Genomic DNA, 57671 nt, shown 5'->3' with positions numbered 1-57671 from the left:
ATGCGCAATGAAGCGCGCTTTCGGGTCGTGCTGGTAATGGGGCAATAGGCGTCGCGGCGCCCGGTAGACAACCTGGGGGCGCCGGTCCGACAACCCGGTGCTACGGTGAAACCGTGTACGCCGCGTCAAACAGCGCCCGTTCTGCAACGAACGTCTCGGTCAGAAAATCGGTCGCTGCTCTGACCGCGCGGTTTTTGTTGTCGCCCGGCCGGGTAATCATCCACAACTCGCGGGAAGGCGGCAGCGGCTCCAGCGCACACGGCACGAGCCCGGCGACGGCTCGCCCGATGAAATGCGGCAGCATTGCAATGCCCGCGCCGGCACGGGCCGCGGCGGCCTGCGCCGACTGGTTGTCGGCGCGGAATGCGAACCGCGCACGCGGAAAGCAGCGCATCAGCCACGCGGCGTCGGCAATCGACGCGTTGGCTTCGTCGAACGCGACGAATACCGGCGTGGCGCCCACGGCGATGCGTTGCTGCCACTCCGGCGCCGCGTAAAATCCGTAGTCCAGCGTGACGAGCGGCCGCGCAATCACATCGCCGTCCAGCGGCCGGCCGAAGCGCAGCGCGATATCCGCTTCGCGCAAGTCGAGGCTCACCGCGCGCACGCTGGCGGAAAGCTCGATGTCGAGCCCCGGGTGGCGCGCGGTCAGCCGCGGCAGCCGGGCCGACAGGAATTCCTGTGCGAGACCGGGCGTCGCGCTGATCCGCACCAGACCTTTCGGACTGTCGTCGGTGCCGGGCCGGCTCAGCGCCGCGGCGGCCGCTTCCATCTGATGCGCGGCGGCGACCGCATGCGCTCCCGCAGCCGTCAGCACGAAGCCGTCGGGGCGCCGCTCGACCAGTTTCTCTCCCAATGCCTGTTCGAGCGCCGCGATGCGCCGCGCGACTGTCGTGTGGTTCACGCACAGCGCACGGGCGGCCGCCGCAAGGCTGCCGTGGCGAGCCAGCGCGATGAAGAAGCGGATGTCCTCCCAGCTCGGATGGTGTGGGGTGGGGTCGTTCATGGGGCGAAGGCGGTGGATTGAGGGTGTGAGGCGTTGCCGGTGCGAGTCCGGGAAGCCGGTCGTGCCGCTCGCGCAGCGCGGCGGTGAGGTGTCGAGCCTGTTGACGAATTTGCCCGTGGCAACAGGCATTATGGTCGCGCGGCCGGCTGGGCGAAACCCATCATTCGCGCACAGCCGCGGCTCGATTTTGCACTGGCCTTCATTGGCCTTCATTGGCCTTGTACGGCAGCTGTTTGTTTCGGGCAGCGCCTGCGGCGGCCGGGCAGGGCGGCAACCCGAAGTCTGCCGGTCCACCACCCGACGAAATTAGAACCCCCCATCCTAAAGTTCCACATTCATCCAGCCGTAAACCCATCAAGCATGTTTCCGTCGTTTTTTTCGGTCACAATGCGTCGCCGGCTGCAGCGTGATCCGGCAACGCGCGCAGGGTGACCGCGCGGGCGAAAGGTGCGGTGACCCAGGCACCCGCAATACTGTCACCCAGGCTGCACAGAATTCGCGCTACCAGACCACTTACCAAGCCGGAGACCATTCGATGCGGCACATAACAGTCGGCTTGCTCGTACTTCTGATGATGTGCTGCACCAGCCGCGCTGCGCTGGCCGCCGGCCCCACCTGCTCGCGCCCGTTCACGCTTGCGCTGCACGAGCACGGTTTGCTCTATTCGACCGACACCGATTCCGGTATCGACAAGGACTTCGCCGACGCGCTGGCGCGCCGCAGCGGCTGCGAGATCCACGTCAGCGTGATGTCGCGTGCGCGCATCTGGAAGCTGATCGAATCGGGCGCGCTCGACTTCAGCCTGTCGGGCATCACGAACGCGGAGCGGGACCACTATGCGTCGTTCGCGTGGTACTTCAGCGACAAGTTCTATCTGCTGGTACGCAAGGATTCGGGCATCCGCGCGCTGACCGATTTCGAGCACAATAACCGCTTCCAGCTCGGCGTGATCCGCAGCTTCCGCTATAGCGATTCCGCCAACCGGCTGGTCGACAGCCTCGCCGCCGAAAATCGCGTGAGTCTCGCGGGCGGCCTCGACCCGCTTTATCAGGCGTTGATTGCCAAGCATATCCAGGGGATGATCATCGAGCCATTCGATTACCCTGTGCTGCAAGAGGACAACATCCGCAACGTCACGACCATCATCGAGTTCAACGATCCGGCGGTGCCGCATGGCCTGATCATGTCGAAAAAAGCCTTGTCCGACGACGAGCGCGCCCGCTGGCAGGCGCTGGTCGACGACATGCGCGCGGACGGCACGGTGCGGCGTATCTTCAGGAAGTATTTCAAACCCGACCTGGCCGACGCGATGGTCGATTTCCAGACCTTGCCGTGACGCGCGCGCGCCTCGTCCTGATTCCGTTGCTGGTCCTGTGTGCCGCGCTGTGTCTGACGTGGGCCGTGTGGGATCACGAGCGGCATGCGTCGCAGCACGAGTTGCGCTCGCAATTCAACTTCGCGCTTGGCGACGCGGTCAGCCGCATCGAGCAGCGCATGGCGGCCTACGAGCAGATGCTGCGTGGCGTGCAGGCGCTGTTCGTCGCCACCGGCACGCTCGATCGCGAGCGCTTTCGCGATTACGTGAACGTGCTCAATTCGGATGCGAACCTGTCCGGCATCTCGGCGATGGGCCTCGTGCAATGGGTACCCGAGGCCGACGCCGCGCAGCACATCGCGACCATGCGTCAGCTGGTCGGTGCAAGCTACGCGCTCGAGCCGGCCGGCGCGCGCAGCGGCTACGCGCCGATCATTTCGCGCATTGCATTCGGCGACAGCAACCGCATGGTGCTGGGTTTCGACGCGTGGACCAACCCGGTGCGCCGCGCCGCGATGGAAAAGGCGCGCGACTCCGGGATGGCGGTCATGTCCGGCAAGGTACAGCTCGCCGCCGACCAGGGCTTGCCGGAGTTGCCCGGCTTCATCCTGTACTTGCCGGTGTACGCACCCGGCCCGATCGATTCGGTCGCGGCCCGCCGCGCGCATCTGATCGGCTGGATCTACGCCGCGTTCCGCATGAGCGACGTGATCGCGAGCCTGTACGGAGAAGAACCGCCGGGCCTCGCGCTGACACTCTACGACGGCGTCGACGCGTCGCCTGAGGCGCTGCTGTACCGCTCGCCGAACGCCGGCAGCCAGCGGCACACGCCAGGGCAGCTGACGGCCAACGAATATCTGGTAGTCGGCGGTCACGACTGGATGCTGACGCTCGCCGCACAACCGCGCTTTCTCGACCGCTTCGGCCGCAACGCCGAGTGGCTGATTGCCGGCACCGGCGGCGGCCTGGGCGTGCTGCTTGCGCTGCTCGCGTGGTTTCTCGCCACCGGCCGTAGCCGCGCGCTGCGCCTCGCGTCGACGATGACCCGCGAGCTGCGCGAAAGCGAGGAAAAATTCCGCGCGATCGCCGACTGCACGGTGAACCTGGAGGTGTGGTGGGGGCCGGACGGCAAGCCGCGCTGGATCAACCCATCGGTTGAGGAGTACACCGGCTACAGCGTCGCGGAATGCATGGCGATGCCGGATTTCGCGAGCAAGCTGATTCATCCGGACGACATGGCGCGCGTCGCGCCCGAGTTCCTGAAAGGGCGGCGCGGCCTGCGCGGCGCCGACCTCGAATTTCGTTGTGTGCGCAAGGATGGCGCGGTGATCTGGCTGTCGGTTTCGTGGGTGCCGATTCACGATGGGAAGGGCGCGTTCACCGGTTTTCGCACCAGCGGGCGCAACATCACCGAACGCAAGCAGGTGGAGGCGGAACTGCGCATCGCGGCGGTCGCATTCGACTCGCTCGAAGCGATGATGGTGACCGACTCGAGCGGCACGATCCTGCGCGTGAACTCCGCGTTCACCGAATGCACCGGCTACACGGCGCAGGAAGCGGTGGGCCGCACGCCGCGCATCCTGCAGTCGGGCCGGCACGACAAGGCGTTTTTCCATCAGATGTGGTTGACCATCCGGCGCGAAGGCGGTTGGCAAGGCGAGATCTGGGACCGGCGCAAGAACGGCGAGATCTATCCGAAGTGGCTGACCATCACCGCGGTGACCGGCGACAACGGCAACGTCACGCATTACGTCGGCACGCATCACGACATCACCGAGCGCAAGATCGCCGAAGAGCGCATCAAGGAACTGGCGTTCTTCGATGCGCTGACGCGCTTGCCGAATCGCACGCTGTTGTGGGAGCGCTTGCGCGAGGCGATCGTGCGCAACGCGCAAAGCGGCGCGTGCGGCGCGCTGCTGTTCGTCGACCTCGACAACTTCAAGACGCTCAACGATACGCTCGGCCACGACAAGGGCGATGTGTTGCTGCAGCAGGTCGCGCAGCGCCTGTCGGCCTGCGTGCAGACCGGCGACACGGTCGGGCGGGTGGGTGGCGACGAGTTCGTGGTCGTGCTCGGCAACCTGGGCACCGAATACCCCGCAGCGATGCGCCGCACCGAGGCGATCGGCGAACGGATCCTCCGCGTGCTCGGCGAAGCGTTCCAGCTCGACGGCATCGAATACCGCACCAGCGGCAGCATCGGCGCCACCGTGTTCCAGGGGCCGCAGGAATCGATCGACGAACTGCTGAAGCAGGCCGATCTGGCGATGTACAAATGCAAGGAGCGCGGCCGCAACGCGCTGTGCTTCTTCGATCCGTCGATGCAGCGGGTGGTGCTCGAGCGTGCCACGCTCGAGGCGGCGCTGCGCAAGGCGCTCGACGAAGACCAGTTCCTCGTCCACTACCAGGCGCAGGTCGGCGAGCACGACCGCGTGACTGGCGCCGAGGCGCTGGTGCGCTGGCAGCATCCGGAGCGCGGCATCGTCGCGCCGGCCGAGTTTATTGCGCTTGCCGAAGAGACCGGGCTGATCATCGCGCTCGGCGACAAGGTGCTCGAAGCCGCGTGCCTGCAGCTCGCGCGCTGGGCCCGCGAGCGCGACATGGCGCATCTGACGATCGCGGTGAACGTCAGTGCGCAGCAATTGCGCGATCCGCGCTTCGTCGACAAGGTGCTCGCGGTGATTGCACGGATCGGCGCCGATCCGCACCGGTTGAAGCTCGAGTTGACCGAGAGCGTGCTGGTCGACAACGTGCAGGACATCATCGAGAAGATGGCGGCGTTGAAGGCCGAGGGCGTCGAATTTTCGCTCGACGATTTCGGCATCGGCTATTCGTCGCTGTCGTATCTGAAGCGGCTGCCGCTCAACCAGCTGAAGATCGACCGCTCGTTTGTGCGCGACATCCTGGTCGACGCGAACGATGCGGTGATCGCGCGCACCATCGTCGCGCTGGCGCAGAGTCTGGGGCTGGGGGTGATCGCTGAAGGCGTGGAGACCGAGGCGCAACGCGATTTTCTGGCGGACATCGGATGCCGCGCGTATCAGGGCTACTACTTTTGCCGTCCGCTGCCGATCGGTGAGTTCGAGGCGTTTGCGCGCAGCTTCGATACCAACGCGGTTGGACTGGAGCCTTGACGGTGCGCTGTGCGTGCCGGGCCGCGGTGCAGCGCGGCGGCCCGGCATGGCGCTGTCAGTGCGAGTTCGTCAGCGACGGATCGATATACAGGCTGACGTCCTGCGCCTGCTTGTACACCGCATTGCGCACATTGAACTTGTCCGCATTGGCGCTCGAGCCGTAGATCGAATCGAGCCCGTCACCCTTCCTGAACGCGTTCTTCGCTGCCGCCGCGTCGAGCAGATGCGTGCCCTTGAGCAGCGGCAGATACTGTTCCGGCGTCAGGCCCACGCGAGCCGACATGATCTTCACGGCGTCGCCCTGGGTCTTCGGATCGTTGACGTACGCGACGCAGCGATACCAGACCTTGATCACCTTGGCCCAATCCGCCTTGCGCGATGCGAGGCTCGCCGGGTTCACCGTGATCGCGTCGTAGATGAGGCCGGGCGCGTCGGCGGAGGTGAAGATCGGCCGCGCACCGGGCACGCGCTTCAAAGCCTCGCCGGCGGTCGGCTGCCATGCGGCGACCGCCGCGATATCCTGCGACGACCCGAGCACCTGCGGCAGCTCATTGGTTTTCGCGTTGACCAGCGTCAGATCGCTTTCCTTCATGCCGTGTTTGGCCAGCGCAGTATCGAGCAGCAGATGATCGACGAGGCCGACTTCGACGCCGACTTTCTTGCCCTTTAACGCCTCGACGGTTTTCGCCGACGGCTTGGCGATGATCATATCGTTGCCGCTCGAATAGTCGGTCAGCAGGATCATCACGTTCTTCGCGCCGCTTGCGCCGGTGACGAGCGCGTCGCCATTGGTCGCGCCGACGCCGTCGAGCTTGCCGGCCGAGAACGCATCGAGCGACGCGGAGTAATCGAACCACTCGAAATCGACCGCGACGTTTTCGTCCTTGAACCAGCCCTTGTCGATCGCGACCTGGAACAGCACCCAGCCGGGCCAGTCGCTATAGCCGATCTTCAGCGGCTCGGCGGCTTGCGCCGGGGCCGTGGTCGCGAAACCGACGGCGAGGGCGGTGGCGGCGCCGGCAAGACCGCGGCGCAGCGTGCGCGAGGCAAGAAGTTGGGCGCGTGCATATGCGAATGCTTTCATCGTGTGCTCCAGGAGACCGGGTGAAGTGTCGTCGTCGAAAGTTGTGGTGACACCTATCAGGCGGCCCGCGCTCGCGCGCGTGCCGGCGACATGGCCGGTTCCTGCGTGTGGTGTGCGGGCGCCGCCGCACAGTGAGTGCGTGGCGCAAGCCGGCCATGGAGAGGCACGACAGCGGTCGCTATCGCGGATCTCCCGGGCTTTTGTCCCGCCGTGTAGTGACGCCGTGTGGCGGCTTCGCAGCGACTGCCATTGCTGTGAAGCGCACCGCTGGCGCACCGGGCTGCTCTCGGACCAGACGTTCGTGTGAACCGGAACCCTAGCATCCCTAAGATGCGACTCCGCCGCACCTCTCGGGATACGGTGAAGCCAGAAGCGTGCCAATTGGATAGCAAGCGCGACTGGCGGCGTCGACAAGCGGTATCGATGCGCGGCATGCTCGACGATACTGTCAACCATCGCAGCGGCGTGAGCATGCCGCGTTCGCTGCCGGCCACACGTGCCAGACGCGCCACGCGCGCGGCACACGAGGTGCCGCGCTTTACAGTTGCTCGAGCGCCGCGAAGCGTTGATGGACGAATGCAAGGAACTGCTCGAGCCGTTCCTCGATTGCGAGCGCGAGTTGCACATGCTTGATGCGGCGGTCGTGCGCCGCGCTGGTTTCGATCAGCCAACCCGCATCGATCAGTTGCTGCACGTAGCGAACAGCGGTACGCCGGCTTACGCCCGGCATGAAATCGTAAAGCGCAGTCTTTGCGAACTGGTCGCCGCGATTGGCCCACATCTGGCAGAACAGGTCACTGTAATTCAGATCGTTGAGCCCAAGCTCGCCGAATTGCGCGGACCATTGATGGTCCATGTCGAGAATCGCGCGCGCAACCGCTTGCGCTTTGGTCCGGGCAATTTTCTTCATCGATTCACCAGCACGAGGAGGGGTGCACAGTTTATGTGCGCGTGAGCCCGCAAATGGGCGTGCCGCGGCTATTTTCCGCGCAGTTCCTGTCATCGCACAGACTTTTTTGACGCGTAGCGTTTCGCATGTAGAATTGCATGCAATTTTGCATCTAAATGAGACGACGCAATGCGCTTTGAACTGTTCAAGACGTTCTGGGGTTTTGCCGGCGGCCCGCGGGAAGCCGCACCGTTGGTGCGAGCGGCGGGCTTCGACGGCATCGAGGCGCCGGTGCCCGCCGATGCGGCGGCGCGCGAGCAATTCGCGCAAGCGCTTGCCGACCTGCAGCTCGAATTCATCGCGGAGATCACCACCGCCGGCAGCTATGTGCCGGACCGCCGCGCGACACCCGACGATCATCTGCGCGACCTCGACGCGAAGATCGCATGGGCCAAACCGCTGCGGCCACGCTTCTTCAATGTGATGGCGGGTTGCGATGCATGGCCGGCCGAGGTCCAGGTGGATTTTTTCGCACGTGCGCTCGATGTGGCGAACCGGCACGACGTGCTGTGCAGCTTCGAGACGCATCGCGGGCGTTCGTTCTTCAACCCGTGGATCACCCGCGACGTGGTGCGCGCGGTGCCGCAACTGAAGCTCACGTGCGACTTCAGCCACTGGGCGGTGGTCTGCGAGCGGCTGCTCGACAGCGAGTGGGACACGATCCACGAACTCGCGCCGCATGCGCACCACGTGCATGGCCGGATTGGCTATCCGCAGGGGCCGCAGGTACCGCATCCGGCAGCGCCGGAGTATGCGGAGTGTGTCGCGTCGCATCAGCGCATCTGGGAAGTGCTGTGGCAGGCGCAACTGGCCAACGGTTACGCCGTCACCACGATGACACCGGAGTTTGGCCCGGACGGCTATCTGCACACGCTGCCGTTCACCGACGCACCGGTCGCCGATCTGTGGGAAATCAACCAGTGGATCGGCCGCGAAGAGCGCCGCCATTTTGCGGCGTTCGCCCAACGTATGGCGGCGCTGGACGGAGGCACACCGCGATGAACTCGACACATCAGGTATTCGACCGCTTGCCGGTGGTCGACATCAACGGCCTGTATGACGAAGACCCGCAAAGCAAGCAGGCGACGGCACGCGCACTCGATCGCGCGGCCCGCGACGCGGGCTTCTTCTATATAACCGGCCATCGCGTCGCGCGCGAATTGCGTGCGGCGCTGGTGGAGCACGCGCAGCGCTTTTTCGCGGCGCCGCATGAATGGAAGATGCGTTACTACATCGGCGAGTCGCGTGCGCATCGCGGCTACGTGCCGGAGGGAGAAGAAGTGTTCGCGGCCGGCAAGCGCGACCGCAAGGAGGCCTTCGATACCGGCCGCGACCTGCCGCTCGACGATCCCGACGTGATGGCCGGCACGCCGATGCTCGGGCCGAACGTATGGCCCGATCAGCCGGGCTTTCGTGAGGCTATCAGCGCCTACTACGATGCCGCGTTTGCGCTCGGCAAAGTGTTGTTTGGTGGCTTCGCGCTGGCGCTCGATTTGCCCGACACCTACTTCGACGCCTGGCTGCGCAAGCCGCCGAGCCAGTTGCGCCTCGTGCATTACCCGTTCGATGCAACTGCGACGGACGCCGCCGGCATCGGCGCGCACACCGACTACGAATGCTTCACGATCCTGTTGCCCACCGCGCCGGGCCTCGAGGTGATGAACGGCGCCGGCGAATGGATCGATGCGCCGCCGCAGGACGATGCGTTCATCGTCAACATCGGCGACATGCTTGAAGTGTGGACCGGCGGCACCTATGTCGCGACGTCGCATCGCGTGCGCAAGGTGGCCGAGGAGCGCTATTCGTTTCCGCTGTTTTTCGCCTGCGACTATCACACGGTGGTGGCACCGCTGCCGCAGTTCGCGACGCCCGCGGCGCTCGAAAAGTACGCGCCGCTCGCGGCCGGCGACCATCTGTATGCGCAGACCGCGCAGAGCTTCAGCTATCTGAAAGCGCGCGTCGCGCGCGGCGAACGCCTGCTGCCGGATGGCGCGAAGCAGCTTGCGAGCTTCGGCCAGCAGGCGAAGTATGCGTCAAGCGGAGACTGATCTGCGCCGCTAGCGAACGATGCGTTGTTCGACGCGGCTCGTACGCGCGCTCTTCTGAAGCTCGATGAAACGCACCGAAAGCAATTCGTACAGCGTGCGCCGAAGCGCGACAAGAACAGACATGGCGGTGTACGGAAGGTTAGGGTCCCCATGTTGAGCAACGGTTATGCCATTGCACGCAGTCGATGTTGAAACCGCGCGCAAGCGCGTGCCAACGCAACGCAAGCCGCATGCACATGCATGCAAGCGAGCACGTGACGCCCGAACATGGCGCCTTGCCGCATTCAATTGGTGCGCGCTGCCCTGAGACAGGGCGCGCGCCGCATCGTCATGCCCATTGCACAGGCATGCGCCGAATCGCGCGTTGCGCCTTGTTTCCGCACGCTCTTTGCAGCAATGCGCGACGTTCTACGCACGCTGGCACAGTACTCGCTTAATAGGCATCCGAGAGGTGCGAAGCAATTTGCATCATCTTCAGGATCGCTAGGGTTCCGGTTGCGCCGCAAGCTGCTTGGCGCGATGTCTGGTCCGAGAGCAATCCGGTCTTGCCGCCCACCTTGCAACAAGGCGCCGGCGAGGCTCCACGGAGGGACAAAAGCCCGGGAGGTCGCGATGTCGGTTTGTCGCCCTCTCACGCTTATCCCAACCGTTACGAGGAGCCTTCATGGCGTCGAATTCCCCCATCGATCTTGCCCCGATCCCGCACGTGCTATGGGAAGCGGTGATCCCTGCCGGCACGCATTGGTCCGGCATCCTGCGCCGCGGCATCGCATTGCGCGTCGTCGATATTGAAGGCGGCGCGAACCTGTCGGCGGTGTTCTATCGCCAGGAAGATCCGCTCGAACGCTACAACATGGCCGACACGCTGAAGGCGCAGCACACCGCGCATCTGACGCAAGGCTTCGTGCTGTATTCCGACATGGGCCGCGTGATGACGTCGATCACGTCCGATACGCTCGGCTGGCACGATGCGTTCGGTGGCGTTGGCGACGCCGCGTTGTTCGCACGCAAGTATGGCAACGCGCGCTATCAGGAACTGCGCAACACGATGATCCGCAACGGGCGCGACAGCCTGTTGATCGAGCTCGCGAAATACGGGCTCGGCACGCGCGATCTGGTTGCCAACGTCAATTTCTTCAGCAAGCTGGTGCCGGACGATAACGGCGCGCTCAGTTTCGTCGACGGACATTCGCCGGCCGGTGCGTCGGTCGATCTGCGCTTCGAGATGAATACGCTAACGGCGTTTTCCTGCGCGCCGCATCCGCTCGATCCCAACCCCGAATACCAGCCCAAGCCCGTCAAGCTGATCGCGTATCGCGCGTATGCGACGGACGCCTCGGTGCCGTCCGACGACCTGTGCCGCGCGAAGTGCCCAGAAAACGGCCGCGGCTTCACCAACACCGATCGCCTGTTTATCTGAGGAGCGCCGCCATGACCATTATCGAAAGCAAACTGGACGCGCGCGACGCCGCCTACGACTACACGCTGCGCGCGGGCGAACCGTGGATGTACGAAGTGAAGCGTGGCCAGATTTTCCGCATCCTCGATCTGGAGGGCAATCAGGCGGTCGACACGCTGTTCTACAACAGCGCCGATCCGCAAGAGCGCTACAGCGCGCAGGACACGATCCGCGCGCAGATGAACCTGTATCTGAGCGGCGGCAGCGTGCTGATGTCGAACCTCGGCAACCCGCTGCTGACGATCGTCGCCGACACCTGCGGGCGTCACGACACGCTCGGCGGCGCGTGCGCGGCTGAAAGCAACACGGTGCGCTATGCGCACGACAAGCTTCATATGCACAGCTGCCGCGACAACTTCATGCACGCGATCACGCATTGCATGTGCGGCACCGGCGGGCATCTGACCAAGCGCGACATCGTCAGCAACATCAATTTTTTCATGAACGTGCCGGTCACGCCGCTTGGCAAGCTGACCTTCGCGGACGGTATTTCGGCGCCCGGCAAATACGTCGAGATGCGCGCGGAAATGGACGTCACCGTGCTGATCTCGAACTGCCCGCAACTGAACAACCCGTGCAACGGCTATAACCCGACGCCGGTGCGCCTCACGGTGTGGGAGGCGCAATGAGCTTCACCAAGGTGCTGGTCGCGAACCGCGGCGAGATTGCCTGCCGCGTGATCCGCACGCTGAAGCGGCTCGGCATCGCATCGGTGGCGGTCTATTCGGAGGCCGACCGTCACGCGATGCATGTGATGCTCGCCGACGAAGCGGTGTGCATCGGGCCGGCCGCCGCCGCGGCAAGTTATCTGAACGTCGACGCGATTCTGGCGGCAGCGCGTGCGACCGGTGCGCAGGCGGTGCATCCCGGCTATGGCTTCCTGTCGGAGAACGCGGGCTTTGCGCAGGCATGCGCGGATGCCGGCATCCGCTTTATCGGGCCGCAGCCGGCGCAGATGCGCGCGTTCGGTCTGAAACATACGGCGCGCGAACTGGCGCAGCAGAACCACGTCGCGTTGCTGCCGGGCACCGGTCTGTTGCCCGACGTTGGCACCGCACTTTCCGAGGCCGCGACGATCGGCTATCCGGTGATGCTGAAAAGCACCGCGGGCGGTGGCGGCATCGGCATGTCGCTGTGCCGCGATGCCGCGCAGCTCGAAGCGGCGTTTGCGTCGGTCGCCCGCCTCGGCGAAGCGAACTTCGCGAATGCGGGTGTGTACGTCGAGAAGTTCGTCGAAGCCGCGCGCCACATCGAAGTGCAGATCTTCGGCGACGGCGCGGGCAACGTGCTCGCGTTGGGCGAGCGCGATTGCTCGGTGCAGCGGCGCAACCAGAAAGTGATCGAGGAAACCCCGGCGCCGGGACTCACCGATGAAGAACGCACCACGCTGCATGCAAGCGCGGTGCGCCTCGCGCAGGCCGTCAAATATGAATCGGCGGGGACCGTCGAGTTCGTGTTCGACGCGACGACGCGCCGCTTCTATTTTCTCGAAGTCAACACGCGGCTGCAGGTCGAGCATTGCGTGACGGAAGAGGTGACGGGCCTCGATCTGGTCGAGTGGATGATCCGCCAGGCCGAAGGGACGCTGGCGCCGCTTGCTACGCTGGCACCGGTGGCGCGCGGCGCGAGTATCCAGGTGCGACTCTATGCGGAAGATCCGCACAAGCAGTTCCAGCCGAGCGCCGGCACGCTGACGCATGTCGCGTTTGCGGATGGCGTGCGGGTCGACACATGGGTCGACGCCGGCACCGAAGTCAGCGCATTCTACGATCCGCTGCTCGCGAAGCTGATCGTCAAGGGGGCGACGCGCGCCGAGGCGCTCGCGACGCTCTGCGACGCACTCGAGCGCACCCAGCTGTACGGTATCGAAACCAATCTCGACTATCTGCGCGCGGTGACCGGCTCCGATACCTGTGCGCGCGGCGTGCAGACCACCGCCTTCCTGTCGCGTTTCGTGTTCGCGCCGCACACCATCGATGTGCTCGACGGCGGCGTGCAGACCACCGTACAGCAGTTGCCGGGCCGGCTGGGCTACTGGGACATCGGCGTCCCGCCGTCGGGCCCGATGGACGACCTGTCGTTCGCGCTCGCGAACCAGCTGCTCGACAATCCAGCCGATGCGGCCGGGCTCGAATTCACGATGGTCGGCGCGACGCTGCGCTTTAACACCGCGACGCAGTTCGTGCTCGGCGGCGCGGCGTTGGCGGCGACGCTCGACGGCAAGCCGGTGCCGTTCTGGCGCGTGCTGCGCGCGCTGCCCGGTGCCGTGCTGAAGCTTGGCGGCGTGACCGGGGCAGGCGTGCGCGCGTGCCTGGCGGTGAAGGGCGGCCTGCAGGTGCCGGATTATCTCGGCAGCAAGGCGACCTTTACGTTGGGCCTGTTCGGTGGACATGCGGGACGTGCGCTGCGCAAAGGGGATGTGCTGCATCTGTCGGCCGGCGCGGATGAAGGCGACGCAGGCGCCGAATTGGCTGCCGCGCAGATTCCGCAGCTGACCCATGCGTGGACACTGCACGTGCTGAACGGCCCGCACGGCGCGCCGGACTTCTTTACGCCGGAAGACATCGAGATGTTGTACGGCACGAGCTGGACCGTGCACTACAACTCGAGTCGCACAGGCGTGCGCCTGATCGGCCCGGTGCCGAAGTGGGCCCGCGCCGACGGCGGTGAAGCCGGTCTGCATCCGTCGAATATTCACGACAATGCGTATGCGGTCGGCGCAGTCGATTTCACTGGCGATATGCCGGTGATTCTCGGCCCGGACGGCCCGAGCCTCGGCGGCTTCGTGTGCCCGGTGACGGTGGTGGCCGATGAGCTGTGGAAACTGGGTCAGCTGCGGCCCGGCGATACGGTGCGCTTTGCGCCGGTGCATGCGGCTGCGGCTGCTAAGTCGTCCAGTGGCGATGTGCCGGCGCCCGCGGTGCTTGCCGCCGCAACCGGCAGCCCCGTCGATGTGCCCGCAACCCGGCGCACCGATTCCGTCATCGCCGCCGCAACCGGCAGCGACGCCTGCGTCCTCGATCGCAATCCGGCCGCCGGCGACGGCATTGGCGTGGTCTACCGTCAATCGGGCGATCAAAACCTGCTGATCGAATACGGTCCGCTGGTGCTCGACCTGAATCTGCGCTTCCGCGTGCACGCGCTGATGAACTGGGTCGATGCGCATCGCTTGCCGGGCATCATCGATCTGACGCCGGGCATCCGTTCGCTGCAGGTGCATTTCGATCGCCGCGTGCTGTCGCGCGATGTGCTGCTCGCGCATCTGCAGCGCGCCGAAACCGAGCTGCCGGCGATCGACAACATGCGCGTGCCGAACCGCATCGTGCATCTGCCGCTGTCGTGGGACGACCCGTCGACGCGCATCGCCATCGAGCGCTATATGCAATCGGTGCGGCCCGATGCGCCGTGGTGTCCGAGCAATATCGAGTTCATTCGCCGTATCAACGGATTGAACAGCATCGACGATGTGAAGCGGATCGTGTTCGACGCGCGCTATCTGGTAATGGGGCTCGGCGACGTCTATCTCGGCGCGCCGGTCGCGACGCCGCTCGATCCGCGCCACCGGCTGGTGACCACCAAGTACAACCCGGCGCGCACCTGGACGCCGGAGAACGCAGTCGGCATCGGTGGTGCGTATCTTTGCGTGTACGGCATGGAAGGGCCGGGCGGGTATCAGTTCGTCGGCCGCACCGTGCAGATGTGGAACCGCTATCGCACCACGCGTGAATTCGAAGCGGGCAAACCGTGGCTGCTGCGCTTTTTCGACGAGATCCGCTTTTACGAAGTCAGTGAAGCCGAACTGCTCGATCTGCGCGCGGACTTCGTCGCCGGCCGCGCCAGCCTGAAGATCGAAGAGTCGGAGTTCGATCTCGGCGCCTACAACCGCTTCCTGCGCGACGAAGCGCCGTCGATCACGGCGTTCAAGAGCTCGCAACAGGCTGCCTTCGAAGCCGAGCGTGAACGCTGGAGCGCGGCTGGCATCGCCGCATATGTCGGCGAGCCCGGCGCCGATGCGAATGCGGCAAACGGCGCCGGCGGTGCTTCGGTCGAAGCGCTTGCGCAAGGCGTACGTGCGATCGTCGCGGACGTGTCGGGCAGCGTATGGAAGCTGCTCGTCAAGCAGGGCGAAAGCGTCGCCGAAGGACAGGCGGTCGCGATCGTCGAATCGATGAAAATGGAAGTGTCGATCACCGCGCTGGAAGACGGCGTGGTCGAAACGGTCGATTGCGCGGAAGGCGCAGCGGTGATCGCAGGACAGCGGCTGATGACGGTGAAGAGCGCCGTCGCAGCCAAGGCACTTGAAGAGGTGACGTGCAAATGACGCAACACAACCTGGACAACCCCGCAGCGGCGCAGACCACCATCGCGGCGCTGGCAGCGCGCTACCGCGTCGGCAGTCTGACGCCGGCCCAACTGGTCGAGCAGATCGCCGCGCGCACCGCGGGCGACGATCCGCATCACGTGTGGATCAGGCCGCTTACGCGCGACGAGATGATGGTCTACGCCAGCGCGCTGGCCGACAAGGATCCGCACAGCTTGCCGCTGTATGGCGTGCCGTTCGCGATCAAGGACAACATCGATCTGGCCGGTATTCCGACTACCGCCGGATGTCCCGCGTACGCGTACACGCCGCAGAAAAGCGCGGCGGTCGTCGAACGGCTGATCGCGGCGGGCGCGATTCCGATCGGCAAGACCAATCTCGACCAGTTCGCGACCGGCTTGTCCGGTCAGCGTTCGCCGTACGGCGCGGGCCGCAATGCGCTGGATCCGCGTTATGCGTCGGGCGGCTCGAGCTCGGGTTCGGCGGTGTCGGTGGCGCTCGGCATCGCGGCGTTTTCGCTCGGCACCGATACCGCCGGCTCGGGGCGCGTGCCGGCGGCGTTCCACGGTCTGGTCGGTTTGAAGCCGACCAAGGGTGTGCTGAGCACGCAGGGCGTGGTGCCGGCGTGCAAGTCGCTCGATTGCGTGTCGATCTTCGCGCACACCGCGCACGATGCGCAGCGCGTGTTCGATGTCGCGTGCGCAGTGGTGGACAGCGATCCGTACTCGCGCGCCTTTACGCCGCCGGCGCCGGTGCAAGCGTTCAGCTCGCTGCGCGGCGTGCGCTTCGGCGTGCCGCGCGCGGCGCAGCTCGAATTCTTCGGCGACGAAAGCTATGCGCAGGCATTCGACGTGGCGCTTGCGCGTTTGCGTGACGCAGGCGCGCAACTAATCGAAGTCAACTTCGGGCCGTTTCTGGCTGCCGCGCGGCTGTTGTACGAAGGGCCGTTCGTCGCCGAGCGGCTGGCGGCGATCCGCTCGTTCTTCGAGCAGCAGCCCGACGCGCTGCATCCGGTGATCCGCGAGATCATCGGTGGCGCGGCCAAATGGAGCGCGGCCGACCTGTTCGCCGCGCAGGATCAGCTAGCCGCGCTGCGCCTCGAAGCACAGACCGTATGGAACGGCATCGATGCGATCGTGATGCCGACCTCGGCCACCACCGCGACCGTCGACGAACTCGAAGCGGATCCGATCCGCGTCAATTCGCGCTTTGGCTACTACACGAATTTCGTCAATCTGCTCGACCTGTCCGCGCTTGCGGTGCCGGCGGGGCAGTGCACGGTCGGCAAGCACAGCGGCCTGCCGTTCGGCGTGACCTTCGTCGGCCGCGCACACGACGATGCAGCGTTGCTGCAGCTGGCGTATGCGTGGCTCGGCGAAAGCGGCGAAGCGCGCGGCACGCCGACGGCGGGCAGTGTGGACCCAACGAGCGCTGGACAAGATGCCGATGCTTCGGTGCGGGTGGCGGTGGTCGGCGCGCATCTGCGCGGCGAACCGCTCAACTTTCAGCTGACGCTGCGCGGCGCACGCTTTATCGAGGCGACCACCACGTCGTCCGACTACCGGCTCTACGCGCTGGCCGTAGCGGGCGGCGGCGTCGCCAAGCCGGGCCTGGTGCGCGTGCCGGCGGACGGCGCGCCGGTCGAGCTGGAAGTGTGGGAGCTGCCGCTCGCCGCATACGGCAGTTTCGTCGCGGAGATTCCGGCGCCGCTCGGTATCGGCACCTTGCAGCTGGCCGACGGCTCTCGCGTGCAGGGTTTCCTGTGCGAAAGCATCGCGCTCGCCGGTGCCACCGACATCACGTCGTTCGGCGGCTGGCGCGCGTATCGAGCCAGCCTCGACGCGCGTTGAGCGTAGCGAGTGGACTTCATGTTGCGTACGCAATCGACCCACCCCAGGAGAATCCGATGACCCCCTCGGCCAACAGCCGGACCGAATGGTTTGCCGTGCGCCGCGAACTGTCGGGCAGAAGCCGCTGGGTACTCGCGCTCGGCTCGTTCGCGCTGCCGGTTATCGTGTGGTGCATGGTCAGCTATCTGCCGTTCGTGTGGCACCCGCAGATGCTGGTCGAAAACCCGGGCAGCGTCGACTATTTCCAGCCCGGCATGCGGGTCGACAAGGCGACTTTTGCCGACGAGCTCTCGCAGGCCAAGGCAAAGCACACGGCGCTGCCCACTGGCGAGGCAGTCAACCCGGTGTATCTGCCGGCGCCTCACGAAGTGCTGCGCGCGTTCTACACCGCGTTCACCACGCCGCCCGCGTCGCGCGACGGCCCGTGGCTGCATCAGAGCCTGTGGCACAGCATCCAGGTGATCTTCTGGGGCTTCGTGATCTCGTCGCTGATCGGTGTGCCGCTCGGCATTATCTGCGGCACGTACAGCACGCTGGCGCGGCTGCAGGAGCCGTTCATCGAGTTCTTCCGCTACCTGCCGGCGCCCGCGTTCGGCGCGCTGATGGTGGCGATCCTCGGCATCTACGACGGCCCGAAAATCGCGATCATCGTGATCGGCACCTTGTTCCAGCAGGTGCTGATCGTCGCGAACACCACCCGCAAGCTCGACTACGCGCTGTTCGAAGCCGCCATGACGCTCGGAACGAAGAAACTGAAGCTGCTGTTGCACGTGGTGATTCCGGGCATTTTGCCGGACCTGTACCGCGATCAGCGCATCCTGCTCGGCTGGGCGTGGACTTACCTGATCGTCGCGGAACTGGTCGGCACCAGTTCGGGCATCACGTGGTACATCACGCAGCAGGCGCGCTACGAGCATTTCGACAACGTCTACGCGGCGATCATGATGATCGGCATCATCGGTCTGGGTACCGATCTCGTGCTCGCGTGGGTCGGCCGCAAGCTGTTCCCGTGGGACCGCTCGCTCAAGACATGACTATTTCCGTGGATCGTCCGATCGCCAACTCACAGGGTTTCAACATGTTGAATCCGCAACCGGTTCCACCGTACCTGCTGCAGTCCGACGCGGTGCGCGAGCGCTTCGAGCGGCTCAAGGCACGCGAAGTGATGCTTGACGTGCGCGAGCTCAGCAAGCGCTTTGCAACCCCGCAAGGCGAGCACGTCGCGCTCGAGCGCGTTAGCTTTCAGACGCATCGCCGCGAATTTGTCTGCGTGATCGGGCCGTCGGGCTGCGGCAAGTCGACGCTGATCCGCATCCTCGCCGGGCTCGAGCGGCAAACCAGCGGCTCGGTGCTGGTCGACGGCACGCCGGCCGATGGGCCGGGCGCCGACCGCGGCATGGTGTTCCAAGGCTATACGCTGTTTCCGTGGCTGACCGTCAAGAAGAACGTGATGTTCGGGCTCAAGATGAACGGGCTCGGGCGCACGCAAGCCGAGCGCGAAGCGCTGCAGTGGCTCGATCTGGTCGGCCTGACGAAGTTCGCGGACCACTATCCGCATCAGCTGTCGGGCGGCATGAAGCAGCGGGTCGCGATTGCGCGCGCGCTGGCGAACCGGCCGCGCATTCTGCTGATGGACGAGCCGTTCGGCGCGCTCGATGCCCAGACCCGCGCAAAGATGCAGACGCATCTGCTCGATATCTGGCGCAACGTCGACGTAACGGTGCTGTTCATTACGCACGATCTCGACGAAGCGATCTTTCTGGCCGACCGGATTCTGGTGCTGAAGGCGAACCCCGGCGAGGTGCAGGAATTGATCGAGGTGCCGGTGCCGCGGCCACGCAATTATTCGCAGGTGACGTCGCCGGAGTTCGTCGCGACCAAGGCGCGGCTCGAGGCGCTGATCCATCCGCCCACCCACGACGACCACGACGACGACGGCGTGAAGCCGCATCTGATACGGATGACCGACGTTTCGGACAACGTCGAGTAAATCCGCGCGCGCTGCGGCCGCCGGGTCAATCCTCGAGCGGCACTTCAAAGTGCGCGTGGCAGCCCGGGCATTCGGCCGGCGCGAATTCGCCCTGCGCGGGCTGCAGCAGCAGCGGCTGTTCGATGCCGGTCAGATAACAGACCGGGCACGGAAAGGCTTCGTGCGAACGCAGCCGGTGCCAGCGGTCGACAAAGCGCTCGACATCCTGCGGCGACGTGCCGATCGACTCGAGATGGTCGAGCAGCACGTGAAATAGGGCGGCATTTTGCATCGCGGTCTCCGGTGCGCCGGTCGATGCTAGCACGCGGCAGCGAGCTTTCTTTTCTGACGGTACGCGTGCGTGGCGGGTTACGTGCGCCTGTGCCGCCGCGCCTGTGTGTCTCCCGCATCGTAGCGGCCCGCCCCGCGCGCTGCTCAGGAGCCCGTACGCACGGCGTGCAACCCCCTCTTTCTTATGACAGGCGGCAGATTGCCCGTGCGATGCGGGTCGATCGCCGCTTTTCGGCCCTTTAAGTTCCGGTTAAGAGTTCGCTTTTACATTGTTCGAGCCGTGCGGCATGCGGGGCGGACGCCGCCTCGCGCCCGCACGACCGCTTTCGTGAACTACCGGGGGGTGGTGAACGAAGACCATCGTCGACGCCCTGTCGACTGCCGCAAGGCGAAGATGGCGGCGGTACCGGCTGCCACCCGGCCTTGCAGCAGGCCGGCGGCGACCTTCAAAACCCGGCATTCAGCCGGGTTTTTTCTTTGGCGTCGCGTCTCATATGACCGAGCGCATTGCGGCGGCAGCGTCCGGTTTTCGGCGCTTTGCGGATGGCTTGCCCGTTACGGGGCCTACTCTCGACCGGATGGAACACGCTGTGCTGGCCAATCAGGCGCGCACGGTTTGAAGGCAAGCCGTCGGCCCGGGCGGGGGCGCTCCGGTGGAAAACTGTATAAGCATACAGTATAGTATCCGTCGGATTTCAGCTTCGACAGCCGGCTGGCCGCTCGGCAAGGGTGCCGCGCCTGGCGTCGAGTCGGCGTCAAACCGGCGTTTGCATTCCGGCGTACATTCATTCCTTTGCGCCGCCGCCGGCGCTCGCCCGCATCGAATCACTCAATCGAACGCTCATTTTGACGGATAGCAAATTGTCATCTCATGGAACGATCCGCATCCGCGGTGCTCGCCAGCACAACCTGAAAAACGTCGACCTCGACCTGCGCACCGGCGAAATGACGGTCGTGACGGGGCCGTCCGGGTCGGGCAAATCGAGCCTCGTTTTCGACACGCTTTACGCGGAAGGACAGCGTCGCTATGTCGAGACGTTCAGTGCGTATGCACGCCAGTTTCTCGACCGCATGGACCGGCCGCAGGTCGACCGCGTCGACGGGGTGCCGCCGGCCATCGCGATCGATCAGACCAATCCGGTGCGCAGTTCGCGCTCCACGGTCGGCACGATGACCGAGCTGAACGACCACCTGAAGCTGCTGTATGCGCGCGCGGCCGAACTGTTCGACCGCAAGACCGCGCAGCCGGTGCGGCACGACACGCCGGAGACGATCTACGCGGAACTGGGCGCGCGCACCGGCGCGCAGGATCCGCGCATCGTCGTCACCTTTCCGGTCGAATTGCCGGAAAGCTCCAGTGAGGCCGAAGTCGAGCAATGGCTGTCGGCGAGCGGCTATACGCGCGTCGAGGCGCAGCGCGAAGTCGCGTCGCCCACCGGCACGCGCAAGGTGCTCGACGTGGTCGCGGATCGTTTCCGGCTGCATCAGGTCGACAAGGCGCGCGTCGTCGAAGCCATCGAAGCGTCGCTCAAGCGCGGCGGCGGGCGCGTGAACGTCTATGTGCGGCAGGAGGCGGAGCAGGCCGACGGCGCAGCGAGCGCGCCGCAGATCTGGCGGTTTTCCACCGGCTTGCACAACCCCGACAGCGACCTGCGCTACGCAGACCCGCAACCGGCGCTGTTCTCGTTCAATTCGGCGTACGGTGCGTGCGACACCTGCCGTGGTTTCGGCCGCGTGATCGGTGTCGATCTCGGCCTCGTGATCCCCGACGAGCGCAAGACGCTGCGCGGCGGCGCGATCAAGCCGATGCAGACACCCGCGTGGAAGGAGTGCCAGGACGATCTGATGCGCTACGCGGCCAAGGCGGATATCCGCCGCGACACGCGCTGGTCGGAGCTGACCGACGCAGAGCGCGACTGGGTGATCAACGGTTCGCCCGACTGGGACGGCGAATGGCAGCGGCAGTGGTATGGCGTCAAGCGCTTCTTCGCCTATCTCGAGTCGAAAGCGTACAAGATGCACATTCGCGTGTTGCTGTCGAAGTACCGCAGCTATACGCCGTGCGAAGTGTGCGGCGGCGCGCGGCTGAAGGTCGAGTCGATGCTGTGGCGGCTGGGCACCAAGGCCAACGCCGACGCAGTGCTGGAGCCGGCGCAGCGCTTCCTGCCGCGCGGCGTCGACTGGTCGCGCGCGCAGCTCGAGGCGCTGCCCGGCCTGACCGTGCACGATCTGATGCTGCTGCCGATCGAACGCATCCGCCGCTTCTTCGACGACATCACGCTGTCAAGCGCGCTGCTCGACGATGCGCTGAAGCTGCTGCTCGCCGAAGTGCGCACGCGCCTCAAATACCTGTGCGACGTCGGCCTCGGTTATCTGACGCTGGACCGGCAAAGCCGCACGCTGTCAGGCGGCGAAGTGCAGCGTATCAACCTGACCACCGCGCTGGGCACGTCGCTGACCAAGACGCTGTTCGTGCTCGACGAGCCGAGCATCGGGCTGCATCCGCGCGACCTGAACCGCATCGTCGAGGCGATGCAGCGGCTGCGCGACGCCGGCAATACGCTGGTGGTCGTCGAGCATGATCCTTCGGTGATGCTCGCCGCGGATCGGCTGATCGACATGGGCCCGGGCCCCGGCGAGCGCGGCGGCACGATCATCTTCGATGGCGAGCCGCAGGCAATCCGTTCGGCCGGCACGCTGACGGGCGAGTACCTGAGCGGCCGCAAGCACGTTGCCGATGCCGCGCACTGGGCACGCCGGCCGGTCGATGCGGGTACGCCGCGCATCGTGCTCGAGGGGGCGCGCGAACACAATCTGCGCGACGTCGACGTCGCCATCCCGCTGCAGCGGCTCGTCTGCGTGACCGGCGTGTCTGGTTCGGGCAAGTCGACGCTGGTGCAGGATGTGCTGTATCCGGCGCTCGCGCGCCATCTCGGCAAGGCCACCGAATCGCCGGGCGCGTTTCGCGCGCTGTCCGGCGCCGAGCAGATCGGCGACGTCGTATTCGTCGACCAGTCGCCGATCGGCAAGACCACGCGTTCGAATCCGGCGAGCTACGTCGGCGCGTTCGACGAGCTCCGCAAGTTGTTCGCGAAAGCGCCGCTCGCGGCGCAGCGCGGCTATAGCGCCGGCACGTTCAGCTTCAATTCCGGCGACGGGCGCTGCCCGACCTGCGGCGGCTCGGGTTTCGAGCACGTCGAAATGCAATTCCTGAGCGACGTCTATCTGCGTTGCCCGGACTGCGACGGCACGCGTTACCGCGCCGAAGTTCTTGAAGTGAAAATCGAGCGCGGCGGCCGCTTGCTGTCGGTGGCCGATGTGCTCGAGCTGACGGTCAACGAAGCCACTACGCTGTTCGCCGCTGATACCGAAGTGCTGCGTGTGCTGCAGCCGATCGTCGATGTCGGGCTCGAGTATGTGAAGCTCGGCCAGCCGGTGCCGACACTGTCGGGCGGCGAGGCGCAGCGGCTCAAGCTGGCAGGTTTCCTGGCCGAGACCGCGCAGACGGCCGGCGCGCGCAACAAGAAGCAGGCCGACACGGCGCGGCTCTTCATGTTCGACGAGCCGACCACGGGCCTGCATTTCGACGACATCGCGAAGCTGATGCAGGCGTTCGGCAAGCTGCTCGCGGGCGGTCATTCGCTGGTCGTGATCGAACACAATCTCGACGTAATCCGCGCCGCCGACTGGCTGATCGATCTCGGCCCCGAAGGTGGCGACGGCGGCGGGCGGGTGCTGTGCGTGGGCACGCCCGACGACGTCAAGCAGTGTGCCGGCTCGCATACCGGCGCGGCGCTGGTGCAATACGACGACGCGATGGGCAAGGCCATCGAACCGGCCGAAGCAGCCAGCGCCGGCGTGCCGCTGCAAAAGACGCTGGCCGCGGCGCGTGCGCGGCGCGCGGTGGAAGGCGAGGACGTGGTGCGCATCGTCAATGCGCGCGAGCACAATCTGAAAGCGCTCGACGTCGATATTCCGCATGGCCGCTTCAATGTGATTACCGGCGTGTCGGGCTCCGGCAAGTCGACGCTTGCGTTCGACATCCTGTTTCACGAAGGCCAGCGCCGCTACCTCGAATCGCTGAACGCCTACGCGCGCTCGATCGTGCAGCCGGCGGGGCGTCCCGAAGTGGATGCGGTGTACGGCATTCCGCCGACGGTCGCGATCGAGCAGCGCTTGTCGCGCGGCGGCCGCAAGAGCACGGTCGCCACCACCTCCGAGGTGTGGCACTTCCTGCGCCTGCTGTACGTGAAACTCGGTTTGCAGCATTGCATTCACGACGGCACGCCGGTCACGTCGCAAAGCATCGAGTCGATCGCGGCGCAGTTGCTGCGCGATCACAAGGGCCAGCACGTCGGCATGCTGGCGCCGCTGGTGGTGAACCGCAAGGGCGTCTATACCGATCTCGCGAAGTGGGCGAAGGCGCGCGGCAATACGCATCTGCGTGTCGACGGCGAATTCGTGCCGGTCGACCCGTGGCCGAAGCTCGACCGCTTCCGCGAACATACGATCGAACTGCCGGTTGGCGATCTCGTCGTATCGGCGGATAACGAAGCCGAACTGCGTCGCCTGCTCGAAGCGACGCTCGAGGCGGGCAAGGGCGTGATGCATCTGCTCGCGCCACTCGACGGCCTGCAGCATGCAATGGGCAATGGCGGCACGGCGCAGGTCGGCGCGGTCAAGGTGCTGTCGGTCAAGCGCGCGTGCCCGGTGTGCGGCACCAGCTACCCCGAGCTCGACCCGCGCATGTTCTCGTACAACAGCAAGCACGGCTGGTGCACGACGTGCGTCGGCACCGGGCTCGCGCTCACGCGCGAACAGCGCGCCGCATACGACGACACCGTACTGGTCGACGATAACCGCGGCCGCGAGCAGACCTTGCCTTCGGAAGAGCAGGAACCGGAAGGCGTCGGCGCCGAGCCGTGCCCGGATTGCCACGGCACACGGCTGAATCCGGCGGCGCGCGCGGTCACGTTCGATGACACGGCGATCGTCGCGGTCGCGCAGTGGACCGTATCGGATACGCGCCGCTGGGTCGACGGGCTGAAGCTCAAAGGCCGCGAGGCGGAAATCGCGCGCGATGTCGTCAGCGAAATTGCGAGCCGCCTGCAGTTTCTCGAAGAGGTCGGGCTCGGTTATCTGAGCCTCGACCGCGCGGCGCCGAGTCTGTCCGGCGGCGAAGCGCAGCGTATCCGTCTCGCCGCACAGTTGGGCAGCAATCTGCAAGGCGTGTGTTACGTGCTCGACGAGCCGACTATCGGCCTGCATCCGCGCGACAACCAGATTCTGCTGAACGCGCTGCGCAAGCTCGGCGACAAGGGCAATACGCTGGTGGTGGTCGAGCACGATGAGGATACGATCCGCCGCGCCGATCACATCATCGATATCGGTCCGGGCGCCGGCAAGCGCGGCGGCACGCTGGTCGCGCAAGGCTCGGTGGCGGATCTCGCGGCGCAGCCGGACTCGCAGACCGGCCAGTTTCTCGCGCAGCCGATTCCGCATCCGCTGCAGCCGCGCCGGCCGGTGGTCGCGCCGGGCAAGCGCGCGGCCGCGGTGCCAGAGCAATGGCTCACGGTGCACGGCGGCAAGCTGCACAATCTGCGCGATGTCACCGTCGGTATTCCGTTGGGGCGTCTGGTGGCGGTGACGGGCGTCAGCGGCTCCGGCAAGTCGACGCTCGCGCGCGATGTGCTGATGACGAACCTGCTCGACGCAGTCGGCCGCTCGGTGCTGTCGTCGCCGGCCACGCGGCGCGCGCGCAAGGCCGCGCAGCAAGGCGAGCCGGCCGTTAACCGGCGTGCCAGTGTGCTCGCGCGCAGCGCGCCGCGAGCGGCGCTGAACGTTGCGCATCACTGGCAAGGCTGCGAATCGATCAGCGGTTTCGAGGCGATCGACCGCGTACTCGAGGTCGATCAGACACCGATCGGCAAGACGCCGCGTTCCTGTCCGGCCACCTATATCGGCGTGTGGGACGCGATTCGCCGCCTGTTTGCCGAGACGCTCGAGGCACGGGCGCGCGGCTACACCGCGTCGCGCTTCTCGTTCAACACCGGCGATGGGCGCTGCCCCGCCTGCGAAGGGCAGGGCGTGCGCACCATCGGCATGAGCTTCCTGCCCGACGTGAAGGTGCCGTGCGACGTGTGTCATGGGCAGCGCTTCAACCCGGAGACGCTTGCGGTGACCTGGCGCGGCAAGAATATCGGCGACGTGCTGACCATGGAGATCGACGAAGCAGCGGAATTCTTCGCAGCGATGTCGAATATCGGGCACCCGCTGCAATTGCTGAAGGACGTCGGGCTCGGCTACCTGACGCTGGGGCAGCCGTCGCCGACGCTGTCGGGCGGCGAGGCGCAGCGTATCAAGCTGGTCACGGAGCTCAGCAAGGTGCGCGACGACATCACGCGGCGCGGGCAGAAGGCGCCGCATACGCTGTATGTGCTCGACGAACCGACCGTCGGGCTGCATATGGCGGACGTTGCCAGGCTGATTCGTGTGCTGCACCGGCTGACGGATGGCGGCCACAGCGTGGTCGTGATCGAGCACGATCTCGATGTGATCGCCGAGGCCGACTGGATCATCGATCTGGGTCCTGAAGGGGGCGTGGGCGGTGGCATGATCGTCGCGGCGACCGATCCGGAAGGGCTCGTGAAGGTCCGTGCGAGCCATACCGGGCGTGCGCTCGAGCCGGTGCTCGCGCGTGGCGGCGCGGCGCGCGAGGCACTCGACGAAGCGCAGCAGGGAGCGGCTTGATCGTTTGACGAGTTGAGGGTTTGCGGCGAAAGCGTTCTGGGCGGCGCGTATGTGCTTATGCGCGTACGGCCGCCTGCCGCCCGGGCCGCACGCTGCACGAGTTGTGCCTCATGCTTCATCCGTCATGCCGCCCGCCTCGCGGAAATTCGCGGCCTGTTTGGCAAGCCGCTCGCGCGCGCGGCAACCACTCGCGGCGTAACAACCAGCCGTGTCAATCGACGTTGAAGTGCACGCGAATGTCCTGGCTGCTTTCGACCGCAGTGCCGTTTTTCATCGCCGGAAAGAAGCGCCATTTCTGCAACGCATCCAGCAGCAGCTGATTGAGCCGCGGGTTGTGCGTCGGTTTGATCAGCTCGACATCGACCGAGCCGTCACGGTGGATCGTAAAGCGCGCAGTCGCAACGGCCTGGAATGCGTCGGAGCGCAAGTCGTCCGGTAGCGACGGCAGCGGCTGGATGATGGCGTGCGCCACGCCGTTGCCGCCCGAGGCGGGCGAGCCGGCGGCGCCGGACGCAGCGTGTGCTGCGTTGGCTTGATCCGCGGTTGCCGGGCTGGGCGGGCTATTGGCAGATGGCGTTTGCGCAGCAGGCTGCGTTGAAGTTGGCGCCGACTGGGTGAGCGCGGCTGGCGCTGCGGGAACCGTGTCATCGCGGTGCGCCACGTCAGGCGGCGGCGCAGTGGTGGCAGCCGCGGACTTGACGGCAGCGCTGACGCTTCGCTGCGCGGGACGTGCGACAGGCGGCATCGCACGTGAACTTTGCGCATTCCGCGCCCGCGGTTCCGCAGCAGGCGCCGCCTTCGCGGCCGTAGCCGCCGGTGCAGGCGCGGGCGCAGGCGGCGGTGGCTGCAACAGCACCAGCTTCACATCGAACGCCACCGGCTTGCGTACCGGCGCCGGCCGCTCTTGCCGCCACAATCCGTGCACGAAACACACGGCAAACACGCACCAGATCGCCACCGCGCCCGCCGCGCACAGCGCGACGCGCACGCCGCGCACATCCAGCAGCGCGCCTGCCCGCTTCACGTCATCGGTCACGCTGCACAGCCACCAGAAAATGCTCGGCACCGCCTTCGCGCGCGCGCAGCATTGCCTGCACGACCACGCCGTTGCCGGCTGCTGCGTCGGCGGCGATGATCACGTTGCCGTCCGGCCCGACGCGTCGCCGGATCGTCGTTGCCACCTGGTCGAGCGTCACCGGCTGCTGGTCGATCTCGATGCGGCCATCGCGCGTGACGGCCAGCGTCAGCGGCTGCCGCTGAGGTGCGAGCGTCTGCGCGCGGCCTTGCGGCAGATTCACCTGCACCGCGTCGAGCCGCTGCATCGACAGCGACGTCAGCATGAAGGTCGCCAGCAGAAAAAACATCACGTCGATCATCGGAATGATCTCGATGCGCCCGCGGCGGGCCGTGCGTGAACGGCGCAGCTTCATCGCGTCGGCATCCCCGGTTCGCGGGCGAGCCGCACCTGCGCGAGCCACCTGCCGGCAAACGATTCGAGCTCTTCGACAAGCCGCTCGATACGTCGCGAAAAATAGTTGAAGGCGAACAACGCAACCAGCGCGATCACGAGGCCCAGCGCAGTCGCCACCAGCGCTTGCGCGACACCGCCGGTGACGCCGGTCGGATTCACCAGCCCGTTGCCGCCGATCAGCTGGAACGCGTGCATCATGCCGACGATCGTGCCGAGCAGCCCGACCAGCGGCGCGGCCGTCACGATCGTCTCCAGCACCCACAAGCCGCGCGACATATCGCGCTGCACATCGAGCGCGAGCGCGCTCGCCTGCTCCTCGATCCACCATACGGGCTTCGTATCGTGCTCGATGAGCGGCATCATCAGCCGGCGCAGCGCGTGTTGCCGCGGCAGCACGGCGACCCGCGCGGCGAGTTCGCCGTCCGGTTGCACGCCGTCCGGCAGCGCCGCGCAGCGTGCGAACACGATCAGCCGGTCGAGAATGATGAACAGCGCGGCGAGCGCGAGCAGGGTCAGCGGATAGACGATCCACCCCGCGACGCGCGCCGCTTCGACGATATTGAGCCAGTCTTGTTGCATTGAACGACCTTCGTTAAAGAGCGCGAACTGCTTTAGAAGTACTTCGTCACGCCCGCATAGAACGCGCGATACGGCCCGAACTGCGGCGCGCCGACGCCGATGCCGGAGCCATCGCGGATTTCATACACGCGGCCGAAGGTGTTGATCACCGAAGCGCGCACATCGACCTTGCCGACCATCGGTGCCTTGATATGTTCGATCACGCCGAGATTGACCTGCGCGTAGAGCGGCAGCTTGTCGGTATTCGCGAAGCCCGCGCGCAGGCCGCTACCGACGGTGCCGTCAGCGGTGAAGGTCAGCGTATGCCACGTGTACGCGCCGCCGAACGACGCGGTGACGCGCTGGTCGTGATCGAGGAACACGAAGTGATTGCTGATGAAGGCCAGCTCGTCGGCGCCGAAGTTGAACTGCGCCGAATCGATATTCTTGCCCTGCGCGCGGCTGAACGCGACGTTCAGGTACGCGGAGACATTCTCGTGCTTGTAGTTCGCGGTGAATTCGACACCGTACACGCGGCCGTACTGGTAGTTGAACGGCGCGAAGATCAGCGCGGTGCCGAACTGGCCTTCGTCGAGCAGGTTGTGCGCCTTCTTGTAGTACGCATCGAGGCCGACCGTGATGTCCGAGCCGAGGCGTTGCGTGACGCCGATGTCGTAGTAGTCGTCGCGCTCCGGCTGCACCGGGTCGTTCTGCGTGACTTCGGGTGCGTTGGTGGTGCCGGCGAAGCGGCCCAGCGTGCCGCTCGACACCAGCTCGAACGACGGCGGCGTGAAATAGCGCGCATAGCCAGCGTGTACCGTGGTGGCGGGCGTCAGCTGGTAGACCGCGCCGATCCGCGGGCTCAACTGGTGCGCGCTGACGAATTCGTCCATGCCGTCGTAGCGCAGACCGTAGTTCAGTGTCAGCTTGCTGGTGATCTTCCACTCGTCCTGCAGATATGCGCTGTACAGATAGCCGGTCTTGCTGCTCGAATCCTGCAGCGTCTGCGGGATGTCGGAGCTCTGGTTGCCATCCGCGTCGGTCGGGAACACCGACACCGTATCGCTGAACTGCGCATGTTCCTGCTGCAGCTGGATGCCGCCGCGCAACGTGTGCTTGCTGTTCAGGCGCCACGTCGTATCGGCCTGGATGCCGTTCGCCGTGTCGTTGTGGAAATCGTTCGACGCGACGCCGTTGAACAGCAGGTCGCCGGTGGTATCCGGATTAAACTGGGTCCGCGTATAGCGCGTGAAGAACGCGACCTGATAGTCGAACGCGGCGCCGTTGGTGCCCTGCAGCGCGACTACCGCGTAGTTGTTCAGCTCCGATTGCGTCTCGTTGAGGTTCGCCGAGTTGAAGGTCGGCGTGCCGGCCAGCGTGAACGACGGCGTCAGGCCCGGCGTATTCGGAATTTCGAACTGGTTGGCCGCGGTGCCGAACATCACGCTGACGCGAGTCAGCGGATTGATCAGGTACGACATGTAGCCGAACGCGTCGCCCTGGCGCGTGTGATCGTGAATCGGCGACGGGCTGGCGGTCGGCGCTTCGATGCCGAGGTTGTTCTCGCCCAGCGAACCGCTGAAGTAGTAGCTGAAGTCGCCCTTGCTGCCGTACACGTCGGCGCTGGTGCGCAGCGTCTGGTGGCTGCCGCCGAATACGTCGATCGCGCCGCCGTCGCCGTTATCGCCGGTTTTGGTGCGGATGTCGACGACGCCCGCCGTGCGGTCGCCGTACTGCGCGGGCAGCGCGCCGGTCAGCAGATTCACCTGGTCGATGATGCGCGAGTCGAACGACTGGCCGAAGCCGCTGATCGGCTCGGGAATCTGAATGCCGTTGATGCGGTACTGCAGGTCGGCGTGATCGCCGCGCACGTGTACCTGGCCGAACGAGTCGTTCGCCACGCCCGGCGCCTGCAGCAGCACCTGGTTGAGCGGCGTGTTCTCGCCCTGCGGCATGTTGTGGATGTCCTCGCTGGTGATCCGGTAGACGCTGCTGCCGGTCTCGGGCAGCAGGCCGTTGCGCGCCTGATCGAGACGCTTCGCGTTCACGTTGACGTCGAGCGTGTCGTCCTGCTTCATCGTGAGCGCGAGCGGTGCGGTGGGGCCGGTGCCGGTATCGGCCATCTGCGTGGTGCCGGCGAAACCGGCCGCGCTGGCGCTGACCGCATACGTGCCCGGTGCGACGTGATCGAGTTCGAAGTGGCCCGTGGCATCGGTGGTCGTGTGGCCTGCGTTGCTGCCGCTGGCGCTGGTCAGATTCACGTCTGCGTGCGCGACAGGCTTGCCGTGCGCGTCCTGGACCGAGCCGCTGAGTGCGCCGGCCGAATCGGCTGCCCACGTCAGCTGACTGCCTGCAAAAGTTGCAAACAGCAGAAGGGCGGCTTGCGCGAAAGGTGTGCGAGGTTTCATACCGGAAAGGTGAGTTCGATTGTTGGTCTTCTGTCAGGCCCGCGTGGTACCCGGCGCGGGCACGCTGCGGCGTGCGTGCCGCGCGACGTCGGCGTGTAGCGAGGCGGTCGTCGTCGATGCGCGGCGCGGCAAATGATATAACATAACATTTGATGTTGCGATAATTCTTTGCATTTGCGCTTTCCGCGGCTTGCGGTCCGCGAACGAAAGCCGCGTGCGTGATTGATCCCCGTGGATAGCCATCGGCATTTGCAATCTGTGCGACGATTCGCAGGCGCCCGGCGCTTGCCGATGCGCGGTGACGGCGCATGCCGTGCGCGCCTAGCCAGCGCGCGCGGCGGCTTTGCGCAACGATGCAGTCGAAAATTTCACAAGGGGACTTCCGATGGCCGACCTTTCCGCTTTTCCAATCACGCGCAAATGGCCTGCGCAACACGCCGAACGAATCCAGCTGTACTCGCTGCCGACGCCCAACGGCGTCAAGGTTTCGATCATGCTGGAGGAGACCGGCTTGCCGTACGAGCCGCATCTGGTGCGCTTCGATGCGAACGACCAGACCTCGACCGAATTTCGCTCGCTGAATCCGAACGGCAAGATTCCCGCGATGATCGATCCGCACGGCCCGAATGGGCGGCCGCTCGCGCTGTTCGAATCCGGCGCGATCCTGCTCTATCTGGCCGACAAGAGCGGGCAGTTGTTGCCGCAGGATCCGGCGGCACGTTACGAGACGATCCAGTGGCTGATGTTCCAGATGGGCGGCATCGGGCCGATGTTCGGGCAGGTCGGGTTCTTCAACAAGTTCGGGGGCAAGGACTATGAAGACAAGCGGCCGCGCGACCGTTACGTCGCCGAGGCGCGGCGCCTGCTGGGCGTGCTGGACGAGCGTCTTGCCGGGCGCGACTGGATCATGGGCGACACCTACACGATTGCCGATATCGCCACGTTTCCGTGGGTCCGTAACCTGACGGGCTTCTACGAAGCGGGTGAACTGGTGGGCATCCAGGACTTCACGCAGGTGACGCGCGCGCTTGACGCGTTCGTCGCGCGCCCGGCTGTCGCGCGCGGACTCAATATTCCTCAGCGAGTCTGAGCGTTACCCGTGGCAATGTGCGTTTGAGCTGTCGTATCAAGGGCTTGGCGCGCTTGCGGAGGGGTTATCCACAAGCTTGTCCACGAGATCTGTTGATAACACCGAGGTTGCCTGCGCGCCGGCGACAGCGCGCAGGCATCGGGGTGAACCCGAGGTGCATCAACGGGTTGGGCATGCTGTGCGCAGGATATCCACAGCCTTTTCAACAAATTGTGGGGATAACTGGGGCGTGCTTCGGTACGCCCGCGTTGTACGTGCTACGTGCGTGCGTGGCGGATACAGCCCGCGCGCGCTTTCAGTTCTTGCTGTGGCTGACTGCCGGCTGCCGCCCGATTACCGCCTGGTTGCCTCGCGCATAGGTCGAACGGCATATTGCCTCACGATCTGCTTCACCGGAAGATACACACGCAGTCCGAACGATCAACACCGGTAAGTGAAGATCGTTTCGGATCGTGTCGATTAGGTACCCGTACTTATCGCGAGAACCGCGTGCTGCTGCGCCGTTGCCGCGCATCGAGCCATGTGGGCGCGATGCACGACTGCGCAGCAAGACACCGCGCGCCAGTGCCGGGCATTCGCTGATTTGTCTCATGCGGATGCTCTCGGGCACTGTGCGATGGTGGACGGCGCGGCACGGATCGGTCCTGCGCGATTCCGTACTGTTGTAAAGCGAGAGTTTACAGTCTATAGTAGCGGCTGTGCGGGATGGAAACTACGCCGTGTAGCAGGCGCGGTAGCCAACCGGTGAAAGATGATCAAATCCTTCAGGCACAAAGGGGTGGAGCAGTTCTTCCTCACAGGCAGCAAGAGTGGTATCCAGGCTTCGCATGCGGCGCGGCTTAGCCGTCAGTTGGCGGTGTTGAACCGGGCTCGGTTTCCGGCGCACATGAACCAGCCCGGATGGGGGCTGCATGAGCTCACGGGCCGGCGCAAGAACTGCTGGTCGGTGCAGGTCAACGGCAACTGGCGGCTCACATTCGAATTCGACGACGGCGATGTCGTGCTCGTCGACTATGAGGATTACCACTAGCTGCATGTTTATAGGGCGCCGGTCAGCGGCGGTGTAGCGGTTACTTTTTGAGGTGTAGCGATGGCCAAGATGTTCAATCCTCCGCATCCGGGGTCGATCCTGCGTGAAGACGTGCTGCCCGCGCTGCAGCTCAGCGTGACCGAGGCGGCGAGCCAGCTCGGCGTGTCGCGGGTGATGCTGTCGCGCGTGCTGAACGAGCGCGCCGGGGTCACGCCGGAAATGGCGTTGCGTATCGAGGCGTGGCTGGGCGTCGAGCGCGGCGGCGGCGCCGATTTGTGGCTTGCCTTGCAGCTCGACTACGACTTGTGGCAGGCGCGCAAGCACGCGCCCAAAAAGATCAAGCCGGCGCGCATTCCCGACACCGAGCCGGCAATGGCGTGATGTTGCTAACGCCAGGTCTCGATCGGCCTGGTTGGGTTGGTTTCGATCGTTAAGTGCGCTGCTTTCACCGCGAAACCAATCGCTTGCGAACAACGTTCGAAAATACCGATCAGGCGGGCTTTCAAGGCCGCCTGAATCAACGGGTCGAGGCCAGAGCAAACCCACGGAGTTCGAGATGCCGTACACCCATACGCAATTCCCGGGCTTGACCCAGCAGCATATCGCGGCCGGTGCGCGTCTTTTTGCGGACCGCTACGCGATGGTCGAGGCGCTCGCGCCGCGGGGTGGCGTGGTAACCGAGGTCGGCGTCGCGGCGGGCGACTTCTCGCAATTTATTATCGACACCTTGCACCCGTCCCGGTTCTACGCGCTGGATACGTTCGACATGCATAAGAACGAGTTCATCTGGGGGCGGCCTTCGAGCGAACTGTTCGGCCACCGCACGCAGCTTGAGCACTTCCGCGCACGCTTTGCGCAGCACGGCGCCGGTGTCGAGGCGCGGGTCGGTTTGAGCGCCGAACTACTCGGCGAATTCGGCGATCAGACCTTCGATTTCATCTATATCGACGCGGGGCACGACTACGAGAACGTCAAACGCGATGCGCAAATGTCGGCGCGCAAGCTGAAGCGCGATGGGCTGATCGTGTTCAACGATTACACGATCATCGACGTCTTTTCGCTCGAAGGGTATGGCGTCGTGCAGGCCGTGAACGAACTGGTGGTGGCGGGCGGCTGGCAGGTGTGCGCCTTCGCCCTTCAGCACAGCATGTTTTGCGATATCGCGCTGCGGCGCACGTGACCTGCGCAACGGCGCTTCATGTGGTTTGACCTGTAGGTCCACGTGCGGCCCGACGTGTGCAATTCCGCACGCCGTCATACATCGAGGTCACGCTCCTCGCGCCGGCAGTACGAACGCCGCGATCGCGTCGTTGAGCGCCTGCGGCGCGTCGCGATGCGGCGAATGTCCGCAATTCTGCAGCTCGACGAGTCGCGTGTGCGGCACCATGTCGGCGATCCGCCCGATTTGCGACATCGTGCCGTAGTGATCGTCGCGGCCCTGCACCGCAAGTAGCGGGCATCGTATCGTCCGTAAATTGTCGACGATGCTCCACGACCTGAAGCCTGCATCGAGCCAGATATCGTTCCAGCCGTAAAAAGCGGAGTCCACGTCGGCGTGGTAGCGGGCGAGGCGTGCGCGCAGGCCGCCGCGCTGATACGCGCGCCTCGCTTCGGTGATGCCGGCAATCGATACGTCTTCGACGAACACGTGTGGCGCGATGACCACCGCGCCGGCCAGCGCGGCCGGAAACGAAGCGGCATAAAGCAGTGCAATCGAGCCACCGTCGCTGTGGCCGACCAGCCACATGGTCTCGCGCTGTGCCGCGTCGACGTGCAGTGTGTCGAGCAGCGCCGGTAACACGTCGCATGCCTGCGTCGCCATGAAATCGCGCGGCAGTTTGACGTCGTGCGGCCTTGGCGTCGAGCGGCCATAGCCAGGCCGCGAATAGACGAGTCCGCGCATGCCGAGCCGGTCGCATAGCGCTTGCGGCCAGTCTTTCCATGCCGCGACCGAGCCGAGCCCCTCATGCAGAAATACGACAATCGGCGCGCGCTGCAGGTCGGAATTGATCCAGCGGTACTCGATGACCAGTTCGCCACGCCGCAGGCTGGCGGGAAGCGTAGCGAACGCGCCGGCATGTTGTGGACCATCGGCGGGCAGGGCAGGCATAGTGGAATTCGACATGTCTTCGATCGCGATCAGCAGCATGCGCTGCCCATTTCCGGACGATGCTGCGGCAGCCGGCACAGGCCGCTGCCGGCCGACGTCTGTTCAGTATCGCTGCGCATTGTAAAATCAACGTCTTCGGGCTACTTTATTCCGCCTTCGCATATGCATAAAGCGCAAAATGCGTTGCCGAAACAAGGGCCGTTTGCTACAGTCCGCGCACTCTGCAGCACGCTCGATGCGCAGAGCATCGCCCTGCGGTGAAAGAACAAACTACGTACGGAGTCAACACTCATGAAGTCCATTCGATCCCTGCTGCTGATCGGCCTGCTGCAAATCGCCACCGCAACGGCAGCCTTCGCCGCGGACGGCCTCGCACAGATCAAGTCTGCCGGCGCGTTCAAGGTCGGCACGGAAGGCACGTACGCGCCGTTCTCGTTTCACGATGCGTCCGGGCAACTGACCGGCTTCGACGTCGATATCGCCCGCGAGATCGCGAAGCGCCTGGGCGTCAAGGCGGAGTTTGTCGAAGGCAAGTGGGACGGCCTGATCGCCGGCCTCGACGTGAACCGCTACGACGCGGTGATCAACGAAGTCGCGATTACCGACGCACGCAAGGTCAAATACGATTTCTCGGATCCGTACATCGTGTCGCATGCGGCGCTGATCGTGCGTTCGGACAACAACGCGATCAAGTCGTTCGACGATCTGAAGGGCAAGAAGTCGGCCAATACGCTGACCAGCAACTTCGGCAAGCTGGCGGCTGCACACGGGGCGGACGTCGTGCCGGTGCAGGGCTTCAACGAATCGATCGACCTGCTGACGTCGGGCCGCGTCGACGCGACGGTGAACGACTCGCTGTCGTTCCTCGACTTCAAGAAGCATAAGCCCGACGCGAAGGTGAAGATTGCCGCCATCGACAATTCGGATCAAAGCGACAAGTCGGCGGTGCTGATCCGCAAGGGCAACCCTGATCTGCAGGCTGCGATCAACAAGGCGCTGGCCGACATGAAGGCGGACGGCACGTATGCGAAGATCGCCAACCAGTACTTCGGCAAGGACGTGTCGAAGTAAGCGGCGAATGTGCCGTACCTGAGCGGCTCGCGCCGCTCACCTGACGAACCAGACGAATAAAGCAGATCCGACTATGCCAGCCTGGCTGCATCTGATGGCGCAATCGCTGTGGCCCCTCCTTTATGCGGGGCTGCTGTTCACGGTGCCGCTGACACTCGTGTCCTTCGCGTTGGGCCTGGCGCTGGCCTTCATCGTCGCGCTGGTGCGGCTGTTCGGGCCCAGGTGGCTGGTGGCGATCGTCCGCTTTTACGTCTGGCTGATCCGCGGCTCGCCGCTGCTGGTGCAACTGTTCGTGATTTTCTACGGCTTGCCGAACGTCGGCATCGTGCTCGATCCGTTGACGGCTGCGATCATCGGTTTCTCGCTGAATGTCGGCGCGTACAACTCCGAAGTGATCCGCGGCGTGATCGAGTCGATCCCGAAAGGGCAGTGGGAAGCCGCGTTTTCGATGGGCATGACGCGCGGCCAGGCACTGCGCCGCGCGATCCTGCCGCAGGCCGCGCGCGTCGCGTTGCCGCCGCTGTCGAATTCGTTCATTTCGCTCGTCAAGGACACGTCGCTGGCGGCGGTGCTGACCGTGCCGGAAATCTTCCAGGCCGCGCAGCGGATCGCGTCGGTCACCTACGAGCCGCTGATCCTCTATACCGAAGCCGCACTGATCTATCTGATGTTCAGCTCGGTGCTGTCTTCCGCGCAGGTACGGCTCGAACGCAAGTTCGGGCGGCATGCGCTTTTCCAGTCGGGCAGCTGATGATTCGCCTCGAGAAAATCGACAAGTACTTCGGCAGCCATCGCGTGCTGAGCGCGGTCGACCTCGCGCTCGAGCCGGGCAACGTGACAGCGTTGATCGGCCCGTCGGGCAGCGGCAAGAGCACGCTGCTGCGCTGTGTGAACCTGCTCGAAATTCCCGAGGCGGGCACGCTCGAACTGGGCGACCTGCGCGCCGAATTCAGCCGCGACAGCAAGCCGGCGCGCGATACCGTGCTGGCGATTCGCCGCCGCACCGGCATGGTGTTCCAGAACTTCCAGCTGTTTCCGCACCGCACCGTGGTCGAAAACGTAATGGAAGGGCTCATCACCGTGCAGAAGTGGGACAAGGCGCGCGCCCGGGTGCGGGCGCTCGAACTGCTGGAGAAGGTCGGCATCGCGCACAAGGCCGATGCATGGCCGGTCACGCTGTCGGGCGGCCAGCAGCAGCGGGTAGCGATTGCGCGGGCGCTTGCGCCGTCGCCGGAAGTCTTGTTGTGCGACGAGCCGACCTCGGCGCTCGACCCGGGCCTCGCGGCCGAAGTGGTGGAGGTGCTGCGCCAGTTGGCCAAAGAAGGCATGACGATGCTGATGGCCACCCACGATCTGCGTCTGGCCGCATCGATTGCGCGCAATGTGCTGTTTCTCAGCAACGGCGTGGTGGTCGAATCCGGCCCGTCGCGCGAGATTTTCACGCGGCCGCGCGAGCAGGAAACCGCGAACTTCGTGTCGACGCTCACCCAAAGCCTGCCGGACGTGTGGGCCAACTAGGCGACGGCTGTCTCTGACGCTGTCGCGGCCTTGCCCGCAGCATGTGTCGCGGCGGCGCTGCTGCGCCGCGCAGTCGCTGCGCGGTGGCCCGCGCGGGGCGCGTTCGGCGAGCCGCCAGGCTACAATTGCCGACAGCCCAAAACCGGAACATCCATGACCCTGCGCGCTCTCACTCTCGCATCTGCCGCTGTTGCCGCCGCCGTGCTGTGCGCAGGCTGTACCGTCGCATCGACGTACCGGAATTCCAGTGCGTGCGAACAGCAGATGCGTGAAGCAGCCAGTCGCGACGCGGCTGCGGAGACGTTGAGAATCACCCACACAGGCGCTGGTATCGACGGCAGCCGCGTGGTCGTCGAAGGCACGCTGTCGCATCAGATGACGCCCGCCGAGGCGCAGATCGCCGCGAAGGCGCCGCCACCTCCGCCGACGGTCGGGCTGTTCGGGCCGCTCGTCGACAAGTTCTCCGCCGGCCGGCCGAAGCGGATCATCAAGCCGGCGGCGCTCGAGTGCACCTTCAATACCGCCGGGCTCGCGTCAGTCCATTGGCTCGCGCCCGAGCGGCTCGCCAATCCTCCGGCCGCTCATCCGAACGAGGCGTCCGAGTAACACGGGCGCACTGTCCGCGTTTTCCTTGCCGTTGGTGCTGACCCGCCAAGCCGGGTATGGGCGTTGCTTGAGCTACGCAGCATGGCTGTAGTGCTACGATTTGCGGGTAACGTCGCAGGAGGCACCATGGACGGCTATATCAGGCATCAGATCGAAGGAGCGTCGGTCGACATCGACGTCGTTCCCGCCAAACCACGCGGCTTTACAGCCCGCTTCCGGATTTTCCGCAACGCTGGCGACGAGCCCGAATGGCATCGGGTTCATGTCTCGGGCTGTGCATTCGATACCGAGCAGCAAGCCGAAGAGGCGGCGCGTTCGATGGCATACGAGAAGGTGCTGGCAGGCGGCGCCGCGTAGCCGCAGGTGCCGGCAGCAGGCACGCGACGCGTCCTCGTGTCGCGCCTGGTTTCACCGATTCACCTCGCCCGGATTCGCGCCGGCACGTGCTGCCGGACGGCGGATGCGCGCGGCCCATTCCACCACGCTTCCAGTATCGACGTATGCGCGCGCGTCCGCGCATGCATGCTCCCGTACGGCGGAGCACGACGTAACTCACTACGGATATCGAATCATCGGAGATCGCAGCGGCGAGGTGCGTCCGTTTGCATGCGCTCGTTACTTTTGAGAGTTTTCTTGTATCGCATAGCGCCTGATCTTCGTAGGATCTTGCTGTCGTCGATATAGCCAAACGATGTAAGACAACGCGGATGCATCGGCAGCGTGCCTGCATCGGCGATCGTGCGAAGAACCATGCGCATAGCGAGGAAATATATGACGTGAGCGTTCACGGGAATTAATTCGTCATCCATATCGTGTGGAGTGGATTGGGTATCCAGCGAGATGACGTAAGGCAGGTTGGGTCGAGTCGATTGGTTTTCTCATGGTGCAGGGTGTCAGATGAAGAAAAGAAAATACGTCACGCGCAAGCGCGACAGGTACACGTCGATCGTAGCGGTAGAGCGGAGCGCCGCGCGGATGCGGCTCCGGGTGGGAAAGGCGCGTCTGGCGGCATTCGCGGTGGGCGCCGCATCGTTTGCCGGCGGCGTGTGCGCGGCGGAGCCGGCAACCGCTGACTACGCCACGGCCGTCGCCAATGAGGGCGTCCCCGCGACGGTGGAATACATTGCGCCCGAATCGGCGAGCGCGCCCGTCATCCAGCAGCAGGCGCAGCCTGTCGCCGCCGGACAGCTCGTGTCGCTTTCTACGTTGCGTTTGCTGGCTGCAGCGCCGGTCACCGACTACATTGCGGTGAGCACCAACGTGACGGCCGGCGCGACGACGCGCACGTCGAACGATCTGAACGCGATGGCGATCGGACCCACGTCGGCGGCGACCGGTGTCAATGCGATCGCGGTCGGCTCGGGCACGTTCGCCGCGCGCAGTTACTCGACGGCGGTCGGCACAGGCGCCGCTGCGCTGGGGATGCGGGTGACCGCAGTCGGCATGGGCGCGACGTCGGGCTACGACGCGGACAATGGTGTGTCGATCGGCTACATGGCGTCGGTCGACGGGGCGGATTCGCTGGCAATCGGCACCTATTCGGAAGCGGCCGGCAACAAGTCGGTGGCGATCGGCATGTACGCGGTGACGGATCCGAATGCGCCCAACTCGCTCGCGCTGGGGGCTGGCTCGCTCGTCAGTGCTTCCGGCGGTGTCGCGATCGGCGCAAGCTCGGTGGCCAATCGCAGCAATGCGGTGTCGGTGGGCAATACGACGCTGCGACGGCAGATCATCAATCTCGCGGCCGGCACGCTGGATACCGACGCGGTCAACGTCGCGCAGCTAAGAGGCGTGGCGGCGGGCTTCGGTAGTGGCGCGGCGGTCAACGCAGACGGTTCGGTCACGCTCCCGACTTATGCGATCGGCGGCAACAGCTACCGTAACGTCGGCGATGCGCTGACCAATCTCGACGGCCGCGTGACGAGCAATTCGGGCGACATTGGCAGCCTGACCAACGTCGTGAATAACATCACGAATACGACGGCTGAACTGCGCTACCTGCGCGTGAATTCGCTGCTTGCGGATGCATCGGCTGCCGCGAGCGAGGCGATCGCAATCGGCGGCAACGCGCAAGCTGGCGCGGCGAATGCCGTCGCGCTCGGTGCAAACGCGGTGGCGGATCGGGCGAATACGGTATCGGTCGGCGCGGCCGGCAACGAGCGGCAACTCGTGAACGTCGCCGCCGGTGCATTCGATACCGATGCAGTCAACATCGCGCAACTGAAGGGCATTGCGGCGGGCCTCGGCGGCGGCGCATCCGTCAACGCAGATGGCACGATCACGCTGCCTGCGTACGCTATTGACGGCAACATCTACCACACTGTCGGCGACGCACTGAGCAATCTCGACGGCCGAGTGACGACCAATACGACCGACATCGACAGCCTGACGAACGTCGTGAACGACATCACGAACACGACCGCTGAATTGCGCTTCGTCCGTGTGAACTCGCAGCTTGCCGATGCATCGGCTTCGGGTAGCGAAGCGATTGCGATCGGCGGCAATGCGCAGGCGAGTGCGGCCAGCGCGGTCGCGCTCGGTGCAAACGCGGTGGCGGATCGGGCGAATACGGTGTCGATCGGCACAGCCGGCAACGAGCGGCAACTCGTGAACGTCGCCGCAGGCTCATTCGATACTGATGCAGTCAACATCGCGCAACTGAAGGGCATTGCGGCGGGCCTCGGCGGTGGCGCATCCGTCAACGCAGATGGCACGATCACGCAACCGTCTTACGCGATCGACGGCAACACCTACCGCACGGTCGGCGACGCACTCACTAACCTCGACGGTCGCGTCACGACCAATACGCTCGACATCGACAACCTGACCAACGTCGTCAACAACATCGCGAACACCACCGCGGATCTGCGCTACTTCCGTGCAAATTCGCTGCTCGCCGACGCTTCGGCGACCGGCAGCGAGGCGATTGCGATCGGCGGTAACGCACGTGCGAGCGCGCTCAACTCGGTCGCGCTCGGTGCGGGCGCGGTGGCGGATCGGGCCAATTCGGTGTCGGTCGGCGCTGCCGGCTACGAGCGGCAGATCACGAACGTCGCGGCGGGCACGGCGGATACCGATGCAGTCAACGTGCGGCAATTGAAGGATGCAGGCCTGATCGACGGCAACGGCAACCTGAGCAGTGCCGTGACCTACGACAACGCGAACGGCCAGACGGACTACTCCAGCATCACGCTAGGCAAAGGCGCGGCGGCAGGGGGCACGCAGATCCACAATGTCGCAAGCGGCGTGCTCGACTCCGACGCCGTCAATCTCGGCCAGTTGAACGATGCACTGAGCGACGCGATCAACCACACACTGCCGCGCGCCTCGAACCCGTTCGTCGCGCTCAATGGCAGCGGGGACAGCGAGGCCGCGCGCGCCACCGGCACGCATGCGGCGGCGCTCGGCGCCAATGCGGCGGCCAACGGCGACGAAGCGCTGGCGGTCGGTGCGAACGCGGTGGCCAACGGCAATACGGCGACCGCGCTTGGCAGCAATGCGCTAGCGAACGGTGAACGCGCCGTCGCGCTCGGCTGGGGCAGCAACGCCAGCGCAGAAGGGGCGGTCGCGTTGGGCGCGGGGTCGCTCGCCGATCGCGCCAACACGGTGTCGGTGGGCAGCGCCGGCAACGAACGGCAGATCACGAACGTCGCGCCCGGCACACGCGGCACCGATGCCGTCAACCTCGACCAGTTGAACGCCGCGTTCAACCAGTCCAGCCAGGCGCTGCACGACCTCGATCGCAACACCCGCAAGGGCATCGCGTCCGCTTCCGCGCTGCAAATCGTCACGCCTTATCTGCCGGGCCGCACGACGCTCAACGCGGGCATCGCCGCTTATCGTGGTCAGGCCGCGCTCGGTATCGGCGTGTCGCGCTGGAACGACAAGGGCACGCTGAACTTCAATGCGGGTGTCGCGTCGTCGGGGGGCAACAGCACGATCGTCCGCGCGGGCGTCGGCATTGTGATCGGCGACTAGGCGTACCCGCGCCAGACACCGCCCGGCATACGGGCGGTGTTTTCAGCGTCGCAGCGGGCAACCCCCAGCGGATCTACCGTCGCGCGGCTGCCGCGCGAGTCAGAAAGCGTAAAACGGTCCTTTCCCAGCTGGAGTCGCGCGCGCTTCGATCGCCGTATACACACGCCTGCCGAAGAAAAATGGCAGCCCCCAGTCGAACATCGTGCTGGAGAACCCCGCGAGATTGTCGAACGCGTTGTTCGACGAACCCAGCAGCGTCTGCGCATTGCCGACCGGAAACGCAAGCGTCACAGCAGTGCCATCGTTGCCTTGCAGCGTAGCGGTCAGCGTCTGCTCGACGGGCGGACAAAACCACACCCCACACTGAGGCAAACCAAGATCCGGAATGAACATGCCATTCGAGCCGCTATCCAGAAAGCTCAGCGACCAGCTCTGACCGTTCGCGACGGTCGTCACATAGCCGGTCTGCGCATTGGCTTTCAGCACGGTGGTGCCGGCGAGCGTGTTGTTCGCTTGCGTGCCGATGCCGAAAATCAGCGAGCCTTCGACCTGCGGCGCACCTTCATCGGCGACGCTGGGCAGATCGATCACCACGCCGTTGTTGTCGGCCGCAAAGCGGCTGACCGGATTCGCGACCTGCGCCGCGAGCGGCTGCGAACCCGGCGTGCAGGCGCCGCTCGCATCGCACGCGTAATACCAGCGCGGCGGCGCGCCATTGACGCACGCGCTGCCGCAATCGACCGCGAACAGGCCGACGCCGAGAATGCCGTTCACGCGCAATGCGCTGGGGGTCGTCATCGCCGGACCGGAGCGTGCGCAGTCTGCGGGAACGGCGGGCAATGCCGGATCGGCGATCAGCTGTACCGGCAATGCGGCGGCCACCTGGCCGGCCATCCGCACGTCGGCGATGCGCACCGCGCCCCATGTGTAGCCGGTGCCGAACACCGCACATTCACCGCTCGTGCCGCTTGCGCCGTCCGCACCGCCGGCCGGCAACTGCGGCAGCACGAGCGAGGCCGGCAGCGCCGATGCGAGCAGACGCAGGCCCTGCGAACCGGTGTCGACCTGCACGCTGTCGATCGTTGCGCAGTTCGACGTGCCGGGCACGCAGACGGTGACGCTCGTCGTCAGCATGTTGCGCACGCGCGTCGGCAGCGCGCTGACCTTGATCGGCTGCACATTCGGCGTGGTCGATTGCGGGATCGCCGGCGTCGCGGCGCCGTCGCTGCCGGTGGGCGCGACAGCGGGCGGAGGGGCGGCGGCGACGGGCGGCGAGCTCGCCACGACAGGGTCGCTACCGCCGCCGCCACATCCGGCTAGTCCAAGCGACGCGGCGCAGACAGCAAGCGTGACCAGCGACGGCGCCGCGCGAGCGGCGCTAGCGATGCAGGTGGCACCCAACCAGCGCCGGATCGAGGCAGTCCGCGAGGTGACCGATGAGGCAATCCGCGAGGCAGTCCACGGGGCGACCGATGAGGCAATCCGCGAGGCAGTCCACGGGGAGACCGATGAGGCAACCAGCGAGACTGTCCACGCGGCGGTCCACGAAGCAACCCGCGATGCAGTCCCCGGGGTAGCCCACAAGCCAACACGCGAGGCAACCAGCGAGCCAACCCAAAAGCTGACCAATTTACGCACGGCAGTTCTCCCTCAGCGCAGTTCAGCGGGTGACACGCCCGGCGGCAGCGCGCCCGGCAGCCAGGCGCGGCCGACGTAGCTGCGCATTTGCCCGCCGGAATCGACCACCACGTCCGGTTGGGCGACGCGCGACGCGTGCAGGCTGCCGCGCGCTTCGCGCTGCGCGTCGGCCTTCACACGGTAAGACGCGAGGTAGGCGCCGAGCAGCCGGTGCAGGTCGGGCATCGTCGGGCCTTGCCACGTGTACGCGAAGATCAGGCCGTCGGCCGCTGCGTATTCGTGAATCGTGGTGCCGCCTTCGTCGGTCCAGCCACGCACACGCACGCTGGCATCGAGCAGATGGTTGGCAACCGGCGCGCTGCCCGCCGGCGCCACCGCCGGCATGGTGCCGCCGAGCTGCGCATGGGCGGTCGGCGCGGCAGCCGGCAGCAGGGCCGCTAACGTCAGCGCCAGCGCCGCGCGTGCGGCTGGCGCAGCGAAACGATGCAGCAGGACGGAGTTCATCGCGGCTCCTTTGAGCGGGGTCCTAACTTTTTGAGATCGTTAATTCAAGATAGCACCGGGTTTGTCCGATCAATCAACCGCGCGCAGACCGGCGCCCGTCGCGGGTCGCGAAGGGCATGAGGCAAAGCGGCGAATATTTCGAGAAAACAAGGGGGTTGAGCGCGCGGTGAGAGCGGGCCTACGCTGCAGCGACAAGCTTGCCGATTGTTAAATCTGGGCAAGCGATTGCGATTGTTTCGAACCTGCCATGGCTCGCGGTTGCGCTTGCGGACGCACTCGCGCGCTTGCTCGCGCAAGCTTTGCAAAGCAGTGTCGGGCAAGGTTCAAATCACCCGAAAGCTTAGTTTTTGCACCTGAGCGCGCCGGACCGGTAAAATAGCGGGTTGATCCACGGACACGGCCGTGGCGTAGCGGAAGGATTCCCCGAACATGACAGATCTTCGTCTTACCAAGCGGTTCGCAGTAATGCTGATGGCAGGCGGGCTGGTTGCCGGCTGCGGCACGTCGTCGCCGACCAAAATCGACTATAAAAGCGACCAGAAATCGAAGGAGGTGTCGCTCGCCATACCACCGAACCTGATCGACGAAACGCCCGATCAGCGTTCGCTGCCGCCCCAGAACGGCCAGACCTCGCTGTCCACGCTGCAACAGGTGCAAAGTACCGCGCCGCCCGAAGCGGCGGTGGTGCCGGCCGTCACCGGCCTGCATATCCAGCGCGACGGCACCGAGAGCTGGCTGGTGGTCGACAACGAATCGCCCGACCAGGTCTGGCCGCAAATCCGCCGCTTCTGGCAGGAGCAGGGCTTCCTGCTGGTGGTCGACCAGCGCGACAAGGGCGTGATGGAAACCGACTGGAACGAAACCCATCCGGCGATCAACGACGGCTTTATCCGTGGCACGCTGTCGAAGGCGATGGGCAACTCGTACGTAACGGCCGAGCGCAACAAGTACCGCACCCGTCTCGAGTCCGCGCCGAACGGCGGCACCTATGTGTTCGTCAGCCAGAAAGGCCTGCGCGAGCAACTGAGCGGCGCGAACAACGACAGCAGCTCGTGGGTCGCGAAGCCGAACGATCCGGCACTCGAAGCGGAATACCTGAAGCGGCTGATGGCGTCGATTTCGGTCGCGCAATCGCGTGCGAAGGCGGGCGAGATCCAGAACGCATCGCTGTCGCCGGCCGGTACGCAAACGGCACCGAATGCTGCCGCGGCTGCGAATTCGGCGGCTGCCGCTACCGCCGCGCAGAACGTCGCGCTGTCTGCGCAGACGCCGCTGCCGCAAGCGCCCGCGGGCGCCGCCGGCAATTCGGATATCTCGGCACAGATGTCGTCGGACGAGCTGACGCTCGGCGAGCCGTACGATCGCGCATGGCTGCGCGTCGGCCTCGCGCTCGACCGCAGCAACTTCACCGTCGACGATCGCGATCGCACGCGTGGCCTGTACTTCGTCCGCTATGTCGATCCGAAAGACATGACCTCGGCCGAACAGGGCTTCTGGAGCCAGATTTTCCATGGCCGCAAGGAGAAGGTCGCGAAGCAGTACCTGGTGAACGTCCGCGCCATCACGCCGAACCAGACGCGTGTGGCGGTGGTGGACGACAAGGGTGCGCTCGATGCGTCGTCGCAGGCGAAGCAGATCATGTCGCTGATGGCCGATCAGTTGCACTAAAGCTGCATGGGTAGCGGGCCGCGCCGATAAGCGGCCGAACCGGTAGAAAGGCCGCGTGACGGAAACGTCACGCGGCTTTTTTCATCTGGACGGTGATAGCAGCGCGAAAGCTTGCACACCTCTTGCTTATACAGAGGCAGACCAAACGAAAGGAGACCTGCGATGAACGACATCATTCCCTGCTGGACATGGGCGGCAAGCCTGCTGGCGCTTGCGGTGGCGTATGGGGCGGCACTCGCGACGCACGAGTTGCGCACGTCGCGCGTGGCGCGCCACGACGTGAATACCGAAGGCTAACGGGGTTTCGCGACGTCACGTCACCCGTAACACGTAACGCCGCAGTAACGGCTGAGCCGTAACACCAGCCGTGCAGCATGCGCCGGACAGCATAGGCCGGATGCAGGCAACCCAATCGAAAAACGACAGGCATTCAGGGAGCGATTGGGAAACAGACACACGAGCCGGATCGGCAATCCGCTCGACGGCGCCCGCGTAACGCGTGCGCCACGATGGCCCCATCGCCTATTCCTCGTAGGGCGATGGTTTTGCCCGCACCCCGGATGGGTGCGGGCTGTTTTTTTTGTGCTCTGCACTGTCCGCCGCGCCCGCCACGGCGCTGCGTGAGCCGAAGCCCCCCACGCGTTTGATCACACCGGTTGCCAGCGCCGTGCCGGCCAGAATCACCGCGCAGCCCTCGAGCATGCCGACGGACACGTGTTCGCCGAGAAACATCGCGCCCCACAGGATGCCGAACACCGGAATCACGAACGTGACGGTAATCGCACGCGCCGGCCCGGCGACCGCGATCAGGTGGAAGAACAGCATGTACGCGATGCCGGTGCAGCCCACGCCGAGCGCGAGCACGGCAGCCCATGCGTGCAGCGACACCGGTGCGGCCGGCCACTGCGCGAGTGCGAGCGGCAGCAGCACGAGCGTCGCACCGAGCATCGTGCCGGTGGCGACCGTCAGCGCATCGACCCCCATCAAATGCCGCTTCGTGTAGCTTGCCGCAATGCCGTACAGCAGCGTCGCGCCAAGCGCGGCGAGCGCGGCGAGCGCCGTGGTCGCTGGTGCTGCGCCGCTGCCGTCGGGCGCGGCGATCTGGTCCCACACCAGCATCAGCACGCCGGCAAAACCGACTGCCAGCCCGATGGTGCGCAGCGCGGTGAGCCGATCCTTCAGCCACAGAAACGCGACGAGCGCGCCGAACAGCGGGGTCGCCGCATTGATCACCGAAGTGGCACCCGCCGACAGCGTGAGCTCTGCATACGCGAACAGGCAGAACGGCGCGGCCGAATTCAGCACGCCGACCACGGCAAGCGGCCACGCGCGCTTGCGCATCGTACCGAGCGCGGTGGCAAGCGGCCGGCGCACTGCCAGCACGACCAGCAGAAACAGCGCGCCGATGCCGACGCGCAGCGCCATCAGCGGTGCGACGCCGAACTCGACGACACCGATGCGGATGAACAGGAACGACGCGCCCCACAGCGCGGCGAGAATCAGCAGTTGAACGATGTTTTGCGCGGTCATTGAGCGGGCGTCGCGCGCGGTTGAGTCGCGATGCGCAACGCATGGTAGCACCGGCGTACGAGCGGATAGTTCAATGCGGAATGAAATGGCAAGAAGCGGGAGCCAGCTAGGAGAAGCAGGTTTTGACGCTGCAATCAGGCCTGCCGAAAACACAACGGGCGACATCGTTGCGATGTCGCCCGTTGGAATTGCGTTGCGGGATGTGCGTGCGTCATGCGCTTATGCGTTCACACGTTCACGCAGCGTAACGTAACGCCATGCAGCGTAGCGTAGCCCGACGCGACGCGGCCAGGCCGCCGCGCCACGCAGCAAACCACCTCAGTGCGGAATCATCCCTTGCAGATAATTCTGCTGCAGCCACACCAGCACGCCAAGCACGACCGTCAGAAAGATCGAATGCTTGAAGGTCTTCGCGAACACGACGCCTTCCTTGCCCTTGAGCTCGGTGGTCGCCACGCCGGTCGAGATGTTTTGCGGCGAGATCATCTTGCCCATCACACCGCCCGACGAGTTGGTCGCGGCCATCAGGATCGGGTTCAGGTTCAGCTGGTTCGCGGCCACCACCTGCAGGTTGCCGAACAGCGCATTGCCCGACGTATCGCTGCCGGACAGGAACACGGCCACCCAGCCGAGGAACGCGGACACCAGCGGGAAGAATGCGCCGACCGACGCAACGCCGAGACCCAGCGTGTAGTTGAGCCCCGAGTAGTTCATCAGATACGCAAGCCCGACGATGGTCGCGACGGTGAAGATCGCGATGCGCGTCTGCACCCACGTATCGACGATCGCGCGGACGAACTCGGACGGCTTCAGGCCGACCACGAACGACGTGATGATCGCGGCGACCAGAATCGCGGTACCGGTGGCAAGCGGCTGGAAGTCCCAGATCGCGCCATACGGCTGGTTATACAGCGTGATGAACACGGCGTTGTGCAGGCCCGGCCACGGTACCTTGATGTCGCCGATCAGGAACACCTTCGCGACGGTCCAGATAATCACCACCGCCGACACGATCAGCCACGGGTACCAGCCCTGGATGCCGCTGATCTTGCCGCGCTGCTGGTTGGCGCGATCGACGTTGATCGCGAACTTCGGATCGACCGCGGGACGCCACACGCGCAGGAACAGGATCGTGACGACCAGCGACACCAGCGAAGACAACACATCGGTCAGGCTGTAGTTGATGTAGTTCGACGTGACGAACTGCGTGAGCGCGAAGCTGGCGCCGGATACGAAAAGCACCGGCCACACGCGCAGCATGTTGCGAAAGCCGGCATACACGGTCATCACGTAGAACGGCAGCAGGAACGCGAAGAACGGCAACTGGCGGCCGACCATCATGCCGAGCTTGTCGGCGGGCAGGTGGGTCACCGCGCCGAGCACCGTGATCGGCACGCCGAGCGCGCCGAACGCGACCGGTGCGGTATTGAAGATCAGCGTGAAGGTCAGCGCTTCGAGCGTCGGGAAGCCGAGCATGATCAGCAGCGAACTGGTGATCGCGATCGGCGTGCCGAAGCCGGAGATGCCCTCGAGCAGCGCACCGAACGAAAAGCCGACTACCACCAGCACGATACGGCGATCGTTCGGCAGGTTGTCCATCATCCACATGCGGAACGCGTCGAAGCGCCCCGAGCGCACCGAGATGTTGTACAGCAGGATCGCGGTGACCACGATCCACATCACCGGCCAGCACGCGAACACCGCGCCGGCAACGACCGAGTTGATCGCGAGGCTGACCGGAAACTGCCAGCCGACGATTGCGATGATGAGACCGACGACCAGTCCGGCCAGCGACGCCTGCCATGCCGGACGACGTGCCCAGCCAAGCAGCACGAGTACGACGAAAATAGGTAACACAGCAACGAGGAATGACGGCAACAACGAACTACCAATAGGCGTCAACAGCTGATGAAACATCACGTCTCCTTCTTATGAGTTTTGACTTCGACGTGCTTCTGCGCTGACCGCGCATGAACACGGCGAGTCGGGTATAGCAGAGCGGATGGCGACGGCGCCGCTGGTCTCCTTCAGCGCCGGGCTGTCATTTAAACGGGCATTGCACAAACTACCGCAAGCATAGAGATCACATAAATGCAGTCAATAGGGAAACTACCGCGAAATGCGTGACCAGTTTGTCCAACTTGCCCGTCTGTCGGCGACGCGTATTTTGTTTGTAATGAAGTTGAATGATTCGACGGGTTAAAGCGAGATGGGAGTCGAAATAACGCAAATGCGATGCACTGGCGCGCCGCATTTGCGCTCGCTTCAGGCAGCGCGCAAATGCGACGTTGAATGATCAATGATGGCCGTGCCAGCCACCGCCATGCCAGCCGCCGCCACCGTGCCATCCGCCCCAGTAACCGAAGCCCACCGATACCGACGGACCCCACCAGCCGGGCCACCCGTAATACGCGGGGTACGCAGGATAAGCAGGGTAATACGCGGGATAGGCCGGCGCTGCATAAACGGGAGGCGGCGGTGCGGCCGCATAACCCGACGGTGGCGCAGCCGCATAACCAGACGGCGGCGCAGTCGATGACGAGGGCGCGCCGCGTTGTGCCTGTGCGGCGGCGCGCGGATCGACCGAGGTGGGCGGCGCATCGGGGCCATCGTCCATCGCACCGTTCGGCGCACCGGGCTGCGTCGCGAGCGGCGGCGCAGTGGGATAGGCACCGTAGTAGCCGGAAGGATAATAGCCGGGCACGTAATAGCAGCCGGCAAGGCTCAATAAAACAGCGACGCCGCTCACGCGCGCCGCTGTCGAAAACGGATTCATGACGTGCTCCCAGGTGGTCGTCGCGCTGTCATCGCAGACGGCGCGCATTGTCTGTCGAGCTTACGTCAGCACCCAAAGGGCCGGGTTGCAAACTGGTAACTGCATATTTCACAGCGTTGCAAAAGATCGGCCGTGACCGTGGCTGCGCGGCCCAGTCTGCTCATCCGGGCGCGCTGCTTGTGCTGTTGCTTGCGGCTTACTTGCCGACTTCGTGGCCGATCAGCCCACCTGCTGCAGCACCGCCGACAGTCGAAAGCGCACTGCCGCCAATCGCCGCGCCCGCCGCGCCGCCCACGCCTGCGCCGATCGCCGTATCGCGCGTGCTGCGCGACATATCTCCGCATGCTCCGAGGCTTGCCACCGCTGCGGCAATGGCCGCCCACACTCCAATTCGCTTGAACGTATTCACGATTGCGCTCCTTTCATTCCCTTTGATTATTACGGTGGGGCAAGCAACGTGCCTGACACAGCGCAGGCGCAACGCTAAAGCCCATGCAACCGATGGTATGGCGTGAGCGGGTATCCGGATGTATGGCGTTGTCAGCGAAATGTGGGTTCCGTAATCAAATGTTTCGCGCTGCGCGCAGGGCCGCAAAGATTGCTTGTCACACCTGAGAAAGATGCAAAAAAAGCCTGCACGTCGTTAAACGTGCAGGCCGCTTTTTACCGCTTTGCGAGATACTTCAGCGCAATGCGCGCTTATTGCCGCTGATAGATTTCCGCGCCACTCTTGATGAATTCGACCGCCTTCACTTCCATCCCTTTCTGCAGCGCATCGCTTTCGCTCACGCCCTGTTGCGCCGCGAACTCGCGCACGTCCTGCGTAATCTTCATCGAGCAGAAGTGCGGACCGCACATCGAGCAGAAGTGCGCGACCTTCGCCGAATCCTTCGGCAGCGTTTCGTCGTGGAACTCGCGCGCCTTGTCCGGATCGAGGCCGAGATTGAACTGGTCTTCCCAGCGGAATTCGAAGCGCGCCTTCGACAGCGCGTTATCGCGTACCTGCGCGCCCGGATGGCCCTTGGCCAGGTCGGCCGCGTGCGCCGCCAGCTTGTACGTGATGATGCCTTCCTTCACGTCGTCCTTGTTCGGCAAGCCGAGATGCTCCTTCGGCGTCACGTAGCACAGCATCGCGGTGCCGAACCAGCCGATCATCGCGGCGCCGATCCCCGACGTGATGTGGTCGTAGCCCGGCGCGATGTCGGTAGTCAACGGTCCGAGCGTATAGAACGGCGCTTCGTCGCACCATTCCAGCTGCAGGTCCATGTTCTCCTTGATCAGCTGCATCGGCACGTGGCCCGGGCCTTCGATCATCACCTGCACGTCGTGCTTCCACGCGATCTGCGTGAGCTCGCCGAGCGTCTTCAGTTCGCCGAGCTGCGCTTCGTCGTTCGCATCGTAGATCGAGCCGGGACGCAGGCCGTCGCCGAGCGAGAAGCTCACGTCGTACGCCTTCATGATTTCGCAGATCTCTTCGAAATGCTCATACAGGAAGCTTTCGCGATGATGCGCGAGACACCACTTCGCCATGATCGAGCCGCCGCGCGACACAATGCCGGTCATCCGCTTGGCCGTGAGCGGCACGTATTGCAGACGCACGCCGGCGTGAATCGTAAAGTAGTCGACGCCTTGCTCGGCCTGTTCGATCAGCGTGTCGCGGAACATTTCCCACGTCAGATCTTCAGCCTTGCCGTTCACCTTCTCGAGCGCCTGATAGATCGGCACCGTGCCGATCGGCACCGGGCTGTTGCGGATGATCCATTCGCGCGTTTCATGAATGTGCTTGCCGGTCGACAGATCCATCACCGTGTCGCCACCCCAGCGGATTGCCCACGTCATCTTGTCGACTTCCTCGCCGATCGACGACGTGACCGCTGAATTGCCGATGTTCGCGTTGATCTTCACGAGGAAATTGCGGCCGATGATCATCGGCTCGCATTCCGGGTGATTGATGTTCGACGGAATGATCGCGCGGCCGCGCGCCACTTCGTCACGCACGAATTCGGGCGTGATTTCCTTCGGCGCGTTCGCACCGAACGCTGCCGCGCCGAATGCCTGGCCCGGGTGCTGGCGGCCCATCATCTCGGCGAGCTTGGCGCCGGTCGGGCCGCTGTTACGCACGCTCTCGAGATACTCCGCACGCCGCTGGTTTTCGCGGATCGCGATGTATTCCATTTCCGGCGTGATGATGCCTTTGCGCGCGTAGTGCATCTGCGACACGTTCGCGCCCGCTACCGCGCGGCGCGGCGTGCGGTGCAGGCCGGGGAAGCGCAGTTGCTCGGTGGCGGTATCGGCGGCACGCTCGCGGCTGAAATCGCTCGACAGACCGGGCAGCGCCTCGGTGTCGCCGCGCGTTTCGATCCAGCGCTGGCGCAGCGCGGGCAGGCCGGCGCGGATGTCGATGTGTGCGTCGGGGTCGGTGTACGGGCCGGACGTGTCGTACACGTAGACCGGCGGGTTCTTCTCGCCGCCGAAGCCGGTCGGCGTATCCGACTGCGTGATTTCACGCATCGGCACGCGGATGTCGGGTTGCGAGCCGGTCACGTAGACCTTGCGCGAATTCGGCAGCGGCGCGACCGCGGCTGCGTCGACGTGCGCATCGGCGGAAATGAACTTCGGGTTGGCGTTCATATGTCTCTCCTTGTAGCGGGACCACCTTGGGTTGGGCTACACGGGAGACGAGAGGAAGTGGGACGGGTTCGCGCTGCTGGTTCGGTTACTACTGGCTACTGGCTGCGAGACCCGAACGCTTCCCTGCGCTGGCATTATCCAGATCAGGTTCAAAGGGTATTTCTCACCCACGTTGCGCGATATTGATGGCGATGCTGCAGACCTCGAGCGCTAGACCCAGAAATCGACCAGCCCGCCGGACAACGATGCGCAACGCAGGACCCCCGCGTTAGCAGCGCACAAGATACCCTGGGTGGGTGGCGCTTGGCAACCGCGTTGTAACCCGCGTTGCAACCCGTTCCGTGGCCGGTCTTGTGTCCATTGGCATTAGACCGTTATCCCAATGCACTACTGCGCCGCCGCAAGCGCACCGCTAACATACGGCAAAAAATTTTCGATCCGGCTGTCATAACGGCGCACGCCGCTCGACAAACCTGCAAATCCCGACTGTGGAGCCGGCGGTGCGCAGGGCAGTGAGCGGGTCTGCGTCGCTTGCAAAGGCATTACAACGTCCACCCCCAACCCGGAGAGTCTGATGGCAACTCCTCACGCGCAAGCGCAGCTGACAAGGCCGCCCGCCACCGGTTCGCGCCCGGTCCATCCGCTGTGGGTGCGCATCGGCCATTGGCTCAACGCCCTCGCGGCGATCGTCATGATGCTGTCGGGCTGGCGCATCTACGATGCGTCGCCGGTGTTTCACGGCTTCACGATTCCGTCGAACCTGACGCTTGGCGGCTGGCTGGGCGGCGCACTGCAGTGGCATTTCGCGGCGATGTGGCTGCTGGTGTTCAACGGCATCGTCTATGTCGCGCTGAATCTGGCGAGCGGGCGTCTCGCGCGCAAGTTCCTGCCGCTGTCGCCGCGCGCGATGTTGCGCGATTTCATCGCGGCGCTGACCGGCAAGCTGTCGCACGCCGATCTGAGTCATTACAACGCGGTGCAGAAGTTCGCGTATCTGTTCGTGATCGCCGACCTGATCGTGCTGGTGCTGTCGGGCCTCGCGATCTGGAAGTCGGTGCAATTTCCGCTGCTGCGCGACCTGATGGGCGGCTATGACAACGCGCGCATCGTGCATTTCTGCGCGATGGCGCTGATGGCCGGGTTCATCGTCGTGCATCTGGCGATGGTCGCACTGGTGCCGCGCTCGTTGCTGGCCATGCTGCGCGGACGCTAAGGAGTAAAACGATGAGCAACCAATCCGACAACAAACCAGCCGGCAAGCCGGACGCCACGCGCCGCAGCCGCTTTCCCGCCGGTCTCGACCGCGACGCGATCCTGATCGACGCGCGGCGCGAACTGTCGATGCCGTCGCGGCGCCTGTTCGGCAAGCAGATGCTGTCGCTGGGCGGCCTTGCGATGCTGACCGGCTGTTCGATCACCGACAACGACTCGGTCAACACATTCCTGACCGCGGTTTCACGGCTGAACGACCGCGCGCAGGCGTTCCTGTTCGACCCGAAGCAACTCGCGCCGACCTACACCGAAGCGGAACTCACGCGGCCGTTTCCGTTCAATGCGTTCTACGGCATCGACGACGTGCCCGAGGTGAACGGCGACGCGTACCGCCTGAAACTCAGCGGCCTCATCACCGGCCAGCGCACGTGGACGTTGCCCGAGCTGTACGCGCTGCCGCACACCGAGCAGATCACGCGGCACATCTGCGTGGAAGGCTGGAGCGCGATCGGCCATTGGGGCGGCACGTCGTTCGGCGATTTCCTGCGGCGCGTCGGCGCGGACACGACGGCGAAGTACGTCGGCTTCAAATGCGCGGACAACTACTACGAAAGTATCGACATGCCGACGGCCCTGCACCCGCAGACCTTGCTGACTTTCGACTACGATGGCGAGCGCTTGCCGGCGAAGTACGGTTACCCGATGAAGCTGCGCATGCCGACCAAGCTCGGCTACAAGAATCCGAAGCACATTGTCGAGATGTTCGTGACGAATACGTATCCTGGCGGCTATTGGGTCGACCAGGGCTACAACTGGTTCGGAGGCTCCTGATGCACGGCGGCATCGGCGCACGCTGATACGCCGCGCAGCAGGAACCTCGGAAAGCACCCGGCACGCGCCGGTGAGCACACACGAAGTGATACACCCATCCCATTACTGACCAACCCACGGAGTCAACCATGAAGAAGATCGCACTCGCAGCCGCTGCAGCAGCATTCCTGATGAGCGGTACGGCCGCGTTCGCGCAGGCAAGCGGCGCAATGTCGAACGACGCGATGTCGCACGATTCGATGTCGAAAGATGCGATGTCGAAAGACAAGATGTCGCACGACAAGATGTCGAAGTCGGGCGACAAGATGAAGCACGACAGCAAGATGAAGAAGGGCGACGCGATGGGCCACGAGGCATCGGGCGCGATGAGCCAGTAAGCAGCATGCTGCGCGCGGAACCGCCGCCGGCGAGCCGGCGGTTCCGCGTCGCTGCGTGACGGTTCGAGGTTTGCAACCTGAAGTTTGACGTTTGAAGAACCGGGATGCCGCAACGGCATTCTGTTGTAGCGGGTTCGGCAGCCCGCGAGCCTGTTCTGCGCGATGCCACGGACGTGGCTCATCATTGACGCTTCGTTACGATTGTTTCGGCCGGCACGCGCGGCAGTTACTGCATAATTGCGGCTGCGCCGGCCGCCGGCGCATCTGCCGGATTTGTTCCCGCCTGCCGTCCTATCGTTCTACTGCCATGCGTCTGCCCCTCGCTCGCCTTGCCGCCGCCGCGCCCGTTCGCGTCGCGGCGTTAGCCGTTCCGTTACCGGGAGCCTGCAGCAGCGGGCCCGGTGGGTCGACCGGCTGCGGCGGGGCTGCGTCATGCGGCTGAACTTCGCGTCGATCGTCGAGCGTTTATCGCAGTATCTGCCGCGGCGTTTTCCAGGCGGTTTCCCGCGCGGTTTCCCATTCAGGATGCCGCAGTCCGCAGGTGGCCGCATTGCGCTGGCGCTCGCGGTGGTTTACGTGGTGTGGGGCTCGACCTATCTGTGCGTGCACGTCGCGCTCGGCTCGTTCCCGCCGCTGTTGATGTCGGGCCTGCGCAACTTCTTCGCCGGCGTCGGCCTGTTCATCTTCGCGGTGCGCCGCCGGCCGCCGCTGCCTACCGGCGAGCAGGTGCGCAACGCGGCGCTGGTCGGCACGATGCTGGTCGGCCTGTCGAGCGGCATGCTCGCGTACGGCATGCGCACCGTCGGCACCGGCACGGCGGCCGTGATGGTCGCGACCGTGCCGCTGTTCGCCACCGTGATCGCGGCGGTCGCCGGGCGTCATATTGCGCGTGGCGAGTGGTTCGCGGTTGGCCTTGGCCTCGTCGGCATCATGATCCTGAGCCACGGCGACACGTCCCCCGGTTCGGCCGGCGGCAGTCTCGCGATTCTATGCGGCGCACTGTTCTGGGCCGGCGGCGCGCATCTGGCCGGCCGCCTCAAACTGCCGTCCGACCTGTTCCTGTCCACCTCGCTGCAGATCGGCCTGGGCGGTGCGGTATCGACGTTGGTCGCGTGGGTGTCCGGTGAGCGGATGCTCGAGCTGCACTTTCTGCCCGTCGTCGCGTTTCTCTATCTGATGCTGATCGGCACGATGGCCGCGTATGTCGCGTATGGCTATCTGATTCGCCACACGAGCCCGATCATCGCGAGCAGCTGCATGTACGTGAATCCGCTGGTGGCGGTGGCGCTCGGCGCGCTGCTGCTCGGCGAACCGGTGACGCGCTCGACGGTGCTCGCAACCGCGGTGATTCTCGTCAGCGTCGGGCTGTCATTCTGGTTCGACTACCGGCGACGCGCGCGCACGCCCGGTTCATGAGCGCCTGGTAAGGCCTGCACTGCCGATGTAAAGGCGCACGCACGGGCTGCCGTCCGGCGTGCGTCGCACTGCGCAGGCTCGCGCGCAACGCGCCTTCCCGATGAACACTTCTAAACAACTCAAGCCCTTGACGCCCAATGGATTGCAGCGGCGCGCGTCTTGCCATGCATCCGCGCGGCACAGCGATTGCTGATTCCGGTCGTCCGAACCATGCGAACCCCGGTCGCGCGCAACGAAAACGCACCGCACCGGCCGCAATCAGGGATACGAAAAGGCATGCCGCCGTCCGGACGGAGCGTCGCACGTCGACGCCCGCGGCATGCCGCACATCACTGGGCGCGAGCCCATATCAGAGAGGTGGCAAATGAAGCTCATCCGAACCATTGCAGCACTTTGCAGCGCGGCGACCCTGCTCGCGGCCTGCGGCGGCTCGGGCCATGACGTCGGCAAGGAACTCGGCCTGACGAACCCGGTGATGCGTTTCGTGCACGCAATTCCGAGTGGCCCCGCAGTCGACTTTCTGGTGAACGGCGCGGTGCTGCAGGGCAACCTCAGCTACAAGCAGGTCACCAACTTCGCTAACGTCAACACCGGTCAGACATCGGTGGCCTATGCGGCGACCGGCACCACCACGCCGCTGGCGAGCGGGTCGTTTTCCGATGTGGCGAAGGGCCATGAATACACGGTGCTCGCGGTGCCGGGCCTGACGCCCGATATCGGTCTGATCGACGATCCGTTCGACAAGGGCTTGCTGTCGAGCAGCGCGCGCGTGCGTGCGTTCAATGCAACCGTCAACGCGCAGAACGTGGATATCTACATCGTGCCGCAAGGTACCGACGTCAACACGGTTGGACCGACGATCTCCGCGGTCGCGTTCAAGAACGCGGTGCCGGCGAGCGGCCAGGATTCGATCTATATCAACGGCGGCACTTATGTGCTGATCGCGACGACCGCGAACACGAAGACGGTGATCTTCCAGTCGAGCACCTTTTCGCTCGGCAACAACGCGGACTGGCTGATCACGACGGTGCCGATCAGCGGTGTGTTGAGCCAGCTGCTGCCGAACCAGATT

At 65.0% G+C, this 57671-nt stretch carries 45 protein-coding genes and 2 riboswitches (1 of these 47 only partly in view); of the genes, 29 read left to right on the top strand and 16 right to left on the bottom strand.

The genetic code is table 11. From position 1 onward, the window contains the following. A protein-coding gene (locus tag ACYVNQ_RS11170) for an alcohol dehydrogenase (protein WP_460902539.1) crosses the window boundary here: on the top strand, positions 1-48 show its 3' end. 978 nt of this gene lie to the left of the window's left edge; the window shows 48 of its 1026 coding nt (coding positions 979-1026); its start codon lies beyond the left edge, outside the window; its stop codon occupies positions 46-48. 52 nt (positions 49-100) lie between these two features. Here ACYVNQ_RS11170 and ACYVNQ_RS11165 read toward each other — a convergent pair whose 3' ends face one another. Beyond that, positions 101-1303, bottom strand: a complete 1203-nt coding sequence (locus ACYVNQ_RS11165) for a LysR family transcriptional regulator (protein ID WP_460902538.1) — start codon at positions 1301-1303, stop codon at positions 101-103. Positions 1304-1541: 238 nt separating this feature from the next. Between ACYVNQ_RS11165 and ACYVNQ_RS11160 the strand changes: the two genes are divergently transcribed. Both ACYVNQ_RS11160 and ACYVNQ_RS11155 read left to right on the top strand, forming a co-directional pair. After that, positions 1542-2342, top strand: a complete 801-nt coding sequence (locus tag ACYVNQ_RS11160) for a substrate-binding periplasmic protein (protein ID WP_460902537.1) — start codon at positions 1542-1544, stop codon at positions 2340-2342. Next, positions 2339-5455, top strand: a complete 3117-nt coding sequence (locus ACYVNQ_RS11155) for a bifunctional diguanylate cyclase/phosphodiesterase (protein WP_460902536.1) — start codon at positions 2339-2341, stop codon at positions 5453-5455. Before ACYVNQ_RS11160 ends, ACYVNQ_RS11155 begins: the two co-directional genes overlap by 4 nt. Before the next feature lie 55 nt (positions 5456-5510). Here ACYVNQ_RS11155 and ACYVNQ_RS11150 read toward each other — a convergent pair whose 3' ends face one another. Next, on the bottom strand, positions 5511-6539 hold the full coding sequence (locus ACYVNQ_RS11150; RefSeq protein WP_460902535.1) for an ABC transporter substrate-binding protein: 1029 nt from the start codon (positions 6537-6539) through the stop codon (positions 5511-5513). Between the two features lie 187 nt (positions 6540-6726). After that, positions 6727-6870: riboswitch (guanidine-I (ykkC/yxkD leader) on the bottom strand. A 207-nt stretch (positions 6871-7077) separates the two neighbouring features. Continuing rightward, complete coding sequence (locus tag ACYVNQ_RS11145) at positions 7078-7449, bottom strand: MarR family transcriptional regulator (protein WP_460902534.1); 372 nt, start codon at positions 7447-7449, stop codon at positions 7078-7080. A 168-nt stretch (positions 7450-7617) separates the two neighbouring features. On the opposite strand from ACYVNQ_RS11145, the gene ACYVNQ_RS11140 reads away from it, so the two are divergent. The 8 genes from ACYVNQ_RS11140 (at position 7618) to ACYVNQ_RS11105 (ending at position 19156) form a co-directional block, all read left to right on the top strand. Next, complete coding sequence (locus ACYVNQ_RS11140; protein WP_460902533.1) at positions 7618-8490, top strand: sugar phosphate isomerase/epimerase family protein; 873 nt, start codon at positions 7618-7620, stop codon at positions 8488-8490. Continuing rightward, complete coding sequence (locus ACYVNQ_RS11135) at positions 8487-9536, top strand: isopenicillin N synthase family dioxygenase (protein WP_460902532.1); 1050 nt, start codon at positions 8487-8489, stop codon at positions 9534-9536. The genes ACYVNQ_RS11140 and ACYVNQ_RS11135 overlap by 4 nt, the downstream gene beginning before the upstream one ends. 472 nt (positions 9537-10008) lie before the next feature. Further along, positions 10009-10144, top strand: a riboswitch (guanidine-I (ykkC/yxkD leader). Positions 10145-10200: 56 nt separating this feature from the next. Further along, entirely contained in the window at positions 10201-10956 is a 756-nt protein-coding gene (locus tag ACYVNQ_RS11130; RefSeq protein ID WP_460902531.1) for an urea amidolyase associated protein UAAP1, read from the top strand. Between the two features lie 11 nt (positions 10957-10967). Beyond that, the gene (locus ACYVNQ_RS11125; protein WP_460902530.1) at positions 10968-11624 is read left to right on the top strand and encodes an urea amidolyase associated protein UAAP2; all 657 of its coding nucleotides are present in this window, start codon (positions 10968-10970) and stop codon (positions 11622-11624) included. Further along, the gene (gene uca / locus ACYVNQ_RS11120; protein ID WP_460902529.1) at positions 11621-15316 is read left to right on the top strand and encodes an urea carboxylase; all 3696 of its coding nucleotides are present in this window, start codon (positions 11621-11623) and stop codon (positions 15314-15316) included. The genes ACYVNQ_RS11125 and uca overlap by 4 nt, the downstream gene beginning before the upstream one ends. Continuing rightward, positions 15313-17166 carry an allophanate hydrolase gene (gene atzF, locus ACYVNQ_RS11115; RefSeq protein WP_460902528.1) on the top strand — a complete coding sequence of 618 codons (1854 nt, stop codon included), beginning with the start codon at positions 15313-15315 and terminating at the stop codon, positions 17164-17166. The genes uca and atzF overlap by 4 nt, the downstream gene beginning before the upstream one ends. Positions 17167-17222: 56 nt before the next feature. Next, the gene (locus ACYVNQ_RS11110; RefSeq protein WP_460902527.1) at positions 17223-18200 is read left to right on the top strand and encodes an ABC transporter permease; all 978 of its coding nucleotides are present in this window, start codon (positions 17223-17225) and stop codon (positions 18198-18200) included. A gap of 44 nt (positions 18201-18244) precedes the next feature. Next, positions 18245-19156 carry an ABC transporter ATP-binding protein gene (locus ACYVNQ_RS11105; RefSeq protein WP_460902697.1) on the top strand — a complete coding sequence of 304 codons (912 nt, stop codon included), beginning with the start codon at positions 18245-18247 and terminating at the stop codon, positions 19154-19156. 25 nt (positions 19157-19181) lie between these two features. Here the strand turns inward: ACYVNQ_RS11105 and ACYVNQ_RS11100 are convergent, their stop codons facing one another. Further along, entirely contained in the window at positions 19182-19427 is a 246-nt protein-coding gene (locus ACYVNQ_RS11100) for a hypothetical protein (protein WP_460902526.1), read from the bottom strand. An 860-nt stretch (positions 19428-20287) separates the two neighbouring features. Here ACYVNQ_RS11100 and uvrA point away from each other — a divergent pair. Continuing rightward, complete coding sequence (gene uvrA / locus ACYVNQ_RS11095) at positions 20288-26176, top strand: excinuclease ABC subunit UvrA (protein WP_460902525.1); 5889 nt, start codon at positions 20288-20290, stop codon at positions 26174-26176. Between the two features lie 211 nt (positions 26177-26387). On the opposite strand, the gene ACYVNQ_RS11090 is transcribed toward uvrA, so the two are convergent. Genes ACYVNQ_RS11090 through ACYVNQ_RS11075 form a run of 4 tightly spaced genes read right to left on the bottom strand, consistent with a single transcriptional unit; the run spans position 26388 to position 30613 of the window. After that, positions 26388-27212, bottom strand: coding sequence for an energy transducer TonB (locus tag ACYVNQ_RS11090; protein WP_460902524.1), 825 nt, complete (start codon positions 27210-27212; stop codon positions 26388-26390). Next, entirely contained in the window at positions 27202-27606 is a 405-nt protein-coding gene (locus ACYVNQ_RS11085; protein WP_460902523.1) for an ExbD/TolR family protein, read from the bottom strand. The genes ACYVNQ_RS11090 and ACYVNQ_RS11085 overlap by 11 nt, the downstream gene beginning before the upstream one ends. Beyond that, positions 27603-28226, bottom strand: a complete 624-nt coding sequence (locus tag ACYVNQ_RS11080; protein WP_460902522.1) for a MotA/TolQ/ExbB proton channel family protein — start codon at positions 28224-28226, stop codon at positions 27603-27605. The genes ACYVNQ_RS11085 and ACYVNQ_RS11080 overlap by 4 nt, the downstream gene beginning before the upstream one ends. A gap of 32 nt (positions 28227-28258) precedes the next feature. Continuing rightward, entirely contained in the window at positions 28259-30613 is a 2355-nt protein-coding gene (locus tag ACYVNQ_RS11075) for a TonB-dependent receptor (protein WP_460902521.1), read from the bottom strand. Positions 30614-30998: 385 nt separating this feature from the next. On the opposite strand from ACYVNQ_RS11075, the gene ACYVNQ_RS11070 reads away from it, so the two are divergent. From ACYVNQ_RS11070 to ACYVNQ_RS11055, 4 genes are all read left to right on the top strand, one after another. After that, the gene (locus ACYVNQ_RS11070; protein ID WP_460902520.1) at positions 30999-31703 is read left to right on the top strand and encodes a glutathione S-transferase N-terminal domain-containing protein; all 705 of its coding nucleotides are present in this window, start codon (positions 30999-31001) and stop codon (positions 31701-31703) included. 751 nt (positions 31704-32454) lie between these two features. Further along, positions 32455-32733 carry a type II toxin-antitoxin system RelE/ParE family toxin gene (locus ACYVNQ_RS11065; protein WP_460902519.1) on the top strand — a complete coding sequence of 93 codons (279 nt, stop codon included), beginning with the start codon at positions 32455-32457 and terminating at the stop codon, positions 32731-32733. A 60-nt stretch (positions 32734-32793) separates the two neighbouring features. After that, complete coding sequence (locus ACYVNQ_RS11060; protein WP_460902518.1) at positions 32794-33114, top strand: HigA family addiction module antitoxin; 321 nt, start codon at positions 32794-32796, stop codon at positions 33112-33114. A 175-nt stretch (positions 33115-33289) separates the two neighbouring features. Then, on the top strand, positions 33290-33913 hold the full coding sequence (locus ACYVNQ_RS11055; RefSeq protein WP_460902517.1) for a class I SAM-dependent methyltransferase: 624 nt from the start codon (positions 33290-33292) through the stop codon (positions 33911-33913). Positions 33914-34000: 87 nt separating this feature from the next. On the opposite strand, the gene ACYVNQ_RS11050 is transcribed toward ACYVNQ_RS11055, so the two are convergent. Beyond that, the gene (locus ACYVNQ_RS11050; RefSeq protein ID WP_460902696.1) at positions 34001-34858 is read right to left on the bottom strand and encodes an alpha/beta fold hydrolase; all 858 of its coding nucleotides are present in this window, start codon (positions 34856-34858) and stop codon (positions 34001-34003) included. A gap of 276 nt (positions 34859-35134) precedes the next feature. On the opposite strand from ACYVNQ_RS11050, the gene ACYVNQ_RS11045 reads away from it, so the two are divergent. From ACYVNQ_RS11045 to ACYVNQ_RS11020, 6 genes are all read left to right on the top strand, one after another. Beyond that, entirely contained in the window at positions 35135-35914 is a 780-nt protein-coding gene (locus tag ACYVNQ_RS11045) for an amino acid ABC transporter substrate-binding protein (protein ID WP_460902516.1), read from the top strand. Positions 35915-35987: 73 nt separating this feature from the next. After that, positions 35988-36665, top strand: coding sequence for an amino acid ABC transporter permease (locus tag ACYVNQ_RS11040; RefSeq protein ID WP_460902515.1), 678 nt, complete (start codon positions 35988-35990; stop codon positions 36663-36665). Further along, positions 36665-37432, top strand: a complete 768-nt coding sequence (locus tag ACYVNQ_RS11035; RefSeq protein ID WP_460902514.1) for an amino acid ABC transporter ATP-binding protein — start codon at positions 36665-36667, stop codon at positions 37430-37432. Before ACYVNQ_RS11040 ends, ACYVNQ_RS11035 begins: the two co-directional genes overlap by 1 nt. Positions 37433-37585: 153 nt before the next feature. Then, positions 37586-38038 carry a hypothetical protein gene (locus ACYVNQ_RS11030; RefSeq protein WP_460902513.1) on the top strand — a complete coding sequence of 151 codons (453 nt, stop codon included), beginning with the start codon at positions 37586-37588 and terminating at the stop codon, positions 38036-38038. Between the two features lie 126 nt (positions 38039-38164). Next, positions 38165-38395, top strand: a complete 231-nt coding sequence (locus ACYVNQ_RS11025) for a hypothetical protein (RefSeq protein ID WP_460902512.1) — start codon at positions 38165-38167, stop codon at positions 38393-38395. A gap of 540 nt (positions 38396-38935) precedes the next feature. After that, on the top strand, positions 38936-42016 hold the full coding sequence (locus ACYVNQ_RS11020; protein ID WP_460902511.1) for a YadA-like family protein: 3081 nt from the start codon (positions 38936-38938) through the stop codon (positions 42014-42016). Between the two features lie 99 nt (positions 42017-42115). Here the strand turns inward: ACYVNQ_RS11020 and ACYVNQ_RS11015 are convergent, their stop codons facing one another. Further along, positions 42116-43417 carry a DUF3443 domain-containing protein gene (locus tag ACYVNQ_RS11015; protein WP_460902510.1) on the bottom strand — a complete coding sequence of 434 codons (1302 nt, stop codon included), beginning with the start codon at positions 43415-43417 and terminating at the stop codon, positions 42116-42118. Between the two features lie 249 nt (positions 43418-43666). Next, entirely contained in the window at positions 43667-44158 is a 492-nt protein-coding gene (locus ACYVNQ_RS11010; protein WP_460902509.1) for a DUF2844 domain-containing protein, read from the bottom strand. A gap of 429 nt (positions 44159-44587) precedes the next feature. Between ACYVNQ_RS11010 and bamC the strand changes: the two genes are divergently transcribed. Further along, positions 44588-45826, top strand: a complete 1239-nt coding sequence (bamC, locus tag ACYVNQ_RS11005; RefSeq protein ID WP_460902508.1) for an outer membrane protein assembly factor BamC — start codon at positions 44588-44590, stop codon at positions 45824-45826. 162 nt (positions 45827-45988) lie between these two features. After that, on the top strand, positions 45989-46123 hold the full coding sequence (locus ACYVNQ_RS11000) for a hypothetical protein (RefSeq protein ID WP_460902507.1): 135 nt from the start codon (positions 45989-45991) through the stop codon (positions 46121-46123). Positions 46124-46348: 225 nt separating this feature from the next. On the opposite strand, the gene ACYVNQ_RS10995 is transcribed toward ACYVNQ_RS11000, so the two are convergent. The 5 genes from ACYVNQ_RS10995 to thiC form a co-directional block, all read right to left on the bottom strand. Further along, a complete protein-coding gene (locus tag ACYVNQ_RS10995; protein WP_460902506.1) occupies positions 46349-47356 on the bottom strand; it encodes a DMT family transporter in 1008 nt (335 codons plus the stop codon). A gap of 318 nt (positions 47357-47674) precedes the next feature. Beyond that, positions 47675-49273 (bottom strand): L-lactate permease, encoded by a 1599-nt coding sequence (locus tag ACYVNQ_RS10990; protein ID WP_460902505.1) that lies wholly within the window; start codon positions 49271-49273, stop codon positions 47675-47677. Positions 49274-49652: 379 nt separating this feature from the next. Then, entirely contained in the window at positions 49653-50132 is a 480-nt protein-coding gene (locus tag ACYVNQ_RS10985; protein WP_460902504.1) for a hypothetical protein, read from the bottom strand. 196 nt (positions 50133-50328) lie between these two features. Further along, positions 50329-50541 carry a glycine zipper 2TM domain-containing protein gene (locus ACYVNQ_RS10980; RefSeq protein WP_460902503.1) on the bottom strand — a complete coding sequence of 71 codons (213 nt, stop codon included), beginning with the start codon at positions 50539-50541 and terminating at the stop codon, positions 50329-50331. Between the two features lie 290 nt (positions 50542-50831). Further along, entirely contained in the window at positions 50832-52763 is a 1932-nt protein-coding gene (gene thiC, locus ACYVNQ_RS10975) for a phosphomethylpyrimidine synthase ThiC (protein WP_460902502.1), read from the bottom strand. Positions 52764-53337: 574 nt separating this feature from the next. Here thiC and ACYVNQ_RS10970 point away from each other — a divergent pair. The 5 genes from ACYVNQ_RS10970 to ACYVNQ_RS10950 all read left to right on the top strand — a co-directional run. After that, positions 53338-53976, top strand: coding sequence for a cytochrome b/b6 domain-containing protein (locus ACYVNQ_RS10970; protein WP_460902501.1), 639 nt, complete (start codon positions 53338-53340; stop codon positions 53974-53976). A gap of 11 nt (positions 53977-53987) precedes the next feature. Continuing rightward, positions 53988-54806 carry a molybdopterin-dependent oxidoreductase gene (locus ACYVNQ_RS10965; RefSeq protein ID WP_460902500.1) on the top strand — a complete coding sequence of 273 codons (819 nt, stop codon included), beginning with the start codon at positions 53988-53990 and terminating at the stop codon, positions 54804-54806. A 128-nt stretch (positions 54807-54934) separates the two neighbouring features. After that, entirely contained in the window at positions 54935-55183 is a 249-nt protein-coding gene (locus ACYVNQ_RS10960) for a pentapeptide MXKDX repeat protein (protein WP_460902499.1), read from the top strand. A 525-nt stretch (positions 55184-55708) separates the two neighbouring features. Further along, a complete protein-coding gene (locus ACYVNQ_RS10955) occupies positions 55709-56599 on the top strand; it encodes an EamA family transporter (protein WP_460902695.1) in 891 nt (296 codons plus the stop codon). 364 nt (positions 56600-56963) lie between these two features. Continuing rightward, positions 56964-57671, top strand: a 708-nt coding sequence (locus ACYVNQ_RS10950) for a DUF4397 domain-containing protein (protein ID WP_460902498.1), incomplete at its 3' end; no start/stop codon positions are given.

It is taken from the genome of Paraburkholderia jirisanensis, assembly GCF_054782355.1.
This window is presented reverse-complemented; position numbering and strand designations above follow the sequence as displayed.

Excerpts from the sequence above, each read along its gene's own strand:
- ACYVNQ_RS10955 (WP_460902695.1), top strand. The coding sequence starts at position 55,709 with ATGCCGCAGTCCGCAGGTGGCCGCATTGCGCTGGCGCTCGCGGTGGTT.
- ACYVNQ_RS11000 (WP_460902507.1), top strand. The coding sequence starts at position 45,989 with ATGAACGACATCATTCCCTGCTGGACATGGGCGGCAAGCCTGCTGGCG.
- ACYVNQ_RS11010 (WP_460902509.1), bottom strand. The coding sequence starts at position 44,158 with ATGAACTCCGTCCTGCTGCATCGTTTCGCTGCGCCAGCCGCACGCGCG.
- ACYVNQ_RS11100 (WP_460902526.1), bottom strand. The coding sequence starts at position 19,427 with ATGCAAAATGCCGCCCTATTTCACGTGCTGCTCGACCATCTCGAGTCG.
- ACYVNQ_RS11140 (WP_460902533.1), top strand. The coding sequence starts at position 7,618 with ATGCGCTTTGAACTGTTCAAGACGTTCTGGGGTTTTGCCGGCGGCCCG.
- ACYVNQ_RS11025 (WP_460902512.1), top strand. The coding sequence starts at position 38,165 with ATGGACGGCTATATCAGGCATCAGATCGAAGGAGCGTCGGTCGACATC.
- ACYVNQ_RS11040 (WP_460902515.1), top strand. The coding sequence starts at position 35,988 with ATGCCAGCCTGGCTGCATCTGATGGCGCAATCGCTGTGGCCCCTCCTT.
- ACYVNQ_RS11070 (WP_460902520.1), top strand. The coding sequence starts at position 30,999 with ATGGCCGACCTTTCCGCTTTTCCAATCACGCGCAAATGGCCTGCGCAA.
- ACYVNQ_RS11125 (WP_460902530.1), top strand. The coding sequence starts at position 10,968 with ATGACCATTATCGAAAGCAAACTGGACGCGCGCGACGCCGCCTACGAC.
- ACYVNQ_RS11150 (WP_460902535.1), bottom strand. The coding sequence starts at position 6,539 with ATGAAAGCATTCGCATATGCACGCGCCCAACTTCTTGCCTCGCGCACG.
- bamC (WP_460902508.1), top strand. The coding sequence starts at position 44,588 with ATGACAGATCTTCGTCTTACCAAGCGGTTCGCAGTAATGCTGATGGCA.
- thiC (WP_460902502.1), bottom strand. The coding sequence starts at position 52,763 with ATGAACGCCAACCCGAAGTTCATTTCCGCCGATGCGCACGTCGACGCA.
- ACYVNQ_RS10970 (WP_460902501.1), top strand. The coding sequence starts at position 53,338 with ATGGCAACTCCTCACGCGCAAGCGCAGCTGACAAGGCCGCCCGCCACC.
- ACYVNQ_RS11135 (WP_460902532.1), top strand. The coding sequence starts at position 8,487 with ATGAACTCGACACATCAGGTATTCGACCGCTTGCCGGTGGTCGACATC.
- ACYVNQ_RS11045 (WP_460902516.1), top strand. The coding sequence starts at position 35,135 with ATGAAGTCCATTCGATCCCTGCTGCTGATCGGCCTGCTGCAAATCGCC.
- ACYVNQ_RS10965 (WP_460902500.1), top strand. The coding sequence starts at position 53,988 with ATGAGCAACCAATCCGACAACAAACCAGCCGGCAAGCCGGACGCCACG.
- ACYVNQ_RS10995 (WP_460902506.1), bottom strand. The coding sequence starts at position 47,356 with ATGACCGCGCAAAACATCGTTCAACTGCTGATTCTCGCCGCGCTGTGG.
- ACYVNQ_RS10990 (WP_460902505.1), bottom strand. The coding sequence starts at position 49,273 with ATGTTTCATCAGCTGTTGACGCCTATTGGTAGTTCGTTGTTGCCGTCA.
- ACYVNQ_RS11145 (WP_460902534.1), bottom strand. The coding sequence starts at position 7,449 with ATGAAGAAAATTGCCCGGACCAAAGCGCAAGCGGTTGCGCGCGCGATT.
- ACYVNQ_RS11050 (WP_460902696.1), bottom strand. The coding sequence starts at position 34,858 with ATGTCGAATTCCACTATGCCTGCCCTGCCCGCCGATGGTCCACAACAT.
- ACYVNQ_RS11110 (WP_460902527.1), top strand. The coding sequence starts at position 17,223 with ATGACCCCCTCGGCCAACAGCCGGACCGAATGGTTTGCCGTGCGCCGC.
- atzF (WP_460902528.1), top strand. The coding sequence starts at position 15,313 with ATGACGCAACACAACCTGGACAACCCCGCAGCGGCGCAGACCACCATC.
- ACYVNQ_RS11020 (WP_460902511.1), top strand. The coding sequence starts at position 38,936 with ATGAAGAAAAGAAAATACGTCACGCGCAAGCGCGACAGGTACACGTCG.
- ACYVNQ_RS11075 (WP_460902521.1), bottom strand. The coding sequence starts at position 30,613 with ATGAAACCTCGCACACCTTTCGCGCAAGCCGCCCTTCTGCTGTTTGCA.
- ACYVNQ_RS10985 (WP_460902504.1), bottom strand. The coding sequence starts at position 50,132 with ATGAATCCGTTTTCGACAGCGGCGCGCGTGAGCGGCGTCGCTGTTTTA.
- ACYVNQ_RS11105 (WP_460902697.1), top strand. The coding sequence starts at position 18,245 with ATGTTGAATCCGCAACCGGTTCCACCGTACCTGCTGCAGTCCGACGCG.
- ACYVNQ_RS11060 (WP_460902518.1), top strand. The coding sequence starts at position 32,794 with ATGGCCAAGATGTTCAATCCTCCGCATCCGGGGTCGATCCTGCGTGAA.
- ACYVNQ_RS11080 (WP_460902522.1), bottom strand. The coding sequence starts at position 28,226 with ATGCAACAAGACTGGCTCAATATCGTCGAAGCGGCGCGCGTCGCGGGG.
- ACYVNQ_RS11035 (WP_460902514.1), top strand. The coding sequence starts at position 36,665 with ATGATTCGCCTCGAGAAAATCGACAAGTACTTCGGCAGCCATCGCGTG.
- ACYVNQ_RS11085 (WP_460902523.1), bottom strand. The coding sequence starts at position 27,606 with ATGAAGCTGCGCCGTTCACGCACGGCCCGCCGCGGGCGCATCGAGATC.
- ACYVNQ_RS11065 (WP_460902519.1), top strand. The coding sequence starts at position 32,455 with ATGATCAAATCCTTCAGGCACAAAGGGGTGGAGCAGTTCTTCCTCACA.
- ACYVNQ_RS11030 (WP_460902513.1), top strand. The coding sequence starts at position 37,586 with ATGACCCTGCGCGCTCTCACTCTCGCATCTGCCGCTGTTGCCGCCGCC.
- ACYVNQ_RS11130 (WP_460902531.1), top strand. The coding sequence starts at position 10,201 with ATGGCGTCGAATTCCCCCATCGATCTTGCCCCGATCCCGCACGTGCTA.
- ACYVNQ_RS11055 (WP_460902517.1), top strand. The coding sequence starts at position 33,290 with ATGCCGTACACCCATACGCAATTCCCGGGCTTGACCCAGCAGCATATC.
- ACYVNQ_RS10960 (WP_460902499.1), top strand. The coding sequence starts at position 54,935 with ATGAAGAAGATCGCACTCGCAGCCGCTGCAGCAGCATTCCTGATGAGC.
- ACYVNQ_RS11160 (WP_460902537.1), top strand. The coding sequence starts at position 1,542 with ATGCGGCACATAACAGTCGGCTTGCTCGTACTTCTGATGATGTGCTGC.
- uca (WP_460902529.1), top strand. The coding sequence starts at position 11,621 with ATGAGCTTCACCAAGGTGCTGGTCGCGAACCGCGGCGAGATTGCCTGC.